Here is a 53,617-nt window from a genome sequence, read left to right as displayed (position 1 = left end):
GTTGCCGCTGCCGAGGATGCGCGCGGTGCCCACCACGCTGCGCAGGTCGATCACCTCGACGCCGTTGGCTGCACTCCAGCCCTCCAGCCCGATGTCCACGTTGCCCGTGCCGACGGCTTGCAGCGTGTCGATACCCGAGGTGCCGGTGTCGGCGTAGGTGTCGTAGCTGTGGAAGCTGGCCCAGCCGCCAGCCTGGTTGCCGGTGATGCGGTAGGTGTCGGCGCCGTTGCCGCCATCGACCTTGTCATCGCCGATGTCGCCCATGATGACGTCGCTGCCAGCGGTGCCGGTGATGGTGTCGTTGCCGGCGCCGCCGTTGAAGAGGAAGTGGCTGCCGACGAAGGTGGTGGCGCTGAAGTTCAGGACGTTGGCACTGCCGTTGCCGATCAGGCGGGTGAGGCCCGCTGCGCCACTGCCGTCGATGACCTCGATGCCATTGGCCGCGCTCCAGCCGTCCATGCCGATGTCCACGTCGCCGGTGCCGACCGCCTGCAGCGTGTCGACGCCCGAGGTGCCGGTGTCGGCGTAGGTGTCGTAACTGTGGAAGCTGGCCCAGCCACCAGCCTGGTTGCCGGTGATGCGGTAGGTGTCGGCGCCGTTGCCGCCATCGACCTTGTCATCGCCGATGTCGCCCATGATGACGTCGCTGCCGGCGGTGCCGGTGATGGTGTCGTTGCCGGCACCACCGTTGAACAGGAAGTGGCTGCCGACGAAGGTGGTGGCGCTGAAGTTCAGGACGTTGGCGCTGCCGTCACCGACCAGGCGCGTCGTGCCGGTCGCTCCGCTGCCGTCGATGACCTCGATGCCGGTCGCGCCCCAGCCGGTCACGCCGATGTCCACGTCGCCCGTGCCGATGGCCTGGAGCCGGTCGGCGCTGCTGTTGCTGGTGCCCGTGTCGCTGTAGGCGTCGTAGCCGTGGAAGCTGGCCCAGCCGCCGGCCTGGTTGCCGGTGACGCGGTAGGTGTCGTTGCCGGCGCCGCCGTCGATGACGTCGTTGCCGATGCCGCTGATGAGCGTGTCGTGGCCAGCCGAGCCGTAGAGCGTGTCGTTGCCCGCGTTGCCGTCGATGCGGACATTGCCACCCACCAGCGTGGTGGTGCGGAAATCGAGCAGGTTGGCGCTGCTGTTGTCGATCACGGTCACGGTGCCCGTGGCGCGCGTGCCGTCGATGGTTTCCACGCCGGTGCCGGTCCAGCCGACCACGCCGATGTCCACGTTGTTGCCGTAGGCCTGGACCGTGTCGGTGCCGGCGCTGTCGACATAGGTGTCGTAGCCCTCGAAGCTGGCCCAGCCTTCGGCCTGCGTGCCGGTGACGCGGTAGGTGTCGTTGCCTTGGCCGCCGTCCAGGCGGTCGTCGCCCGAGCCTGCGTAGACCAGGTCGTCGCCTGCACCGCCCAGGAGGGTGTCGTTGCCGCCGCCGCCCCAGATCAGGTCGTTGCCGGTGCCACCGTCCACCACGTCGTTGCCGCCGCGGGCGACGATTTCCTCGGCCGCGGCGCTGCCGGTGAGGGTTTCAGCGGTGTCGTTGCCGTTGACCCAGGTGGCGCCCTTGTAGAAGTAGTTCAGCCAGTTGCCCACGTCGGAGAGCGCGGCGTTGGCATTGCCGTCCTCGTTGAGGAAGTTGTTGCCCTGGATCTGGAACCCGAAGTGGTAGAGGCCGTCGGCGACCGTGTTGACCAGGTTCTTGCCGAAGTAATTCGTGTTGGCGCCGTCGTTCTGGACCAGGTGGTAGCCGGTCTCTTCGCCGTTCTCGTCGTCACCGTGCAGGGCCGTGAACTGCGCCAGGCGTGTCGCGTCGCTGCGCACCCAGGTGTTCATGGCGCGCAGGTCCTCCGACGTGATCCAGCCGTCGCCCATCGCGTTGGTGGCGGTGATGGCCTGCACGATCAACTGGTTGAACGAGTTGGCGTAGCCCGCCCCGGCGTTGATGTCGGCGGCGGTCGTGTTGCGCGCCAGTCCCGCGTCGGTCTTGATCGCGTCGACGATGCGGTCCAGTCCGGTGCCGGTGCTCGACTGGTCGATGTAGAAATAGTTCAGCCACGAAGCCACGTCGGTGAGCGCCGCGTTGGTGTTGCCATCCTCGTTGAGCAGGTTGGCGCCCTGGATCTGGAAGCCGATGTGGTAGATCCCGTCCAGCACCGTGTTGACCAGGTTCTTGCCGAAATACTGGGTGTTGGCGCCGTCGTTCTGGACCAGGTGGTAGCCGGTTTCCTCGCCGTTCTCATCGTCGCCATGCAGCGCGGTGAACTGCGCCAGCCGGGTCGCGTCCGCGCGGACCCAGGCGTTGAGGGCCGTCACGTCGGCCACGCTGATCGAGCCGTCCGCGGCGGCATTGGTGGCGGCCAGGCCCTGCGCGATCAGCTGGTTCAGCCCGTTGGCGGCGTCCTGCCCACCGGCGATGTCGGCCTGTGTCGTGCCGGCTGCCAGCCCCGCGTCGGCCTGGATCAGCGCCACGGCCCGGTCCAGCCCGGTGCCGGTGGTGGCGCGGTCCTGCCAGAACTGCGTCAGCCAGCCCGCCACCTGCTCGACCGTGGCGTTGGCGTTGCCATCCTCGTTGAGGAAAGCGCCGTTCTGGATCTCGAACCCCATGTGGTAGACACCGTCGATCACCGTGTTGAGCAGGTTCTGCCCGCGGTAATTGGTGTCGGCACCGTCGTTCTGCACCTGGTGATAACCGGTTTCCTCGGCCGTCTCGTCGTCGCCATGCAACGCCGTCCACTGCACCAGGCGGTTGGCGCGGATCCAGGCGTTCATCGCAACGACCTCGGCGGCGGTGAAGACGCGGTCCGCCGCGGCGCCGGTGGCCAGTGCTGCCTCGACGATGATCCGGTTGAGCTGGTCGGCCGCCGACGCCCCGCCGGTGATCTCGGCCGCGCTGTTGTTGCCCGCGAGGCTGTTGTCGGCGTGGATCGCATCCACCAGCTGGTCCAGACCGGTGCCCGTCGTGCCGTTCGTGCGGCTGGTCACCGTCGAGTAAGTCGTGCTCATGCTTGGTTCCTGTTGATTCCCGATCTGAAAATTCTGTCGGATTTCCCGAGGGTCACATTGATCTATATTCGTTCATGTGTTTCAAGTGATGAATGCCCCGGTGTCTGGCGGTGCACGACCAGCGCCGGGTCGCACAAGAGGCGGTCTCGCCGATCAATACAATCGGCCTGTCTTCAAAAGGAATTTTCATGAGCCTCAAGTGCGGCATCGTCGGCCTGCCCAACGTCGGCAAGTCCACCCTCTTCAATGCGCTGACCAAGGCCGGCATCGCCGCCGAGAACTACCCGTTCTGCACCATCGAGCCCAACGTCGGCGTGGTGGAGCTGCCGGACCCCCGGCTGGACAAGCTCTCCGAGATCGTCCAGCCGGAGCGGATCGTGCCGGCCATCGTCGAGTTCGTGGACATCGCCGGGCTGGTGGCGGGCGCGTCCACGGGTGAAGGCCTGGGCAACAAGTTCCTCTCGCACATCCGCGAGACCGACGCCATCGTCAACGTCGTGCGCTGCTTCGAGGACGAGAACGTCATCCACGTCGCCGGCAAGGTCGACCCGATCGCCGACATCGAGGTGATCCAGACCGAACTCTGCCTGGCCGACATGGGCACGGTCGAGAAGAGCCTGCACCGCTATTCCAAGGTGGCCCGCTCCGGCGACAAGGACGCCGCGGCGCTGGTCAAGGTGCTGGAGAAGTGCCAGGCGGCGCTGGACCAGGCCCTGCCGGTGCGCTCGATCGACTTCAGCAAGGAAGAGCTGGTCATCCTCAAGCCGCTGTGCCTGATCACCGCCAAGCCGGCGATGTTCGTGGGCAACGTGGACGAGAGCGGCTTCGAGAACAACCCCTTCCTTGACCGCCTGCGCGAGTTCGCCGCGAAGCAGAACGCGCCCGTCGTGGCCATCTGCGCCAAGACCGAGGCCGAGCTGTCCGAGATGGAGGACGAGGACCGCGCGATGTTCCTGGCCGAGATGGGGCAGGACGAGCCGGGCCTGAACCGCCTGATCCGCTCGGCCTTCAAGCTGCTGGGCCTGCAGACCTACTTCACCGCCGGCGTGAAGGAAGTGCGCGCCTGGACCATCCACGTCGGCGACACCGCGCCGCAGGCGGCGGGCGTGATCCACACCGACTTCGAGAAGGGCTTCATCCGCGCCCAGACCATCGCCTTCGAGGACTTCATTGCCTTCAAGGGCGAGCAGGGCGCGAAGGACGCCGGCAAGATGCGCGCGGAAGGCAAGGAATACGTCGTCAAGGACGGTGACGTGCTGAACTTCCTGTTCTCGAGCTGATCTGCCCGCGGACGACCCACGGATGGCGTCTTCGGGCGCCATTTTTCATTGTTGATGCGCTTTCGACACGAGACTGCCATGCCGCTGAGCACCCGAATTCAACTGGACCGACCCGCACTGTCCCCGGTCATCGCCGGCTGCTGGCGCATGGCCGACTGGGGCTGGACGCCGATGGAGCGCCTGCGCTGGATCGAGCAGTGCCTGGACCGCGGCGTGACCACCTTCGACCACGCTGACATCTACGGCGGCTACACCGTCGAAGCCCTGTTCGGCGAGGCGCTGGCGCTGGCCCCGCACCTGCGCCACCGGATGCAGCTCGTCAGCAAGTGCGGCATCCAGCTGCTGCACCCGGCGCGGCCCGAGCACCGGCTCAAGTCGTACGACACCTCCGGCGAGCACCTGGTCGCCAGCGTGGAGAACAGCCTGCGCGCCCTGCACACCGACCGGCTCGACCTGCTGCTGATCCACCGGCCGGACCCGCTGATGAACCCGTTCGAAGTCGCCGAGACCTTCACGCGGCTGCACGCGGCGGGCAAGGTGCGGGCCTTCGGGGTCTCGAACTTCACGCCGTCGCAGTTCGCCCTGCTGCACCAGTCGGTGCCGCTGGTGACCAACCAGATCGAGCTGCACCCGCTGCACCGCGCGCCGCTGCACGACGGCACGCTCGACCAGTTGCTCGGCCTGAACCTGCGCCCGATGGTCTGGTCGCCGCTGGCGGGCGGGCGGCTGTTCACCGGCACGGCGCCGGATGCGCTGCGCGTGCGTGCCGCGCTGGAAGACATCGGCCGCCGCCACGGTGTTTCGCCGGCCACGGTCGCCTACGCCTGGCTGATGCGCCACCCGAGCCGGCCGCAGCCGCTCGTCGGCAGCCAGCGCATCGCCGCGCTGGACGAGGCGCTGGCCGCGCTCGGACTGGTGATGGACGCGCAGACCTGGCACGAACTCTGGAGCGCCGGAGAAGGTGCCGAGGTGGCCTGATGGCGACGCGGCTGCAATCCGAATGGAACCGGCTCTACCGCTGCGGGCCGGCGGCGGATCCGGCGTCGGGCGACCCCGGCCTGATCGACGCCGAGGGCCGTGTGCGTGCGCTGGTGCTGTCGCTGGCGCGGCCGGCCGACTGGTCGGTGCTCGGGCGGGTGTGGCAGGGCGTGCAGACCGATCTCGGCTGGCCGGCGCCTGGCATCGCGGTGTCGGGCACGGACGCCTGCCAGCTCTGGTTCTCGCTGGCCGAGCCGGTGTCGGCCGCCGAGGCGCACGCGCTGCTGGCGCAGCTGCGCACCCGCTATCTGACCGACATTCCGCCACACCGCGTCGCGCTGCTGCCCTCGGCCGATGGCGTGGAACTGGCGCCGCCGGTCCCGGCGCTGCAGGCCGATGGCGAGGTCTGGTCCGCCTACGTCGCGCCGGATCTGGCGCCGGTGTTCGCCGACACGCCGTGGCTTGATGTCCGGCCCAGCCCGGAGGGCCAGGCGGAGCTGCTGGCGCGCCTGTCGAGCATCCGCGCGGCGGAGTACCGGGCGGCCTTGCCGGTGGCTCCGGCTGTTCCTGCTTCTGCTACCGCGTCAGTGTCGGCCACCAGCTTCACCGATCCGCGGCAGTTCCTGCTGCAGGTGATGAACGACGGGCGGGTGGAGATGGCGCTGCGGATCGAAGCGGCGAAGGTGTTGCTGCCTCGATCCTGAACGCCCGCCCGGCGCGGTTTACAGCGTCGGCGCCTGCCCGAACACCCGCCCCGAGTGCTCCCGCATTGCGTGGAACTGGATGTCCGGCGCCCGCTCCTGCGCGACGCGCAGGTCCGAGCTGTACTGCACCAGGAAGGCCGGCGCGCCGACCACGTCGTAGGCGATGCGCAGCTGCTCCGACTCGATGAAGCGCTTGAGCTTGTTCTCGTCCTCGCTGGTGATCCAGCGGGCGATGGAGAAACGGCACGGGTCCAGCCGCGCGTCCACGCCGTACTCGCCCTTCAGGCGGTGCAGCACGACTTCGAACTGCAGTTGCCCGATCGCGCCCAGCATCAGCGAGCCGCCGGCGACCGGGTTGAACACCTGGATCGCGCCTTCCTCGCCCAACTGCTGCAGCCCTTGGCGCAACTGCTTGCCACGCAGCGGATCCTTGATTTCCACCGTGCGGAAGCTTTCCGGCGCGAAGAATGGCAGGCCCGTGTAGTGCAGCATCTCGCCCTCGGTCAGCGTGTCGCCGAGCTGCAGCACGCCGTGGTTCGGGATGCCGATGATGTCGCCGGCCACCGCCTCGTCGACCAGCTCGCGCCGCTGTGACAGGAAGCTCACCACGGTCTGCGGGCGCATTTCCTTGCCGTTGCGCACGACCTTCAGGCGCATGCCGCGGATGAACTTGCCCGAGGACACGCGCACGAAGGCGATGCGGTCGCGGTGCGCCGGGTCCATGTTGGCCTGCACCTTGAAGACGACGCCGGTGAACTTCGGCTCGGTCGGTTCCACGGTGCGCTCGATCGCTTGCCGATTGCCGGGCGGCGGGGCCAGGGCCACCAGCGCATCGAGGATTTCGCGCACGCCGAAGTTGTTGATCGCCGAGCCGAAGAACATCGGCGTCTGTCGGCCGGCCAGAAACTCGGCGTGGTCGAAGGCCGGCGCGGCTTCGCGCACCAGCTCGACCTCGCCCAGCGCCTGCTCGTAGGGCGCGCCGAAACGTTCGGCGTGGACCGGGTTCTCCAGCCCGTGCAGCACTTCCTCGTCGCCGCCAGCGCGGTCCTCGCCCGGCGCGAACAGGCGCATCTGGTCCTCGCGCAGGTCCATCACGCCGTGGAAGAACTTGGCCATGCCGACCGGCCAGGTGAAGGGCACGACGGTCATGCCCAGCTCCTGCTCGATCTCGTCCATCAGCGCCAGCGGGTCTTTCACCTCGCGGTCCATCTTGTTGATGAACGTCAGGATCGGCGTGTTGCGGGCGCGGCAGACCTGCAGCAGGCGGCGGGTCTGCGGCTCCACGCCGTTGGCCGCGTCGATCACCATCAGCGCGGCGTCCACGGCGGTCAGCACGCGGTAGGTGTCTTCCGAGAAGTCCTGGTGGCCGGGCGTGTCGAGCAGGTTGATGACGCAGTCGCCGTACTCCATCTGCATGACGGAGGAGGCGACCGAGATGCCGCGCTGCTTCTCGATCTCCATCCAGTCGGAGGTGGCGTGGCGGCTGGCCTTGCGCGCCTTGACGGAGCCGGCGATCTGAATCGCGCCGGAGAACAGCAGCAGCTTCTCGGTCAGCGTGGTCTTGCCGGCGTCAGGGTGGGAAATGATCGCGAAGGTGCGGCGGCGGCGGATCTCGGTGGAGAGGTCGGACATGGTGGGCGGTGGGCAAGAGCGGCGGCGTCAGGGGGTGACGCGCGAAGGGGGCATTGTCGCTTGTGGCGCTGCGGGCGCCACCGTAGGGCATCACGCCGCCTTGTCGCCCTGCCACAGCACCGGCGTCACCTCGACGCTGTTCTTCTCCCCCGCGAACAGCAGGTGCCCGTCCTGGATCGTCACGCCGATGCGCATCGTGCGCTCGACCAGCGTCTGCAGCGCCTCGCAATCGGCCTCGGTGATGAACCACATCGTGAGCTTGCGCAACTTGGCCAGCGCCGAGGCGTTTTCGCTGCGCCAGACCTCGGCCTTGCGCCCACCGTAGGTGATGAGCACCACCTCGTCCGAGCGCCCGCTGGCCTTGCGCAGCATCCGCTCGTCGGGCAGGCCGACCTCGATCCACTGCTGGATGGAGCCGGTGTCGTCGCAGCGCCAGAAGTCCGGTTCGTCCTCGGTGGAGAGCCCGCCGGCCGGCAACAGCCGCTCGTGTGCGTGCATCGCGAAGGCGACGAGGCGCACCATCAGGCGTTCTTCGGTTTCGGAAGGATGCCGGGCCAGCGTGAGGGCGTGGTCGGCGTAGTAGTAGCGGTCGATGTCGGCGATCGACAGCTCGGCTTTGTGAACGGTGGAGCGGATGGCCATCGAAGGATTCTAGGTGAGCGCCCCGGACTCACCGGCCGGTGTCTGCGAGCAGCGCACGGGCGGCGTCGAAGGGCGCCTGTCCGGGCGCGAAGCCCTCGCGCCGCACCCGGTCCAGCGCGGCACGGGTGTCGTGCGCACCCGCGGACAGGGTGAAGTTGCCACGCAGCCGCCCGAAGGCGCCGAGCATGGCCTCGAACTGCTCCGGCGCGGCCTGCGCCACCCAGGCCAGCGCGGCCACGTCGGCGAAGGTTTCCTCGTCGCGCATGCGCTGGTGGACCTCGTCGAGCCGGCGGCTGTCGCGGCCGGCGGTGCCGATCAGCGCCGCGAACTGCTGCAGCGCGGCGTCCTGGCCCTGCCAGCGCCAGCAGTGCGCGATCTCGTGGACGAGGATGGCCTGCATCCACACCAGGCGATCGTCCGCGGCGGCCTGGCGCAGCAGCACGTCGGCGACCGGATTGCCGCGGGTGCGCAGGTGCAGCACGCAGCGCCCGCCACCGACCTCCATCTCCGCCGGTGCGTGGCCGGTGCTGGCCGCGATCCGGATCGGCAGGGCCTTGAACCCGGGCTGGCGGAGCAGGTCGGCGGCGACCACCTCCCAGTCCGTCGCCTCGGCGCCCGGTGCAGCCCGGGCCGCGCCCGACCCGCCGACCAGCAGGCACAGCAGGAACCAGATGGCGAGGACGGGCGACGTGTGCATGTCGGCGAGTGTGAAATTCGCCACGCCGCGCCACCATCCCGGGACTGCCGGTCGGCGGGCCCCGGACTGGGTGGTGACACCCCTCGGCGGCCGCTGCGGCTACGATGCGGGCACCGTTTTTCCGGAGACTGTCCCGTGATCCTCGAACTTGCCGACATCCGCATCCAGCCCGGCCGCCAGGCCGACTTCGACGCCGCCATCCAGCGCGGCGTGGAAACCGTCATCAGCCAGGCCAAGGGCTTCTTCGGCTACAAGGTCAACAAGGGGGTCGAGTCGCCCGAGCGCTACCTGCTGATGATCTGGTGGGAGACGCTGGAGAACCACACGGTCGATTTCCGCGAGTCGCCCGCCTTCGCCGAGTGGCGCGCCATCGTCGGGCCGTTCTTCGCGCAACCGCCGCAGGTCGAGCATTTCACGCTGCTGGCCAAGTCGGCCGAGCCGCGCTGAGAGGCCCGCCATGGCCGGCCCAGGCGTCGATTTCTGGCAGCAGCGGTTCGAGGCGGATGACATCCCCTGGGACCGCGGCGCCGTCAGCCCGCAGCTCGCGCCGTGGCTGGCGGACGGCACGCTCGCGGCGGGTCAGCGGGTGGCCGTGCCCGGCTGTGGCAGCGGGCACGAGGTGCTGGCGCTGGTGCAGGCCGGCTGCAGGGTCACCGCGATCGACTATGCCCCGGCTGCGGTCGCGCGGACCGCACAGCGTCTGCACGACGCAGGGCTGGGCGCTGGTGCCTGCGCCCTGGTGCAGGCGGATGTCCTGCAGTGGCAGCCTGCCGAGCCGCTGGACGCGGTGTTCGAGCAGACCTGCTGGTGCGCGATCCACCCGGACCACTGGGCCGACTACGCCGCACAGCTGCACCGCTGGCTGCGGCCTGGCGGGCGGCTGTGCCTGATGGGCATGCAGGTGCTGCGGCCTGGATCGGCCATCGGTCGCATCGAGGGGCCGCCGTACCACCTCGACATCAACCTGCTGCGGGCGCTGCTGCCGGCGGACCGCTGGCAATGGCCGGCGCCGCCGTATGAGGCGGTGCCACACCCGCGCGGGTGGCGGGAGCTGGCGATCGGGCTGTTGCGGCGTTGACCGGACAGAGCGCCTGCGGGCGTCAGTCGCCGTCGCCGGAGGGGGTGAAGTCGTACTGCGGTGTGCGGATGCTGCGCAGATAGCCCGATACATCGGCCAGGTCCGGGCTGCCGTCCAGCAAGTCGAACCGCCGGGCGGCTGGTGCCGGGTCCGGGGATTCGATGCGGATGGTCACTGGACCGTGCGGCAGTGCGGCCCGCTCTGCCAGCTGGTGGCGCCACGCATGGGGTAATTCGCTCACCGGGACGTGCTCGAACACGATGGTCGTCATGGCAACTCCTTCAACGCCGGTCGGCTGGATGCTGCTGCAGCACGACCGATGGGTTGGCTTCCGGGGGAAGCAGGATCAGCCTCGGAACTTTCCCACGTTGCCGGGGGCTGTGCAGTGTTTTCGTCAGGCAGTTGCCACAGTAACGTCTGGTATCAGATGGAGCCGGTTCCGGGCAAGAAAAAACCCGCCGGGGCGCGGCGGGTTTCAGTCGGATCCTGGGGCGGGTGCCCCGGGTCATGCCGGAAGATCAGGCGTTCAGCTTGGCTTCGATCGCGGCCTTGGTGGCCTTCAGTTCGGCGGGCAGGTTGTGGGCCAGCTGCTCGAACAGCTCGCCGTGCAGCTTCATTTCCTGCTGCCAGGCGGCGTGGTCGATGCCGATGACGCTGTCGAACTGGGCCTGGCTGAAGTTCAGGCCGGTCCAGTTCAGGTCGCCGTAGTTCGGGCTGACACCGAAGATGTTTTCCGAACCGCCGGCCGTGCCTTCGAGGCGGCCCAGCATCCACTGCATGACGCGGGCGTTGTCGCCGTAGCCCGGCCACACGAACTTGCCGTCCGCACCCTTGCGGAACCAGTTGACGCAGTAGATGGCCGGCAGCGTGGCGCCTTCGGCTTCGAGCTTGGCGCCGACGTTCAGCCAGTGCTGGAAGTAGTCGCTCATGTTGTAGCCGGTGAACGGCAGCATCGCGAACGGGTCGCGGCGCACGACGCCCATCTGGCCGGCGGCGGCAGCGGTCGTTTCCGAGCCCATCGTGGCGGCCATGTAGACGCCTTCCACCCAGTTGCGGGCTTCGGTCGCCAGCGGCACGGTGGTCGAGCGGCGGCCACCGAAGATGAAGGCGTCGATCGCCACACCGGCCGGGTTGTCCCACTCGGGGTCGAGCGCCGGGTTGTTGGTAGCGGCCACGGTGAAGCGGGCGTTCGGGTGCGCGGCGGGGCGCAGCTTGCCGTCGGCGCCACGGGCGGTTTCCGGCGTCCAGTCCTTGCCCTGCCAGTCGATCAGGTGCGAGGGCAGCTCGTCGGTCATGCCTTCCCACCACACGTCGCCGTCGTCGGTCAGCGCGACGTTGGTGAAGATGACGTCCTTGTCCAGCGACGCCATGCAGTTCGGGTTGGTCTTGAAGTTGGTGCCCGGGGCGACGCCGAAGTAGCCAGCTTCCGGGTTGATCGCGCGCAGCTGGCCGTTGACCGGCTTGATCCAGGCGATGTCGTCACCGATGGTGGTGACCTTCCAGTCGCCCAGCTCGGCCGGCGGGATCAGCATGGCGAAGTTGGTCTTGCCGCAGGCCGACGGGAACGCGGCGGCGACGTGGCTCTTCTTGCCTTCCGGCGAGGTCACGCCCAGGATCAGCATGTGCTCGGCCAGCCAGCCCTGGTCGCGGCCCATGTTGGAGGCGATGCGCAGCGCGAAGCACTTCTTGCCCAGCAGCGCGTTGCCGCCGTAGCCCGAGCCGTAGGACCAGATCTCGCGCGTCTCGGGGTAGTGGACGATGTACTTGGTCTTGCTGCACGGCCAGGTCACGTCCTGCTGGCCGGCTTCCAGCGGCGCGCCGACGGTGTGGACGCAGGGCACGAAGTCGCCATCGGTGCCGAGTACGTCGTACACGGCCTTGCCCATGCGGGTCATGATGCGCATGTTGACGGCCACATACGGGCTGTCCGAGAGTTCGATGCCGATGTGGGCGATCGGCGAGCCGAGCGGGCCCATCGAGAAGGGCACGACGTACATCGTGCGGCCCTTCATGCTGCCCTTGAACAGCGGGGTGTCGCCGGTCTGCAGCAGCGCACGCATCTCGGCCGGGGCCATCCAGTTGTTGGTCGGGCCGGCGTTTTCCTTGGCGGCCGAGCAGATGTAGGTGCGGTCTTCGACGCGGGCGACGTCGCTCGGGTCGGAGCAGGCCAGGAAGCTGTTCGGGCGCTTGGCCGGGTTGAGCTTCTTGAACGTGCCGGCATCGACCAGTTGCTGGCACAGGCGGTCATACTCTTCCACACTGCCGTCGCACCAGTAGATGGCGGCGGGCTGCGTCAGGGCAGCGATCTCGGCGACCCAGGCGATCAGCTTGGCGTTCTTGACGAAGGAGGGGGCGTTGACGTTCACGCCGGCCATCAGGGGTTGGTTCATCGAGAGGCTCCTATGTTGAAAAAAGGCATCTCGAAAACAGTGCGCCGCGCTGCTTTCGGGATGCCCCCGCGGTCAGTGTAGGCGGGGGTATCTCTGCATTACATGGTGGTTACATGCGTTTTTTGCATGACCTGCCACTGTGTTCGACCTATAGATCCCCGAATCCGGCACATCCGTGACACGTTCATCGGGTGGACCTGCAAGTGCAGGGGCGCCGACAATCAAGACTTTTGGAGAAGGAAGCTGCGTGTTCACGTTCAAGAATCTGACGGTGTTTCGCATGGAGCCGGGCTGGTCGGCATCGCTCGAACAGATCGAGGCCGGGCTGGAGAAGGCCCGCTTCGTCGAGTGTGGCTCGACGCAGGAGGAATCGGCTGGCTGGGTGCCGCCCCGCGGGCCGGCCGAGGCGCCGCTGGCCGAGACCGTGCGCGGGCAGTGGCTGATGCGGCTGATGATCGAGCAGCGGGTGCTGCCGGGTTCGGTGGTCAAGCGCCGCATCGACGAGATCGCCGCCCGCATCGAGCGCGAGACCGGTCGCAAGCCCGGTCGCAAGCAGACCAAGGAACTCAAGGAGCAGGCCACGCTGGAGTTGCTGCCGATGGCGTTCACCAAGCGCTCGGCCGTCAACGTGTGGCTGTCGCCGGACACCGGCTTCCTGGTGCTCGACACCAGCAGCCCGGGTCGGGCCGACGAGGTGGTGACGCTGCTGGTCAAGGCGCTCGACGGCCTGTCCGTCCGGGCGCTGCACACCCAGGAGTCACCCGCTGCCGTGATGGCCGACTGGCTGCTCACCGGCGAGCCGGCGGCCGATTTCACGGTCGACCGGGAATGCGAGCTGAAGTCCAGTGACGAGATGAAGTCGGTGGTGCGCTATGCCCGTCACCCGCTGGACACCGACGAGGTGCGCCAGCACATCACGCAGGGCAAGATGCCCACCCGGCTGGCGATGACCTGGAATGGCCGCGTCTCCTTCGTGCTGACCGAGGGGATGCAGTTGCGCAAGATCGAGTTCCTGGATGGCGTCCTGGACACGGATGGCAGCGCCGAAGAGCGATTCGATGCCGATGTCGCCATCATCACCACGGAATTGACGCATGGGTTGACGGCCCTGATCGAGGCTTTGGGCGGTGAGCACCAAGTTGTAATGTGAGCACGAAGCCTGTTGCTTCGAGTTGCAACAACTTCGGTCTGACTGCACGCTTCAGGGGTGCGGGACGTTAGACTGAATTTGCATTTCTGGATACCTCCCATGTCACTACACAGAAAACCCAAGTCCCAACAAGCTTTTCTGCTGGAAGCGATGCAGCGCATGGAGATGGACCCGGACCAGTTCGCCCGTCGGCTGGGGGCATCGCGTCGCCGGCTGGACGACTGGCTCAAGCGCACGGGCGAGCCGGGTTCGATCGAACTGGACCCGGTGATCTGGACCTTCGTGCGCGAACTGGTGGAGCGTGCCGAGATGCCCGACAGTGCCGCTGCGCCGCTGGGGCCGCCCGAGGTGCCCCAAGGTCGCTCGCGCTTCAGCTCGCCCGGTCGCTGGGTGGCGTGAGACCCAGGGCTGCCAGCACCGCCAGTGGGGCAGTTTCCGACCGCAGTACCCGTGTTCCCAGGCTGATGGCCCGCGCGCCGATGCCGCGCACCAGGGTTTCCTCCGCCGGACTGAACCCACCTTCCGGACCACTGTAGACCCGCAGTCGCCCGACACCGCCACCGAGGTCCTGCGCCATCCGTCTGGCCATGGGCACGGCCTCGGCCAGACTCAGCAACCAGTTGGGGGTGTCCGCGTCAGCGGCCGCCAGTGCCGCGGCCTGCGACAGGGTGCGCACCGGCGCGATCAGCGGCACGCGGGTGCGCCCGCTCTGCTCGGCCGCTGCCACGGCGACCGCCTGCCAGTGTTCCCGCTTGCGCTCGGCCCGCTCGCCCGACAGCCGCAGCACCGAACGCTCGCACACCACCGGCTCGATCGCCGCCGCGCCCAGCTCGGTCGCCTTCTCGATCAGCCAGTCGAAGCGGTCGTTGGCCGGCATGCCCGCCACCAGCGTCACGGCGATCGGCAGTTCGCGCTCGACCGGATCGTGCGCCGTCACCCGCACCTCGACCGACTGGCGGCCCATGCGCACGATCTCCGCGCGCCACTCGCCGCCCTGGCCATTGAACAGGGTGATCTCCTCGCCCGGCTGCAGGCGCAGCACCTGTACATGGCGGGCCGCACCGGCGGGCAGGGCGAGTTCGGCATCGGCGCTCAGCGGCGCATCCAGATAGAGACGGGCGGGCATGGTGGGTGTGCGGTCGGGGAGGAGGGGCTCAGGCGCGGATGCGGCGGACGAGGGCGGTGGTCGAGTAGCCATCGACGAAGGACAGCGCCTGTGCCCGGCCGCCCCAGCTGCGCACGAGGCGCGTCTCTTCGAGCGCCTCGATGTCGTAGTCACCGCCCTTGACGTAGACGTCGGGCCGGATGGCCTGCAGCAGCGTGCAGGGGGTCGGCTCGTCGAACAGCACGACCAGGCTGATGCTCTCCAGTGCGGCCAGCACGCAGGCGCGGTCGGCTTCGGCGTTGAGCGGACGGTCCGGGCCCTTGCCCAGGCCGCGGGCCGAGGCGTCGCTGTTCAGGCCGAGCACGAGACTGGCGCCGAGCGCACGTGCCTGCGCCAGATAGGTCACATGGCCGCGGTGCAGCAGGTCGAACACGCCGTTGGTGAACACCATCGGCCGCGGCAGCGCCGCCAGCCGCGCGGGCAGGTCCTCGCGCCGGCAGAGCTTGTCGAAAAAGGCGGGGAGCGCGGGCAGGGCAGGGGCGTCGTTCATGGGGCGGGATTGTCGCCGCAGTTACTGCCGGTGGCCGGTGCGGCGACTAGAGTGCCCGAAGTCCGCCCCACACCACCACGGAGACCCCGATGACCGCATCCACCACCGCCCCTGTCCTGCGCCTGCACGGCTTTGCCCTGTCCAACTACTACAACAAGGTCAAGCTGGTCCTGCTGGAGAAGGGCCTGCCGTTCGAGGAGGTGGTGGTGCTGCCGCGGGGCGGCGAGGACGTGCTGGTGAACTCCCCGCTCGGCAAGCTGCCCTATCTGGTGACCGAGCATGGCCCGCTGTGCGAGAGCGCGGTGATCGTCGACTACCTGGAGGCGGCCTATCCTGCCGTGCCGCTGCTGCCGGCCGATCCGTTTGCCGCGGCCAAGGTGCGCGAGCTGTCGCTGTTCATGGACATCCACCTGGAGCTGGTGGCCCGCATGCTCTATGCGCAGGCGTTTTTCGGCGGCAAGGTGTCGGACGGCGTGATCGCCAAGGCGCGGGGGCAGCTGGAGAAGAACATCGCGGCGTTCAAGCGCCTGGCCCGGTTTGCGCCGTACGTGGCGGGTGACACCTTCACGCTGGCCGACTGCACGGCCGTGGCGCACCTGCCGCTGGTGGCGATGTCGACCAAGCTGGTCTGCGGCGAGGATCTGCTGGCGGCGCAGGGCGTGGACTGGAAGGGCTACGTCAAGCTGATCGAACAACGCCCGACCGCGCAGAAGGTGGCCGCCGACCGCAAGGCCGACCAGCAGCGCGCCGCGCAGCTGGCTGCGCTGGGCAACGCGCCGGCCTGACGTCGCGATCACCGCCCGGGCAGGGCGCGGCGCAGCTGGATCGCCTCGGCGATGTGGCCGATCTCGGTGTCGGCCGCGCCGGCCAGATCGGCCACCGTGCGCGCCACGCGCATCACCCGGTGCAGGCTGCGGCCCGACCAGCCCAGGCGGGCGGCGGCGGTGTTCAGGAACTGTGTGGCGGCCGACTGCGCCCGGCAGTGGTCTGCCAGCACGCCAGCGTCCAGCTCGGCATTGCAGACTCCCTGGCGGGCCTGCTGGCGCTGCCGGGCGGCCACGACCCGTTCGGCGATGGCGGCGCTCGGCTCGCCGTCGGGCGCCGAGGACAGCTCTTCCGGCGCGATCGCCAGCACCTCGCCCCGCAGGTCGATCCGGTCCAGCAGCGGCCCCGACAGCCGGCCCTGGTAGCGCGCGATGGCTTCGGGCGTGCAGCGGCAGGCGCGCATGGTCGAGCCGAGCATGCCGCACGGACACGGGTTCATCGCCGCGACGAGCTGGCAGCGTGCCGGGAACTCGGCCTGCTGGGCGGCACGCGAGATGGTGATGCGGCCGTTCTCCAGCGGCTCGCGCAGTGCTTCGAGCGCGGCCCGCGGGAACTCCGGCAGCTCGTCGAGAAAGAGCACGCCGTGGTGGGCCAGCGAGATCTCGCCTGGTCGTGGAGGAGAACCTCCGCCCACGAGTGCCACCGAGGAAGCGGAATGGTGGGGGGACCGCAGCACCCGCTGTGACCAGGTCCCGGGATCGAACCGCCCGGCCAGACTGAGGACCGCAGCCGACTCCAGCGCCTGCGTTTCCTCCAGCGGCGGCAAGAGGCCGATGAGGCGCTGGGCCAGCATGGACTTGCCCGTTCCGGGCGGCCCGACCAACAGCACGCTGTGCTGGCCGGCGGCGGCGATTTCCAGTGCCCGCTTGGCGACGACCTGACCGCGCACGTCACGCAGATCCGGCAGCGGAGCCTGCGGGCGACCGGGTGGCGGCTGCGGTGCGCGCAGCGGCACGCAGTCGTCGCCGGGCTGCAGCGCGTGGACGACGTCCATCAGATGGTCCGCGCAGCGCAGGGGGAGGCCCGGCACGCGCGCAGCCTCCTCGGCGCTGGCGCGGGGCAGCACCAGCGTGCGCCGCGCGCCGCCCCGCTGCAGCGCGAGTGCCATCGCCAGGGCGCCGCGCACGGGGCGCAGATCCCCGGCCAGCGACAGCTCGCCCGCCAGCTCCAGCGTCTCCAGCATCGCCGGGTCGATGTGACCGGCGGCGGCGAGGATGCCCAGCGCGATCGGCAGGTCGAAGCGGCCACCCTCCTTGGGTAGATCGGCCGGTGCCAGGTTCACTGTGATCCGCTTGTTGTGGGGGAATTCGAGCCCGCTGTTTTGCAGCGCAGCGCGCACCCGCTCGCGCGACTCCTTGACTTCGGTGTCGGCCAGCCCGACCAGCGTGAAGCTGGGCAGGCCGTTGGCGAGGTGGACCTCGACCGTCACCGCCGGGGCTTGCAGGCCGAGCAGGGCGCGGCTGTGGACGATCGCGAGTGACATGGTGGTGCGTGGTCCGGGTCGGAACGGTGCGGGGGCGCAGCGGTGCCGTCCATTCTGCGCAGGTCCGCACGGTTCGGAACTCACCCTGATGGGGGAGATGCACCAATGCTGTGCATCGCGGAAACACCAAGCCGGTGCATCGGGGGTGTCGCGCGCGATCTGGTGGCCGTCACGGGATGTTTCAAGTGATGGCATGAAAGATGCAGAAGGTTGGCGGTATCTGTTCCAACACCAGTCAACCAGTCAGAGCAACCAGGAGCTGCCATGAAGATGGTCACTGCCATCATCAAGCCTTTCAAGCTTGATGAGGTTCGAGAAGCCCTCAGCAACATCGGCGTGCAGGGCATCACCGTCACCGAGGTCAAGGGGTTCGGGCGCCAGAAGGGCCACACCGAGCTGTACCGCGGTGCCGAGTACGTCGTCGACTTCCTGCCGAAGGTCAAGGTCGAGGCCGCCGTGGACGACGCGGTCGTGGACCGCGTGATCGAAGCCATCGAAGGCGCTGCACGCACCGGCAAGATCGGTGACGGCAAGATTTTCGTGACGTCGCTGGAGCAGGTGCTGCGCATCCGCACGGGCGAAACCGGCAAGGATGCCCTGTGAGCGCTCGCCACAGGAACGAGGAGAACACCAAATGAAGAAGCTGATCGCGTGGTTCGTCGCGCTGATGACGGTGGTCGGGATGCTGGGCTTCGCGCCCGCAGCACTGGCCGCCGATTTTCCGGACACGAAGGTGATGTTCGAGTCCGGCAAGGCCGAGGTGGCCGCCGATACCGCGGACTCCATGAAGGCCGTGGCCGATTTCCTGGCTGCCAACGCAGATGCCAAGGTGCAGCTGTCCGGCTTCGCCGACAACTCCGGCTCGCTGGAAGTCAACAAGGAACTGGCCAAGCAGCGCGCCCTCGCCGTGCGCGAGGCGCTGAAGGCGGCTGGCGTCGACGAGGCCCGCGTCGTGCTGCAGAAGCCCGAGGACATCACGGCCGGCGAGGGCGATGCGGCCCGCCGTGTCGAGATCACGCTGGCCAAGGTGGCTGCGCCCGCGGCGGCCGCTGAAGCAGCGCCTGCCGCTTCGGATGCCGCCCCCGCTGCTGCGCCGGCTCCGAAGATCGACAAGGGCGACACCGCCTGGATGATGCTGTCGACGCTGCTGGTCATCCTGATGACGGTGCCGGGTCTGGCGCTGTTCTACGGCGGCCTGGTGCGCTCGAAGAACATGCTGTCCGTGCTGATGCAGGTGATGGTCACGTTCTCGCTGATCGTCGTGCTGTGGTTCGTCTACGGCTACAGCCTGGCGTTCACCGAAGGCAATGCGTTCATCGGTGGCTTCGACCGCCTGTTCATGAAGGGCGTCTGGGACAACGTCGCCGGCACCTTCGCGCCGGCTGCCACGTTCAGCAAGGGGGTCTACATCCCCGAGATCGTGTTCGCTGCCTTCCAGGCCACCTTCGCCGGCATCACCTGCTGCCTGATCGTCGGCGCCTTCGCCGAACGCATCAAGTTCTCGGCTGTGCTGATGTTCATGGTGCTGTGGTTCACGTTCAGCTATGCGCCGGTCGCGCACATGGTCTGGTACTGGATGGGTCCGGATGCCTATGCCTCGAAGGAAGTCGCTGACGCGATGACCGCCAAGGCCGGTCTGATCTGGCAGTGGGGTGCGCTGGACTTCGCTGGCGGTACCGTGGTGCACATCAACGCGGCCGTGGCCGGTCTGGTCGGCTCCTACATGGTTGGCAAGCGCGTCGGCTACGGCCGCGAAGCGTTCACGCCGCACTCGCTGACGCTGACCATGGTCGGTGCCTCGCTGCTGTGGGTGGGCTGGTTCGGCTTCAACGCCGGCTCCGCCCTGGAAGCCAACAACTTCGCCGCACTGGCGTTCATCAACACCTTCATCGCCACCGCCGCTGCCGTTCTGGCCTGGTCGATGGGTGAGGCGCTGATGAAGGGCAAGGCCTCGATGCTGGGTGCTGCTTCGGGTGCCGTGGCGGGCCTGGTGGCGGTCACGCCGGCTGCTGGCAACGTCGGCATCCTGGGTGCGCTGATCATCGGCCTCATCGCCGGCTTCGTCTGCCTGTGGGGCGTGCATGGCCTCAAGCGCATGCTGGGTGCCGACGACTCGCTGGACGTGTTCGGCGTGCACGGTGTCGGTGGCATCCTGGGTGCCCTGCTGACCGGCGTGTTCAACTCGCCGAACCTGGGTGGCCCGAGCGCCGTGGCCGACTGGGTGACCGTGGGCATGATCGCCCCGGACGCCTACTCGATCGCGGGTCAGGTCTGGATCCAGGCCAAGGCCGTGATGCTGACCGTCGTGTGGTCGGCCGTGGTCTCGGTGATCGCCTACAAGATCGTGGATCTGGTGATCGGCCTGCGCGTGCCGGAAGACGACGAACGCGAAGGTCTGGACATCACCTCGCACGGCGAAACCGCTTACGCCAAGTGATCGTTTCCTGCTGATTGCCCTTCAAGGGGCCGCCTTCGGGCGGCCCCTTTTGTTTTGTCGCTGTACCCGCATCTGAAGACCTTCCTAGAATGGCCCTCATTCCCCTTCACCGCGCAGGTCGCCCACCATGGTTCCCCATCTCGTCACCGCACTGACCGGCCCGATCAACGAGCTCGAAGCCCGCATCCTCGACTCCATGCCGGCCATCGAGCGCTGGTTCCGCCTGGAGTGGATGGAGCACACGCCTCCCTTCTACACCTCGGTCGACGTGCGCAATGCCGGCTTCAAGCTCGCGCCGGTCGATACCAACCTGTTCCCCGGTGGCTGGAACAACCTGACACCCGAGATGCTGCCGCTGGCCGTGCAGGCGGCGATGGCCGCGATCGAGAAGATCTGTCCCGAGGCCAAGAACCTGCTGCTGATCCCCGAGAAGCACACCCGCAACACCTTCTACATGACGAATGTGGCGCGGCTGGTGCAGATCTTCACGCAGGCGGGGCTGAACGTGCGCCTGGGCTCGCTCGACCCGGAAGTGAAGGCGCCGACCACGTTCGAGCTGCCCGGCGGCGAGTCGCTCACGATGGAGCCGCTGCTGCGCACCCAGCGCCGCCTGGGGCTGAAGAACTTCGACCCCTGCACCATCCTGCTCAACAACGACCTGTCGGCGGGCATTCCGTCGGTGCTGGAAAACCTGCACGAGCAGTACCTGCTGCCGCCGCTGCACGCGGGCTGGGCCGTGCGGCGCAAGACCAACCACTTCCAGGCCTATGAAGAGGTCGCCAAGAAGTTCTCCAAGCTGATGGGCATGGATCCGTGGCTGATCAACCCGATGTTCAGCCAGTGCGGCGAGGTGAACTTCGCCGAGGGATCGGGCATCGAGTGCGTGCAGACCAATGTCGATGCGCTGCTGGGCAAGATCCGCCGCAAGTACAAGGAATACGGCATCAACGAGAAGCCGTTCGTGATCGTCAAGGCCGACAACGGCACCTATGGCATGGGCATCATGACGGTGCGGGACGCCAAGCAGCTTGACGAACTCAACCGCCGCACGCGCAACAAGATGAGCGTGATCAAGGATGGCCAGGAGGTCACCGAGGTGATCATCCAGGAGGGCGTGCCGACCTACGAGCGCATCAACGACGCGGTCGCCGAGCCGGTGGTCTACATGCTGGACCGCTATGTCGTGGGGGGCTTCTACCGCGTGCATGCCGACCGTGGCATCGACGAGAACCTCAACTCGCCGGGCGCGCAGTTCATCCCGCTGGCCTTCGCCGAGAGCAGCCACCTGCCGCGCCAGGGTGTCAAGCCGGGGGCGAGTGCACCGAACCGGTTCTACATGTACGGAGTGGTTGCGCGGCTGGCGATGCTGGCGGCGAGCTATGAACTGGAGGCGACGGATCCGGACGCGGAGGTCTACGACTGATCGCCCCCTGTGATTGTTTTACAGTGCCATGTTGACGCAGCTTGGATGCGTTGGCATAATCGAAGGCTCTTCTGGCTTGCGCACGTGCCTAGCCGCATGTGGCGCAATCTGGCTCCGCCCCAAACGCAACCGCTTGGTGAGTTTTCACCCAGTCGTTGTGACGGGCCCAAGACTGACCGCGAGCGGTGGCCGAGTGGGGCTATCAGCGCGGGATAAGTTGGGGATTCGACATGATCCAAATGCAATCGCGACTCGACGTCGCGGACAACACCGGTGCGAAGTCCGTCATGTGCATCAAGGTGCTTGGCGGTTCTAAGCGTCGTTATGCCGGTATCGGCGACGTGATCAAGGTCAGCATCAAAGAAGCTGCACCGCGTGGTCGCGTCAAAAAAGGCGAGGTCTACAACGCCGTGGTCGTTCGCACGGCCAAGGGCGTTCGCCGTCAGGACGGCTCGCTCGTCAAGTTCGATGGCAATGCAGCCGTGCTGCTCAATGCCAAGTTGGAGCCGATCGGCACCCGCATCTTCGGCCCGGTGACGCGTGAACTGCGTACCGAGCGCTTCATGAAGATCGTGTCCCTGGCTCCGGAAGTGCTCTAAGCCGACTGCGAAGGACAGGCCATGAACAAGATTCGCAAAGGCGACGAGGTCATCGTGCTGACCGGTCGCGACAAGGGCAAGCGCGGCGCGATTTCGCTGCGTGTTGATGAAGACCACGTGGTGGTTGACGGCATCAATGTCGTCAAGAAGCACGTGCGTCCGAACCCGCTGAAGGGCACGACCGGTGGCATCGTCGACAAGACCATGCCGATCCATCAATCGAATGTGGCGATCTTCAACCCCGCGACCGGCAAAGCCGACCGCGTGGGCATCAAGCTCCTGGCTGACGGCAAGAAAGTGCGCGTCTTCAAGTCCAGTGGCGAAGAGATCAAGGCCTGAGGCGGGGATCCGAGATGGCTCAACAACAAGCTCAAGCTCGTCTGCAAGCGTTCTATCGCGAGAAGGTCGTTCCTGACCTGATGCAGAAGTTCGGTTACACGTCGGTCATGGAAGTGCCGCGTTTCGAGAAGATCACCCTGAACATGGGTGTCTCCGAAGCGGTGTCCGACAAGAAGGTCATGGACCACGCCGTCGGCGACCTGACCAAGATCGCTGGCCAGAAGCCGGTCGTCACCAAGTCCCGCAAGGCCATCGCCGGTTTCAAGATCCGCGAGAACGTGCCCATCGGCTGCATGGTGACCCTGCGTGGTGTGCGCATGTTCGAATTCCTGGACCGTTTCGTGACGATCGCGCTGCCGCGCGTTCGTGACTTCCGCGGTATCTCGGGACGTTCGTTCGACGGTCGCGGCAACTACAACATCGGCGTCAAAGAACAGATCATCTTCCCCGAAATCGAATACGACAAGGTGGATGCTCTGCGTGGTCTGAACATCAGCATCACGACGACGGCCGGTACTGATGACGAGTGCAAGGCGCTGCTCACGGCCTTCCGTTTCCCGTTCAAGAACTGAGGCCCTCATGGCAAAAGTCTCTCTCATCCAGCGCGAAGAAAAGCGCGAGAAGCTGGTGGCCAAGTACGCCAAGAAGTACGCGGAACTGAAGGCCATCATCGACGACAGCAACAAGTCGGAAGAAGAGCGCTACATGGCGCGTCTGGCTCTGCAGAAGCTGCCCCGCAATGCCAATCCGACCCGTCTGCGTAGCCGCTGCGGGATCACCGGTCGTCCGCGCGGCACGTTCCGCAAGTTCGGTCTGGCGCGCAACAAGATTCGTGAACTGGCCTTCCGAGGCGACATCCCCGGTGTCGTCAAGGCGAGCTGGTAAGCCGGCCCCAGGGCACGAACAGGAGTTATTCCATGAGCATGAGTGATCCTATCGCCGACATGCTGACCCGCATCCGCAACGCGCAGATGGTCGAGAAGGCCAGCGTTGCGATGCCAGCGTCCAAATTGAAGGCTGCCATTGCGCAAGTCCTCAAGGACGAGGGTTACATCGACGGTTTCGCAGTCAAGACGACGGACGGCAAGTCCGAACTCCAGATCGGTCTGAAGTATTACGCCGGCCGCCCGGTGATTGAGCGCATCGAGCGCGTCAGTCGCCCTGGTCTGCGTATCTACAAGGGCCGTCACGACATCCCCCAGGTCCAGAACGGCCTGGGTGTCGCCATCGTCACCACCCCCAAGGGCGTGATGACCGACCGCAAGGCGCGCGCTTCCGGTATCGGTGGCGAAGTCCTCTGCTACGTCGCATAAGGCAGGAGACCCGGAAATGTCCCGCGTTGGAAAAATGTCGATCACCGTCCCGCAAGGCGTGGACGTGTCGGTCACCGAAGACCAGATCAGCGTCAAGGGTGCCAAGGGCACTCTGGTGCGTCCGGTGCATCGCCTGGTCAAGGTGAGCAACGAATCTGGCAAGCTGTCTTTTGCTCCGACCGATGATTCGGCCGCAGCCAATGCCATGTCCGGCACCGTGCGTGCGCTGGTCAACAACATGGTCAATGGCGTGAGCAAGGGTTTCGAGCGCAAGCTGAACTTGGTCGGCGTGGGTTTCCGCGCTCAAGCCTCGGGTCAGAAGCTCAACCTCCAGATCGGGTTCTCGCACCCCGTGGTCAAGGAAATGCCGGAAGGCATCAAGGTCGAGTGCCCCACTCAGACCGAAGTCCTGATCAAGGGTGCTGATCGCCAGGTCGTCGGCCAGCTGGCCGCAGAGGTTCGTGCCTTCCGTCCCCCTGAGCCCTACAAGGGCAAGGGCATCCGTTATTCGGATGAGAAGGTCACGATCAAAGAGACCAAGAAGAAGTAAGGAGCCGCACCATGTTGAACAAGAAAGAACAGCGCCTGCGCCGCTCCCGTCAGACCCGTGCCCGCATTGCATTGCAGGGCGCGGTTCGTCTGAGCGTCTTCCGCTCGAACCTGCACATCTACGCCAGCGTGATTTCCGGCGACGGCTCGAAGGTGCTCGCCAGCGCTTCGACCGCCGAAAAGGAAGTCCGCGAGCAGCTCGGCGCGGCTGGCAAAGGCGGCAACGTCGATGCCGCGACGCTGATCGGCAAGCGCATCGCCGAGAAGGCCAAGGCCGCCGGCGTCGAGAAGGTGGCGTTCGATCGCTCTGGTTTCGCGTACCACGGCCGCATCAAGGCGCTGGCCGATGCAGCGCGCGAAGCCGGTCTGCAGTTCTGATCCGCCTCGCTCGAAACGAAGGAATACAAAATGGCTAAGTTTCAACCGAAGGTTGCTGACGAAGGTCGCGACGACGGCATGCGCGAGAAGATGATCCAAGTCAACCGCGTGACCAAGGTGGTCAAGGGCGGCCGGATCATGGCGTTTGCTGCACTCACCGTGGTTGGTGATGGCGACGGTCGCATCGGCATGGGCAAGGGCAAGGCGCGTGAAGTGCCGGTGTCCGTCCAGAAGGCGATGGAATCGGCGCGCCGCGGCATGGTCAAGATCCCGCTGCGCAACGGCACCGTGCCGCACAACGCGACTGGTGAGCATGGTGCTGCCAAGGTCCTGCTGGCGCCCGCGCCCGCTGGTACCGGCATCATCGCTGGCGGTCCGATGCGCGCTGTGTTCGAAGTCATGGGCATCACCGACATCGTCGCGAAGAGCCTCGGATCCTCGAACCCGTACAACATGGTTCGCGCCACGTTCGACGCCCTGTCTCGCATGACGACCCCGTCCGCGGTGGCCGCCAAGCGTGGCAAGACGCTTGAAGAAATCTTCAACTGAGCGGGCCGGAGGACAACATGTCTGAGAACACCGACAAGAAGACCGTCAAGGTCAAGCTGGTCAAGAGCCCGATCGGCACCCGCGAATCGCACCGTGCCACGGTGCGTGGTCTGGGCCTGCGTGGCATGAACACCGAATCCGTGCTGGAAGACACCCCTGCGGTGCGCGGCATGATCAACAAGGTCTCGTACCTGGTGAAGGTGCTGTAATCATGGAACTCAATTCGATCAAACCGGCATCGGGTGCGAAGCACTCCAAGCGCCGCGTGGGTCGCGGCATCGGTTCCGGCCTGGGCAAGACCGCTGGTCGCGGTCACAAGGGTCAGAAATCGCGTGCTGGTGGCTACCACAAGGTGGGCTTCGAAGGCGGTCAGATGCCGCTGCAACGTCGTCTGCCGAAGCGCGGCTTCAAGTCGCAACTGCTGAAGTACAACGCTGAAGTCACCCTGTCGCAACTGCAGAACCTGGCGGTCGACGAAGTCGACGTGCTGGTGCTGAAGCAGGCCGGTCTGGTGGCTGACATGGTAAAGAACGTCAAGGTCATCAAGTCCGGCGAGCTGACCAAGAAGGTCGTGCTGAAGGGCGTGGCGGCAACCGCTGGTGCGCTGGTGGTCATCGAAGTCGCTGGCGGCTCGATCGCTGCCTGAGTCACAGGTCTTCCGTGGCAACGAACCCGACACAACTGGCCAAGAACGGCAAGTTCGGCGATCTGCGTCGCCGACTGGTGTTCTTGCTGCTGGCCTTGGTGGTTTACCGCATCGGCGCGCACATTCCGGTTCCCGGCATCAACCCTGAGCAGCTTGCACAGCTGTTCAAGGGCCAGCAGGGTGGCATCCTGAACCTGTTCAACATGTTCTCGGGTGGCGCGCTGTCCCGGTTCACCGTCTTTGCGCTGGGAATCATGCCGTACATCTCGGCATCGATCATCGTGCAGCTCATGGGCTACGTGATCCCGACGCTGGAGTCGCTGAAGAAGGAAGGCGAAGCCGGTCGTCGCAAGATCACGCAGTACACCCGTTACGGTGCACTGGGTCTGGCACTGTTCCAGTCGATGGGCATTGCCCTGGCGCTGGAAGGGTCAGCCGGCCTGGTGATCGATCCGGGTCCGATGTTCCGCATCACGGCCATCGTCAGCCTCACGGCTGGCACGATGTTCCTGATGTGGCTGGGTGAGCAGATCACCGAACGTGGTCTGGGCAACGGCATCTCGATCCTGATTTTCTCGGGGATCGCGGCTGGTTTGCCTGGTGCGATCGGCGGGCTGGTCAACCTGATCAACACCGGGGCGATGAGCGTGATCGTGGCGCTGCTGATCGTGCTGATCGTGATCGCGGTGACGTTTGTGGTCGTGTTCGTCGAGCGGGCTCAACGCAAGATCCTGGTCAACTATGCCAAGCGGCAGGTTGGCAACAAGGTCTACGGTGGTCAGTCGTCGCATCTGCCGCTGAAGGTCAACATGGCGGGTGTGATTCCGCCGATCTTCGCGTCGTCCATCATCCTGCTGCCGGCGACGGTGGTGGGCTGGTTCGCGACCGGTGAAAAGCTGCGCTGGTTGAAGGACATCTCGTCGGCGCTGTCGCCGGGGCAGCCGATCTATGTGCTGCTCTACGCGGCGATGATCGTGTTCTTCTGCTTCTTCTACACGGCGCTGGTGTTCAACAGCCGTGAGACCGCAGACAACCTGAAGAAGAGTGGTGCGTTCATTCCGGGGATTCGTCCTGGCGAGCAGACCGCGAAGTACATCGACAAGATCCTCGGGCGCCTGACGCTCGGTGGTGCGGTGTACATCACGCTGGTCTGTCTGCTGCCCGAGTTCCTGGTGCTGAAGTACAACGTGCCGTTCTACTTCGGTGGAACGTCGCTGCTGATCATTGTTGTCGTGACGATGGACTTCTGGGCGCAGGTCCAGTCGTACGTGATGTCGCAGCAATACGAAACGCTGTTGAAGAAGTCCAGTTTCAAGGCAAGCTGAACTTCAGGGCACGCTGAACAAGAAAGACCGAGTAAGCGTATCGAGCCGATTTCGTATGGCGAAAGACGACGTTATTCAGATGCAAGGGGAGGTCATCGAAAACCTCCCCAACGCCACCTTCCGGGTCAAACTGGAAAACGGCCATGTAGTGCTCGGGCATATTTCCGGCAAGATGAGGATGCACTACATCCGCATCCTGCCGGGAGACAAAGTGACCGTTGAATTGACCCCCTACGACCTGAGTCGTGCTCGCATCGTGTTCCGGGCGAAGTGAGCGAACCTCCCAACATTGTCCGGAAGAGAAGCGCAAGCCGATCAAGGAGAAGACCATGAAAGTCTCGGCATCCGTCAAGAAGATCTGCCGCAATTGCAAGATCATCCGTCGCAAGGGTGTGGTCCGTGTGATCTGCACCGATCCGCGCCACAAGCAGCGCCAGGGTTGATCGACCCGTCGCTGAAACCCTTTAGAGAGTCACCATGGCACGTATTGCTGGTATCAACATTCCGCCGCACAAGCACGCCGAAATCGGCCTGACCGCGATCTTTGGTGTCGGTCGTACGACCGCCCAGAAGATCTGCGAAAGCTGCGGTATTCCGTTCAACAAGAAGGTCAAGGACCTGACTGACGGCGATCTGGAAAAGATCCGTGAGGCCGTGGGCACGATCACCATCGAAGGTGACCTGCGTCGCGAAATCTCGATCAACATCAAGCGCTTGATGGATCTGGGCTGCTACCGTGGCTTCCGCCATCGCCGCGGCCTGCCCATGCGTGGTCAGCGTACCCGCACCAATGCCCGTACCCGCAAGGGTCCGAAGAAGGGCGCTGCTGCGCTGAAGAAGTAAGCGCATCGTCGCCCAGGAAAGATTCGAGTCATGGCAAAAGCACCTGTCAACAACGCCGCGCGCCGCGTGAGCAAGAAAGTCCGCAAGAATGTTGCGGACGGTATCGCTCACGTGCACGCTTCGTTCAACAACACGATCATCACGATCACCGACCGTCAGGGCAACTCGTTGTCCTGGGCCTCGAGCGGTGGCCAGGGTTTCAAGGGTTCGCGCAAATCGACACCCTTCGCAGCCCAGGTGGCGGCGGAAGTCGCAGGTCGTGCCGCTCAGGAACAAGGCATCAAGAACCTGGACGTGCGCATCAAGGGCCCTGGCCCGGGTCGCGAGTCGTCGGTTCGTGCGCTGGCTTCCCTGGGCATCCGCATCGCGTCGATCTCTGACGTGACGCCGGTTCCGCACAACGGCTGCCGTCCGCAAAAGCGCCGTCGCATCTGATGCCGGATTCCTGTCTGCATGCGCAGACAGGATAACCTCATTAAGTTGCGCTACAATCGCAGGTTTTCCGGCGAACGCTTTGTGCGTTCGCCGGAAAACTCGTCGTTGCGACTGTCAAGGTGAAATGGCCCGCAAGCCATTCCACTACTTTAAGACCACCGTTTCGTGGATTCCCGCGAGACTCGCGTACGAATTGCGTACGTCAGATTGAAACACAAGGACAACGTCCGTGGCACGTTACCTCGGCCCCAAGGCCAAACTTTCCCGCCGTGAAGGCACCGACCTGTTCCTGAAGAGCGCCCGCCGCTCGATCAGCGACAAGTCGAAGTTCGAAACCAAGCCGGGCCAGCATGGCCGCACTTCGGGCTCGCGCACCTCGGACTACGGTCTGCAACTGCGTGAAAAGCAGAAGGTCAAGCGCATGTACGGCGTGCTGGAAAAGCAGTTCCGCCGCTACTTCGCCGAAGCCGAGCGTCGCAAGGGCAACACCGGTGCCACGCTGCTGCAACTGCTGGAATCGCGCCTGGACAACGTCGTCTACCGCATGGGCTACGGTTCCACCCGTGCCGAAGCGCGTCAGATGGTGTCGCACAAGTCGATCACGGTCAACGGCCAGGTCGTCAACATCCCGTCGTTCACGGTCAAGGCCGGTGACGTGGTGTCTGTGCGCGAAAAGGCCAAGAAGCAGCTGCGCATCATCGATGCGCTGAAGCTGGCCGATTCGATCGGTCTGCCGGCCTGGGTGTCGGTGGATCTGGCGAAGATGGAAGGTACCTTCAAGAAGGCGCCTGACCGCGATGAATTCGGTGCCGAGATCAACGAATCGCTGATCGTCGAACTGTACTCGCGCTGATTCGTGAGATGGCACGCACCGGAGCGTGTGTGCCTCAGACCCCATCGCATCCCGGGTGCGCTGGGGTCTTGCATCGCCCGGTGGGTCCATCAGCCTTATCGGTGTAACGAGCCGAGGGTATTGACAGGAACTTTGAATGCAAACCAATCTGCTGAAGCCCAAAGCCATCAACGTCGAACCGCTGGGCGGACACCGCGCCAAGGTGACGCTGGAGCCGTTCGAGCGTGGCTATGGTCACACGCTGGGCAATGCGCTGCGCCGCGTCCTGCTGTCGTCGATGGTGGGCTATGCGCCGACCGAAGTGACGATCGCCGGCGTGCTGCACGAGTATTCGACGGTGGATGGCGTGCAGGAAGACGTCGTTCACATCATGCTGAACCTCAAGGGCGTGGTGTTCCGTCTGCACAACCGCGACGAAGTCACGCTGGTTCTGCGCAAGGAAGGCGAAGGCCCGGTCACCGCGCGTGACATCCAGACGCCGCACGATGTCGAGATCATCAACCCGGACCTGGTCATTGCGCACCTGGCCCAGGGTGGCAAGCTCGACATGCAGATCAAGGTCGAGAAGGGCCGTGGCTATGTGCCGGGCACGATGCGCCGCTACGCCGACGAGCCGACCAAGAGCATCGGCCGCATCGTGCTGGACGCGTCGTTCTCGCCGGTCCGCCGCGTGAGCTACACCGTCGAGAGCGCCCGCGTCGAGCAGCGCACCGATCTGGACAAGCTGGTCATGGAAATCGAGACCAACGGCGCTATTTCGCCCGAGGAAGCGATCCGTGCGTCGGCCAAGATCCTGGTCGAACAGCTCGCCGTGTTCGCGCAGCTGGAAGGCAACGACCTGGCCGGCATCGTCGAGCCCGCGCCGCGTGCGCAGCACTTCGATCCGATCCCGCTGCGTCCGGTCGATGAGCTGGAACTGACCGTGCGTTCGGCGAACTGCCTGAAGGCCGAAAACATCTACTACATCGGCGATCTGATCCAGCGTACCGAGACCGAGCTGCTGAAGACCCCGAACCTGGGTCGCAAGTCGCTCAACGAGATCAAGGAAGTCCTCGCTTCGCGTGGCCTGACCCTGGGTGCGCGTCTCGAGAACTGGCCGCCGCAAGGTCTCGACAAGCGTTGACCGCTGGTCGGACGCTGACTGATTGAAACACCCAGCACGCTTTGAACGTGCACCCGGCGGTACCTGATCCGGCCGCCGGCATTTGAACCAGAAAGAACCATCATGCGCCACCGTAACGGCCTCCGCAAACTGAACCGCACCTCGTCGCACCGTCTGGCGATGCTGCGCAACATGGCCAACTCGCTGATCCAGCACGAAGCCATCAAGACCACGGTCCCGAAGGCCAAGGAACTGCGCCGCGTCGTCGAGCCGCTGATCACGCTGGGCAAGACCCCGACGCTGGCCAACAAGCGCCTGGCATTCGACCGCCTGCGCGACCGCGACAACGTGGTCAAGCTGTTCGCCGTGCTCGGCCCGCGTTACGCTGCACGTCCGGGTGGCTACAGCCGCATCCTGAAGATGGGTTACCGCGTTGGCGACAATGCGCCGATGGCCTTCGTCGAACTGGTGGACCGTCCTGACGCGGACGCCGCTGTCGCTCCGGTCGAAGCTGCCGAGTGATCGGTCTTCGGTTTCGGTTGAAGATTTTCACCGAAACCGCTTGCTGACAGCCAAGGTTTCAGCATAGAATATGAGTCTCAGTCGCGGGGTGGAGCAGTCTGGTAGCTCGTTGGGCTCATAACCCAAAGGTCGTAGGTTCAAATCCTGCCCCCGCAACCACAGATTTCGCAAGCAGCTCCGGCTGTGTGCACCGGCAGCCGGCAACTCGCTGGCTGTTTTGTTTCAGAGTCGTGCTGCTTACCAGAGCGGTCCGGTCAAGGTTTCAGTCGCGGGGTGGAGCAGTCTGGTAGCTCGTTGGGCTCATAACCCAAAGGTCGTAGGTTCAAATCCTGCCCCCGCAACCAGACACTCAAAAGCCAGCTCATCGAGCTGGCTTTTTTGTTGTCCGTGCGCGTTGCCTGACCTGCTCAGCCGCGAATGAACACCGTGACCAGCGGGTCCGGGCCCACCTGCCGGCTCCAGTGGCCGTGCACCGTGGCGTCGAAGGTCGCACCCGCGGGCTGCACGTCGGCGGAATAGAAGTGCTCGCCAGGCGAGAACACGCGTGATGTGCCGTCCTGCAGGCCGATCTCCATCTGTCCACCGAGGATGAACACCCACTGCGGGTTCTCGGTGCAATGGAATTCACTGCGGAACCCCACCGGGCTGTGCCGCACCTGGTAGCCGCCGCTGGGCATCAGCGGTGACAGGCGTGCCGCCGGCTTGCCTTCGGTCAATGCGATCGGCTCCTCGCGGAAGCGGGCGCGGCCGTCGGTGTCGGTGAACAAGGTGATCTTGGTGAAGGTGCTCATGCGGCATTGTCACCCGTCGGACGTACTTCTACCTGCATGGCCTGTCCGTCGGGAAGGGGGCGTGCCTCGAACTGCACCGGCAGAAAGCGCTCGATGGTCTGAAAGTTGGTCGACGCGTGCAGGCTCACCTCGGTGCAGGTATAGCGCGCGGCACGGCCACTGCGCCAGACCGCCAGCCCCAGTGGCAAGGCCCACTGGTCTGCCAGATGCGGGCCGAGCGCGGCGTTGCTGCCGAGGTAGTGCTGTACCTGGCGCACGACGTCCTCCCCGACGGTTTCGGCACTGCGCGATTTCTCGCCGATGCTGCAGAACACCTCGGTGACGTGCGCGTGGCGCAGCGTGGCCAGCAGCGCGTTGCCCGGCCCTTCGTTCTGGCGCGTGACCGGGATCGCACGGTGGTCGAACGCCCAGCCGAGCTGGTCACGCAGCACGCCCAGCTCGCGCTCGGCGACGCTGCGCCGCACGCCGGGTACCAGGCACTCGGCGTGCCGGCCGATCAGCGGGCCACGCGCGGTCAGATCGAAGGGTTGCAGCCCTTCGGGGCCGGCCGGGTGCAATTCCGCGTGGACTTCGCCGCCTCCACCCGGGTAGAAGCCGCAGCGGCGCAGTTGCAGCGTCGCGGCCGCGCCGAGTCGCCGCACCAGGGGGGCATAGGCCTGCTCGACGAAGTGGAAGCTCGGGGCCATCGGGTTGTGCGTCCCGCCTTGCAGCGTGAGCCGGGCGGGGGCATCGGCCAGCAGCAGCGCGGGCCAGACCGTCTGCAGCACCAGCATCACGCTGCCGGCCGTGCCGACGCTGCAGTGGTAGTCGCCGCCGCGCACCGGGCCGGGGGTGAAGCGCAGCGTCTGCCCACCGGGGGTGGCGCCATCGACCTGCGCACCGCTGACCGCCTGTGCCGCGCCCACGCAGGTCAGGTGCTGGCGCATCAGGCCGGGTTTCGGCCGGCGCGCGCGGATGTTCTCCAGCAGGACCGGCTGGCCCGTCACCATGGACAGCGCGAGCGCGGTCCGCAGCACCTGGCCGCCGCCCTCGCCCTCGGAGGCGTCGATGTGGATCACGTGACCATCCTGTCTCATCCCTTCACGCACACGACCTGCTTGAGCGTGTAGACCACCTCCACCAGATCGGCCTGCGCCGCCATCACCGCGTCGATGTCCTTGTACGCCATCGGGATCTCGTCGACCACGTCGGCGTCCTTGCGGCACTCGACGCCCTCGGTGGCGGCGATCTGGTCGGCCACGGTGTAGCGCTTCTTCGCCTGGGTGCGGCTCATGACGCGGCCGGCGCCGTGGCTGCAGCTCTCGAAGCTCTCGGGGTTGCCTTTGCCGCGCACGATGTACGAACGCGCGCCCATGCTCCCCGGGATGATCCCCAGCTCGCCCTTCTTCGCGCTCACCGCCCCCTTGCGCGTGACGAACACGTCCTCGCCGAAGTGCGTCTCGCGCTGCACGTAGTTGTGGTGGCAGTTCACCGCCTCCAGGTGCGTCTCGAAGGGCCTGGCGATCACCTGGCGGACGGCACGGACCACGCGCTGCATCATCACCTCGCGGTTGGCGCGGGCGAATTTCTGGGCCCAGCCGACCGCGCGCACGTAGTCGCCGAAATACTGCGAGCCTTCCTCGAAGTAGGCGAGATCGCGGTCGGGCAGGTGCACGTCGTTGCGCATCGCCTCCTCGCGGGCCAGCGCGATGAAGCGCGTCCCGATGGCATTGCCGACCCCGCGTGACCCGGAGTGCAGCATGAACCACACGGCGCCGGCCTCGTCCAGGCAGACCTCGATGAAGTGGTTTCCCGTGCCGAGTGTCCCCAGGTGCTTGTGGTGGTTGGTCCTGGTCAGGCTCGGCTGGTCGGCGCAGATCGCGTCGAACTCGTCCACCAGGCCCGCCCAGGCCGCGTCCACCTCGCCTGGCGGCGTTTCCCAGGCGCCGTGGTCGCGGCCATGGCGCTGCGGGTTGCGGCCGTGTGGCACCGCTTTCTCGATCGCCGCGCGCAGCGGCCCGAGGTTGTCCGGCAGGTCTTCGGCGCGCAGCGTGGTCTTGCAGGCCATCATCCCGCAGCCGATGTCCACGCCAACCGCGGCGGGAATGATCGCCTTGAATGTCGGGATGACCGAGCCGACCGTGGCGCCGATGCCCAGGTGCACGTCCGGCATCGCGGCGACGTGGTGGAACACGACGGGCAGGCGGGCGGCGTTGGCGAGCTGCTGCATCGCCGCTGCCTCGACCGGGACACCGCGGGTCCACAGCTTGATGGGCACGCCGCCGTCGGCGGCAACTTCGTTGTAGTGGGGGGTGTTCATGTGCATGGTGCGGTGCTTTTTGCAATGGACATGCCATTCCGCGTTGCTGGCCTGGCCTGCGCGGCCATTCTGTTCCAAGTGCTTGATTCTGAATGGAAAGATTCCTCCGGTCGTGGGCGATGCGTCAGGGTGCCGTGGACCGTGTCGCCGCATTGACTAGACTGTGCGCTACTGTTTTATCCGATCAGCAACCCCATGGAACACCGCCAGACCGTCGTCATCGGCTTCCTCGGCACCCAGCTCGACGGCGGGCAGGGCGCCGGCCGCTGGGAGCGCTGGCGCCCCACCGTCTCGCTGGTGCAGCACGAGGAGCTGGTGGTCAACCGGCTGGAGCTGCTCCACGCCCGCCAGCACCTGCGGCTGGCCGAGCTGGTGAAGGCGGACATCGCGGCGGTGTCGCCCGAAACCACGGTCCGGCTCGTGCCACTGGACATCCGTGACCCGTGGGACTTCGGCGAGGTCTACGGCACGCTCTACGACTGGACGCGCGACTACCCCTTCGACCCCGAGCGCGAGCGCTACTGGGCGCACATCACCACCGGCACCCATGTCGCGCAGATCTGCCTGTTCCTGCTGGTCGAGGCGCGGTTCCTGCCCGGCGTGCTGCTGCAGACCGCGCCGCCGAAGCGCCAGCGCCACGGCGCGCCGGGCGACTACACGCTGATCGACCTCGACCTGTCGCGCTACGACGTGCTGGCGCAGCGCTTCAGCCAGGCCCAGGACGACGCCGTCCGCTTCCTCAAGAGTGGCATCGCCACCCGCAACACCCGCTTCAACGCGCTGATCGACGAGATCGAGCGCGTGGCGGTGCGCTCGAAGGCGCCGATCCTGCTGACCGGGCCGACCGGGGCCGGCAAGTCGCACCTGGCGCGGCGCATGTACGCGCTGAAGCAGTCGCGCCACCAGGTCAGCGGCGCCTTCGTCGAGGTCAATTGCGCGACCTTGCAGGGCGACGGCGCGGCCTCGGCGCTGTTCGGCCACCAGCGGGGCGCCTTCACCGGGGCGGCCACGGCGCGCGCCGGCCTGCTGCGTACGGCGCACGAAGGCGTGCTCTTCCTCGACGAGATCGGCGAACTCGGCGCGGACGAGCAGGCGATGCTGCTCAAGGCGGTCGAGGAAAAGCGTTTCTACCCGGTGGGTGCGGACCGGGAGGTGGGCAGCGACTTCCAGCTCATCGCCGGCACGCACCGCGACTTGCGCGCCGACGTGGTGGCGGGGCGCTTCCGCGAAGACCTGTTCGCGCGCATCAACCTGTGGAGCTACCACCTGCCCGGCCTGACCGAGCGGCCGGAGGACATCGAGCCGAACGTGGACCACCTGCTGCAGCTCAACACCGGCGAGACGGGGCAGGTGGTGCGCTTCAACGTCGAGGCGCGGGCGCGTTACCTGCAGTTCGCGCAGTCGCCCGAGGCGGTGTGGAGCGGCAATTTTCGCGACCTCTCGGGCAGCATCACCCGGCTGGCGACGCTGGCCGACGGCGGGCGCATCGGCACGGCGCTGGTCGACGCGGAGATCGGCCGGCTGCGCTGGCTGTGGGCGCACCACGGCGGCGTGGGGCGGGTGGGCGCGGTGCCGGGGGTGTCGCCGGTCGACCTGGCCGAGTGCCTCGACGCGGCGACGCTGGCGGGGCTGGACCTGTTCGAGCGGCTGCAGCTTGAAGCCGTGATCGCCGTGTGCCGCAAGAGCCGCACGCTGTCGGACGCCGGCCGCGCGCTGTTCGATGTGAGCCGCACGCAGCGCAGCGTGGTCAACGATGCGGATCGGCTGCGCAAGTACCTGGGGCGCTACGGGCTGGACTGGGCGCGGGTGTCTGGCCGCAGAGAGTGACGCCGCCGCCCGCTCAGACCGACGCCGTCCAGCGCCTGAACAACGCCGAGATGTCCGCCGGCGTCGTCCGGCAGCAGCCACCGATCAGCCGCGCACCGCCCTCGGCCCAGTCCATCGCCTGGTCGGCGTAGCTTCGATGCGCGCCGCCGCAGGCGCTGCCGACGAGCCAGGTCTTGGTGACCGGGTCGTACTGCTCGCCCGCGTTCGGGTAGACGAGGATCGGCTTGGCGGTGTTCGCGCGGGCGACGGCGACCAGCGAGGCGATGTGCTGCGGCGCCGTGCAGTTGATGCCGATGGCAGCCACCCGCTCGAAGCCGTCGAGCGCGCGCACCGCGTCGGCCAGCGGCTCGCCCTGGCTGTCGTGCAGGCCGTCGCGGCACGAGAAGCTGATCCACGCCCGTGTCGTGCCGCTGTCGGGCAGCTCCTCCAGCAGCCGCGCCAGCGCCCGCGCCTCCACCAGACACGGCAGCGTCTCGCACGCGAGCACATCCGCCCCCGCGCTGGCCAGCACCTGCAGCCGCGGGCGGTGGAAGTCCATCAGCGCCGCCTCGTCCAGTCCGTAGTGGCCGCGGTACTCCGAGCCATCGGCCAGCATCGCGCCATACGGCCCGACCGACGCGGCGACCAGCGGAAAGCGCCGCCCGCCGTGGTCCGGCTCGGCCGCGGCTTCGTCCCAGAACTGCGCCCGCGCTTCGACCGCGAGCTGCACGGCCAGCCGCATCAGCCGCGCGGCCTCGTCCTGGCCGATGCCGCGGCGCGCGAAGCCCTCGAACGTCGCCTGGTAACTGGCGGTGGTCGCCACGTCGGCGCCCGCGCGGAAGTAGTCCAGGTGAACGGCGCGGATCAGCTCCGGCCGCTCGACCAGCAGCCGCGCCGACCACAGCGCGTCGTTCAGGTCCGCGCCGCGCCGCTCCAGCTCGGTGGCGAGCGCGCCGTCGAGGATCAGCCGCGGCCGGGTGGCCAGCCAGTCCGCGATCGCGTCGACCCCGGCCATCACTTCGCCGCGGCGCCGAAGTAGCGCGCCTGGATCTGGTCGTAGGTGCCGTCGGCCTTGATCGCGGCCAGTCCCTTGTTGAGCGCGGCCAGCAGCTCGGCGTTGCCCTTCTTGACCACGAAGCCGTACTGCTCGGGCACGAAGCTGGCGTCGCTGATCGCCTTGAAGCCGGCGGCCGTGTTGTTGGCGACGTAGTGCGCCACCACGCCGTTGTCGGCCACGACCGCGTCGACGCCGCCGCTCTCCAGTTCCTTCAGCGCCAGCGGCGTCGACTCGAAGCGCTTGAGCTTGGTGCTGGTCTTGCCGAGCAGCTTGGACACCGCTTCATCGCCGGTGGTACCGGTCTGCACCGCCACGCGCAGCGGCTTCAGGTCGTCGAAGCGGGTGACCTTCGAGTCCTTCGGTACGGCGATGAGCTGGCGGGCGTCGAAGTACGGGTCGGTGAAGTCCATCGACTGCTTGCGCTCGTCGGTGATGGTGATGGCCGAGACGAGGATGTCGCGGTCGCCCTGGCCGAGCGTGTTGAACATGCCTTCCCAGGGGGTGTTGACGAACTTCACCTGGATGCCGGCCTTGTCGGCCACAGCCTGCAGCATGTCGATGTCGAAGCCGATGATTTCGCCCTTGTCGTTCTGCGACTCGAAGGGGGCGTACACCGCGTCGGTGCCGACGACGTAGACCTTGGCGGCGGCTGGCGCTGGCGGGGCGGAAGCGGCGGTTGCCGCAGCGGGGGTGTCGGTCTTGCTGCAGGCAGCGAGCAGGCCGGCCACGCAGACGGCACCGGCCGTCAGGACAAAGCGTCGGGTCAGGGAGGACAGGGCGGTGGAGCGCATGGGCGGTTCGCAGTCAGGGGTGGAAAGTCGGTTGAAAGAAAGAAGGCCGGTCATGGAACAGCAAAGCTCAGGCCACCAGTGCCTGGTCCAGATCGGCGATCAGGTCGGCGGCGGACTCCAACCCGATGCTGAGCCGGAACACACCGTCGCCGGCATAGCGGCGGTAGTCGGCCAGCGCCGCGCCGTGCAGGTCGTAGGTGCTGGCCATCATCTCGTCGGTGCGCAGCAGCACGACCAGACTGCGCTGGTGGCCGAGCGAGAAGGCGTAGTGGATGAGTTGCAGCCGCTGGGCGAGCTGCGTGGCCATGGCGGGCGCATCGTTCACCTGGAAGGTGAGCACGGCGCCGGGCACCGACATCTGCCGTAGCGCCAGCGCGTGCTGCGGGTGGCTCGGCAGGCCGGGGTAGGTCACGGCGCGCACGGCAGGGTGCGTGCTCAGGAACTGCGCCACCGCTTCGGCACTCTGGCTCGCGGTGAGCAGGCGCACGCCGAGCGTGTCCAGGCCGCGCTGGATCAGCCAGGCGTTGTGCGCCGACAGCGCCGCGCCGAGGTAGACCCCGGCGCGGGCGCGTAGCCGGGCGATCAAGCTGCGCCGCCCGACCACGCAGCCGCCGAGCGCATCACCGTGGCCGTTCATGAACTTGGTCAGCGAATGCACGACGAGGTCGGCGCCGAAGTCGAGTGGGCGGGTGACGATGGGCGTGGCCAGCGTGGAGTCGACCGACAGCAGCGCGCCGTGGGCGTGGGCGAGCACCGCGACCGCCGACAGGTCGGTCAGGCGCAGCAGCGGGTTGCAGGGCGTCTCGGCGTGGATGAGCCGCGTGTTCGGGCGCAGCGCGGCGGCCACGGCGGAGAGATCGGACAGGTTCACCGCGCTGACCGCGATGCCGTAGTCGGGCAGCACCTTGCGCGCCAGCTCGCTCGCCCCGGCGTAGCAGACGTCGCTCACGATCAGGTGGTCGCCGGCCTTGAGCAGCGTGAAGAACATCGCCGCGATCGCCGCCACGCCGGTGGCGGTGGCCAGCGCGTCCTCGGCGCCTTCGAGCGCGGCCAGCCGCAGCTCCAGCTGGCGCACCGTCGGGTTGCCCCAGCGCGCGTACAGGTAGGGCAGTTGCGCCAGGTCGTCCACGCCGTCGGCGGAGAAGGGCGCCTCGCCGGGCACGAAGCGGTGGTTGACCGACATCGTCAGGCCGGGGGCGATGGCGCCGGTGACGGGGTCGGTCTGCAGGCCGGCGTGCAGCGCTTGCGTGGACGGCGACCAGTGGGGCGGCGGCTGGCGGGGTTCGGACGTGGGCATCCGGGGCATTCTGGTGAAGCCGCCCGCGGTTCGGCCGCAAGCTGGGGCGTTGGCGTGCGCGAAAACCGCATGAGACACCCCCTGGACGCGCCGCTAGACTTCCGCGCATGCCCGCCACGCCCACTGCTCCCGATCCGCTGGACGCCTTCGACCGTCAGATCCTCACGCTGGTGCAGCGCGACTGCCAGCGCAAGGCCGAGGCGATCGCCAGCCAGATCGGCCTGTCGGCGTCCGCCGTGCAGCGCCGGTTGAAGCGGCTGCGGGCGCAGGGCGTGATCCGTGCGGAGATTGCCGTGCTGGACCGGGCGGCGGCGGGGCGCAGCCTGACGCTGGTCGCGGGGCTGGAGATCGAGCGCGACAACTACCCCGCGCTGGCCGCCTTCCGCGCCTGGGCCGACCGCGAGGAGGCGATCCAGCAGGTCTACTACGTCACCGGCCAGGTCGACCTGATCGCCATCGTGATGGCGCGCGACATGGCGGCCTACGACGCGCTGTGTGCGCGGCTGATGGCGGAGATTCCGATGATCCGGCGCATCAACACGCATGTGGTCATCGATGCGATGAAGCTCGGGCTGCAGGTGCCGGTCGAGGCGCCCTGAGCCCGCCGTGCTCGGCCGCCCTTCAGGTCACCGGCGCCGGATTGAACAACACCAGCGCGTTGTGCAGCTTCCAGTGCTCCGCCCACGTCTTCTTCCCGCTGGCGACGTCGAGCATCAGCCGGAACAGCGCCCACCCTGCTTCCTCGATCGTCTGCTCGCCATCGGCGATGCGGCCGGCGTTCACGTCCATCAGGTCGTGCCAGCGCCGCGCCAGATCGCTGCGGGTCGCGACCTTGATGACCGGGCACTCGGCCAGCCCGTAAGGCGTGCCGCGCCCGGTGGTGAAGACGTGCAGATTCATGCCGGCCGCGAGCTGCAGCGTGCCGCAGATGAAGTCGCTGGCCGGCGTCGCTGCATACACCAGCCCGCGCTGGTCGCGCCGCAGCTTCTCGCCCGGCGACAGCACATGCGAGATCGCCGACGAGCCGCTCTTGATGATCGAGCCCATCGCCTTCTCGGTGATGTTGGACAGGCCGCCCGCCTTGTTGCCCGGCGTCGTGTTGGCCGAGCGATCGACGCGCCCGCGGTCCAGATAGCGGTCGTACCAGCCAAGTTCGCGCACGATGGCCTCGGCGATTTCGGACGTGGCGGCGCGTGACGTGAGCTGGTCGACGCCGTCGCGCACCTCGGTGTTCTCGCTGAACATCACCGTCGCCCCGGCGCGCACCAGCAGGTCGGCGCAGTAGCCTACCGCCGGGTTCGCCGTCACGCCCGAGAACGCATCCGAGCCGCCGCACTGCACGCCCACCACCAGCTCGCTCGCCGGGATCGTCTCGCGGCGCCGGGCGTTCAGGCGGGCGAGGTGGGGCTTCGCGCTGTTCACGATGTCGTCGAGCATCGACAGGAAACCGACGTGGTGGTCGTCCTGCAGGCAGACCGTTTCCGGGCCGAGGCTGGCGTCGCGCTCGTCGGTGATCGGGAACGAGCCGGGCGGCAGCAGGCGGTCCGGCTGCAGCTTCTCGCAGCCCAGGCTCACCACCATCACCTCGCCGCCGAAGTTCGGGTTCAGCGAGAGGTTCTTCAGCGTGCGGATCGGGATCACCGCGTCCGGCGCGTCGATCGCCACGCCGCAGCCGTAGGTGTGCTCCAGCCCGATCACGTCGTCCACCTGCGGGTACAGCGGCAGCAGCTCGGCCTTGATGCGCGCCACCGCCTGCGCGACGACGCCGGCCACGCACTGCACCGTGGTCGTGATCGCCAGGATGTTGCGCGTGCCGACCGAGCCGTCGGCGTTGCGGTAGCCCTCGAAGGTGTGGCCGGGCAGTGGCGCGTGCACGGGCGCCGGCACGGTGGCCATCGGCAGGCCTTCCAGTTCGCGCGCGGCCGGCATCTGCAGCAGCCGCTCGTGCACCCAGGAACCCGCCGGAATGTCCTTCAGCGCATAGCCGATCGGCACGTTGTAGCGCCGCACCACGCCGCCCTGCGCGATGTCGACCAGCGCCACCTTGTGCCCCTGCGGCACCTTGTCGCGCAGCACCCGCCCGGCGCCCGGGTCGCCATCCGGCAGCACGGTCCCCGCCGGCAGGCCGCCGTCGTTGGCGACGATGGCCACGTGGTCATCGGGATGCATGCGCACCGTCAGGGGCGGGCGGGTCGGCGGGGCGGGCGGTGTCAGGCTGGTCATGGTGCCATTCTCCCGTGTTGTACGATGACTTGCAACCCGCTCGGCACTTGCCTGCACCAAGAGGGATAACCCGGAGCAGATTCTTGGGGCAGAGGACTTCTCAGGGCATGGTCTAAGTTGTACGATGACTGGCATCAACGATCTCTGCATCGTTCTCCATCCCCAGACATTCCCCCGACCGGAGCCCCACCATGTCCCCGCAAGAACTCAAGACTGTCCTCGAAGCCGGCCTGTTGTCCTTCCCGCTGACCGACTTCGATGCCGAACTGAACTTCGATCCCAAGGGCTACGCCGAGCGTCTGGAGTGGCTGCAGCCCTACGGCGCCTCGGCGCTGTTCGCTGCGGGCGGCACCGGCGAGTTCTTCTCGCTGGAGCCGGGCGAGTACAGCGACGTGATCCGTGTTGCGCTCGACACCTGCCGCAACCGCACGCCCATCCTGGCCGGCGCCGGTGGCGCGACCCGCGTCGCCATCCAGTACGCACAGGAAGCCGAGCGCCTGGGCGCACAGGGCGTGCTGCTGCTGCCGCACTACCTGACCGAAGCCAGCCAGGACGGCCTGGTCGCCCACGTCCAGGCCGTGTGCCGCAGCGTGCAGTTCGGCGTCGTGGTCTACAACCGCGGCGCCTGCCGCCTGACGCCGCAGTCGCTGCTGGTGCTGGCCGAGACCTGCCCGAACCTGATCGGCTTCAAGGACGGCTTCGGCGACATCGAGAAATTCGTCGCCATCCGCCAGACCCTGGGCGAGCGCTTTGCCTACCTCGGCGGCCTGCCGACGGCGGAAGTCTTCGCCGGGGCCTACAAGGCGATGGGCTGCCCGGTGTACTCGTCGGCGGTCTTCAACTTCATTCCGAAGACCGCGATGGACTTCTACAACGCCCACGCCGCGGGCGACACCGCCACCTGCGACCGCCTGATCCGCGACTTCTTCCTGCCCTACATCGCGCTGCGCAACAAGGGCGAGGGCTACGCCGTGTCCATCGTGAAGGCCGGCGCCACGCTGGTCGGCCACAGTGCCGGGCCGGTGCGTCCGCCGCTGTCGGACTTGCTGCCGGCAGAAGTGGACCACCTGGGTCAGCTGATTGCGAAGCTCGGCCCGCAATAAGCCGCGCCGCCCCTCCTCCACTGCACCGAATCCGGAAACATCCCATGAACAAACTGTTCGCCGCCGTGCTCCTCGGCTTCGCTGCCCTCTCGGGTGCCCAGGCCCAGACCTGGCCGACCAAGCCTGTCACGCTGGTGGTGCCGTTCCCGCCGGGCGGGTCGTCCGATGCCGTGGCGCGCGCCCTGGGCCCGAAGCTGCAGGAGCGCTTCGGCCAGACCTTCCTGGTCGACAACCGTGCCGGCGCCACCGGCACGATCGGTGCCGCCCAGGTCAAGCGTGCAGCACCCGATGGCCACACCTTCCTGGTCACCTCGCTGGGCCCGCTGGTCATCACGCCGCACCTGCTCAAGGCCGTGCCCTACGACGCCGGCAAGGACTTCGACTACCTGACGGTGGCGGTGCAGGCGCCGAACGTGCTGGTCGTGCCGCCGTCGTCGCCGCACAAGTCGGTGGCTGACGTGATCGCCTTCGGGAAGGCCAATCCGGACAAGATGAGCTTCGCCTCCTCGGGCAACGGCTCCTCCGACCACCTGACGGCCGAGCTGTTCTGGCTGCAGACGGGCACCTCCGGCACGCACATCCCGTACAAGGGTGGCGGTCCGGCCATCTCGGACCTGCTCGGCGGGCAGGTGGACGCCGGCTTCATGAACATCAACTCGGTGCTCCAGCACATCAACACCGGCAAGCTCAAGGTGCTGGCGATCACGAGCGAGAAGCGCTCGCCGCTGCTGCCCGGCGTGCCGACGCTGGGCGAATCCGGTGTGAAGGGCGCGGACGTGCAGTCGTGGCAAGGCGTGGTCGCGCCCAAGGGGCTGCCGGCGGACGTGCGCGCGAAGATGCACGAGGCGCTGGTGGCGGCCCTGAACGATCCCAAGCTGCACCAGCAGTTCACGGCGCTGGGCTTCGAGATCGTGGCCAGCACGCCCGAACAGTTCGCCGCCTTCCAGCAGCGCGAGAACGCCCGCTGGAAGCAGCTGATCGAGACGCGCAAGATCACGGCAGACTGATGCACCCGCCAGCCATGACCATGACCCCGACCATTGCACCTGCTCCCGGCCTGTCCGCGCTGCCGCGCATCACGGCGCTGCGCGTCATCCCCGTCGCCGGCCGCGACGGCATGCTGCTGAACCTGAGCGGCGCCCACGCCCCGTTCTTCACCCGCAACCTGCTCGTCCTCACCGATGCCTCGGGCCGCACCGGCGTCGGCGAGGTGCCGGGTGGCGAGAAGATCCGCCAGACCCTGGAAGACGCCGGCCCGCTGGTCGTCGGCCAGACGGTCGGCAACCACCTGCGGGTGCTGCAGCAGGTCCAGCAGGCCTTCGCCGACCGCGATGCGGGCGGGCGCGGCCTGCAGACCTTCGACCTGCGCACGACCATCCACGCTGTCACCGCGATCGAGTCGGCCCTGCTTGACCTGCTCGGCCAGCACCTCGGCCTGCCGGTGTGCGACCTGCTCGGCGAAGGCCGCCAGCGCGATGCGGTCGAGATGCTCGGCTACCTGTTCTTCGTCGGGGACCGCACGAAGACCGGTCTGCCCTACGCCAGCGAGCCGGACGCCGCGAACGACTGGTTCCGCCTGCGCCACGAGGAGGCGATGACGCCGGACGCCATCGTGCGGCTGGCCGAGGCGACCCGCGACAAGTACGGCTTCAACGACTTCAAGCTCAAGGGCGGCGTGCTCGCTGGAGACGCCGAGGTGGACGCCGTGACCGCCCTCCACGAGCGCTTCCCGCAGGCCCGCGTGACGCTCGACCCCAACGGCGGCTGGCTGCTGAAGGACGCGATCCGCCTCGGCCACCGGATGCGCGGCGTCGTCGCCTATGCCGAAGACCCGTGTGGCGCCGAGGGTGGTTTCTCCGGCCGCGAGGTGATGGCCGAGTTCCGCCGCGCCACCGGCCTGCCCACCGCCACCAACATGGTCGCCACCGACTGGCGCCAGTTGAGCCACGCGCTGGCGCTGCAGAGCGTGGACATCCCGCTCGCCGACCCGCACTTCTGGACCATGGCCGGCTCGGTGCGCGTGGCGCAGACCTGCCGCGACTGGGGCCTGACCTGGGGCTCGCATTCGAACAACCACTTCGACGTGTCGCTGGCGATGTTCACGCACGTTGGCGCTGCGGCACCCGGCAAGGTCACCGCCATCGACACCCACTGGATCTGGCAGGATGGCCAGCGCCTGACGCAGGAGCCGCTGCAGATTGTCGGTGGCCACGTGCAGGTGCCTGCGAAGCCGGGGCTGGGGGTCGAGCTGGACATGGTCGAGGTGGAGAAGGCCCACCAGCTCTACCTGCAGCACGGTCTCTGCGCCCGCGACGATGCGATGGCGATGCAGTTCATGATTCCGGGCTGGACCTTCGATCCGAAGCGGCCCTGCATGGTGCGCTGAGCACCGGCCCACCTTGTCAGACGACCTCTGCAAACCTTCCGAAAGCCTGCCATGACGACGATGCTTCCCTCTTTCGATGCCCGCACGGGCGCCGTGCTGGCCGAGTTGCCCGCGACCGCGCCGGCCGCTGTGGATGCCACCTGTGACGCGGCCGCCGCCGCGTTCCCGCTGTGGCAGGGGTCGACCGGTGCGCAACGCGGCGCGCTGCTGCGCGCACTCGCTGCGGCGCTCGAAGGCGACCGCGCCGACCTCGTCGCGCTGGCCGACCGCGAGACCGCGCTGGGCCCGGTGCGCCTGAACGGCGAACTCGACCGCACCGCTTTCCAGCTGCGCCGCTTCGCCGATCTGGCCGAGCGTGGCGCGCCGTTCGCCTTCACCGACGACCCGGCCGTGGCCGGCGCACCGCCTGCCGGCCACCCGGCGATGCAGCGCTGGTCGGTGCCGCTCGGCCCGGTGGCGATGTTCTCGGCGAGCAACTTCCCGTTCGCGTTCTCGGTGCTGGGGGGGGACACGGCCTCGGCGCTCGCCGCGGGCTGCCCGGTGGTCGTCAAGGCGCACACGGGCCACCTGCAGCTCTCGAACCGCGTGTTCGGGCTGATCCAGGGCGTGCTGGCGGCGCAGGGCCTGCCGGAAGGCCTGATCGGGCTGGTGCAGGGTGGCGGGCGTGACATTGGCGTGCGGCTCATCCGCCATCCGGCGATCGCAGCCGGGGCCTTCACCGGCTCGACCCAGGGCGGCGCGGCGCTGGCGGCCGAAGCGGCGGCGCGTCCGCGGCCGGTGCCGTTCTTTGGCGAACTCGGCTCGGTCAACCCGGTCGTGGCGCTGCCGGCCAGGCTCGCCACGGAGGGCGCTGCGCTGGCCGCGACGCTGGCGGGTTCGATCACGCTCGGCTGCGGCCAGTTCTGCACCAACCCTGGCGTCATCGTGCTGATCGACGAGGTGCAGCCGGGGCTCGACGTGAAGGCGGTCAACGACGGCTTCGTCGCGCAGCTGGCCGAGGCACTGCGCCCGCAGCAGCCGCATGCCATGCTGACCACCGCGATGCGTGGCGCCTTCGAGGCCGGTGTCGCGCACTGGGCGCAGGCGGGGGCCGAGATGCTGGTGCAGGAAACCGCTGCAGCGGGTCAGCCGCCGCGTCCGGTGCTGGCCCAGGTGCTGGCGCACGAGTTCATCGCCCGCGCGGCGCTGCGGGAAGAGGTGTTCGGTCCGAGCAGCCTGGTCGTGCGTGCGGCCAGCCTGGCGCAGGCGCTGCAGGTGCTGCAGGCCGTCGGCGGTACGCTGACCGTGACGCTCTGGGGGCTGGACGCCGACACCGACCAGACCCGCGCGCTGGTGCGCGGCGCCATGGCGATCGCCGGGCGGGTGCTGTTCGCCGGCGTGCCGACGGGCGTGGCCGTCACCGCCGCGCAGCAGCACGGCGGCCCGTGGCCCAGCAGCACCCGGCCGGAGAGCACCTCCGTCGGCGACGCGGCGATGGCGCGTTTCCTGCGGCCGGTGTGCCTGCAGGACGCGCCGGCCTGGCTGGCCGGGCGCGCTGGCCAGCCGGTCTGAACCCGGCCACGCGCGCGGAGGTCACGCGCCCCGGGCTTGCCTCAGCCAGTCCAGCAGCGCGTCTGCCGGCATCGGGCGCGCGATCGCGTACCCCTGGACCATGTCGCAGCCCAGGGCCCGGAGCTGCGGCAGCAGGTCCAGTGACTCCACGCCCTCGGCCACCGTGTCCATCTCCAGCGTGCGGGCGATGCGGACCACCGCGGCGGCCAGCGAGCGGTCCGCGGCCTCGGGGGTGGTCAGCGCCATGACGAAGGACCGGTCGATCTTGAGGCGGTCGATGGGCAGGCGCTGCAGGTAGGACAGGCTGGAATAGCCGGTGCCGAAGTCGTCGATCGCCAGCCGCACGCCCAGTGCGCGCAGCCGCTCCAGTGTCGGTCGCACCTTCTCTTCGCCGTCGATCAGGGCGGATTCCGTCAGTTCCAGCTCCAGCCGTCCGGGCGCCAGGCCGGAGGCCTCCAGCGCGTGCTGCACCTGCTGCACCAGCAGACCCGAGTGCAGTTGCACCGCCGAGACGTTCACCGCCACCGACTGCCCGTCCGGCCAGCGGGTCGCTTGCCGGCATGCCTGCTCCAGTACCCACGCCCCGATCGGCACGATCAGACCGCAGTCTTCGGCCACCGGGATGAAGACCTCGGGCGCAGTCAGGCCCAGATCGGGGTGCTGCCAGCGCAGCAGGGCTTCGCATCCGAGGGTGTGCCCGCGTCCCAAGGTCTGCTGCGGCTGGTAGACGAGCGAGAACTCGCCCCGTGCGAGCGCCTCGGGCAGCGCTTGCCGCAGCCGCGCCCGCTCCACGAAGCGCAGGTTCATCGGGGCGTCGAACAGCCGGACATGGCCTTCGCCGGCCCGTTTGGCTTCGTACAGCGCCATGTCGGCGTGGCGCATCAGCGACTCGGCGTCCTGTCCGTGGGTCGGGGCCAGGGCCACGCCGACCGAGCAGCCGGCGCGGATCTGCACGCCATCCAGGTCGAAGGTCCGGGCCATGGTGTCGCGCAGGTGCCGGGCCTGCTGCAGGGCGTGTTCCGCGGTCACGGTGCCCGGCAGGATGGCCATGAACTCGTCACCGGAGAGGCGACAGGCCGTGCCGTGCGTGCCCAGACCGGTGGTCAGGCGCTCGGCCACGCCGCACAGCAGCCGGTCCCCCTGGGCGTGGCCATAGGTGTCGTTGATCTGCTTGAAGTGGTCGAGGTCGATGAAGAGCACCGCGACCGGCCGCACCGTCGGGCGGGCACCCGCAGGCGCCTCCAGTGCGGCCCGCAGCGTGTCCATCGCCTGCACCCGGTTGGGCAGGCCGGTCAGCGCATCGTGGAAGGCGAGGCGTTCGATGCGGCGGCGCTGTTCTGTCTCGGCGCGGTGGCGCACCCCCTGGTACACCAGCAGGACACCAATGACCGGCAGCAGATCGAGCCGAAGATAGGACCACAAGGTGAGTTGCCACTCGGGCAGAGGCCCTCCGCGGGAGAGGAACACATAGACGGCGATCGAGAGGCAGCACAGTGTCAGCGCCCAGCGCATCTTGCGCAGCTCGGTCTCCTCCGGGCGGAAGGGGACACGCCAGGCGATGAAGGGCCACAGGACAATGCTCACCACGCCCGCCGAGCTGACGATGCGGCGGGACAGCAGGTGGTCCTCGACGAACAAGGTGCTCAGTCCCGCCAGCAAGGCCACGGCGCAGCTGCCGTACATCAGCCCGTTCAGCCGGCCGCTCCAGCCCATGCCGAGCAGCATGCGCGACGCCAGCAAGAACCCGGTGTACCCCAGCGCACCGAACACCGAAAACAGCGGGATCTGCCAGGCCACCAGCGTCGGCCACAGATAGAACAGCCATTGCCCGCGGAACGTGGTCTCGAAGCCGACAGCGACCAGCAGCCAGGCGCCCATCAGCTGAAGGCCGCGGTCCCGCGAGGCGAGCAGTCCGGCCACCAGCATCGCCGCGCCGGCGGTCAAGGCGATTTGCCAGAGGAGGGTGGTGGTCTGGTGGCGTTGGTAGGCGGCGGGGGACCAGGCCCGGACGAAGGCGGTGGGTACGGTCAGGTCCTGCAGCCGGACCAGCAGGCGCACGGTCTCGCCCGGCGCCAGCGTCACGGGAAAGACCGACTCCACATGGCCGTCCCACGCCGGCGACAACAGCGCCGTCCGGCCCGCCAGACGGTGGCTGAGGACCGTGTTCGTGCCGTCATCGCGCAGTACCAGCAGGGCGATCTGCTCGATGCGCCACGGTGTGACCACGACCCAGCGCGTCAGTGGCTGGTCACCGCTGTTGCGGACGCGTCCGGTGAGCCAGACCGCCGAGCGCATCCACGAGCCGTTGCGGTGTTCGACCGTGGCGGGTTGCCAGCCCGGGCGGCGCAGCACGTCCGTGCCCGCCGACACGGCGGAGAGGGGTTCGCGCAAGGCCTGCATCGCGTGGACCAGGTCGATGGGTCCGTCCGCCGCTGCCGCCGCCAGGTCCATGGCGGGTCCATCGAATGCCGGCACCGATGCCCCTGCCCGTGCCGCACCGATGGCCACCAGGACCAGCGAGAGCAGCAGCACTGGCACCAGGTGCCGCAGCCAGCGGAGAAGATCGGGCATCGTGGCGGGGAAAGAGCAGATGGGCGATTCTGCGTGATCCGGTGCCTGCCCGACCTTCCGTCCGAGGCGCTCGCCAAAAACGTCACACTCAGCGCACCGCCCCGGTCGTGTTGACGTACAGCGCATACACCGAATGACTCGCCGCCATGAACAGCCGATTCCCCTTCGCCCCGCCAAAGCACACATTCGCGCAGCGTTCGGGCAAATGGATGTGGCCGATCAGCTGGCCTGAGGGGTTGTAGACGCGCACGCCGTCCAGCGCGGCGGGGTCTGCGCCCGGCGCGCCATTGCTGCCGAAGCCGCACCAGAGATTTCCCGCCACGTCGCAGGCCATCCCGTCCAGCGCCCCCGGCCCGTCGGCATCGACGTGCAGCCGCTTGTTCGACAGCGTGCCGTCGGCGGCGTGGTCGTAGGCCCAGATCAGACGGTGCGGCGTGGCGCGGCTCTCGATCACGTAGAGCACGGACTCGTCCGGCGAGAACGCCAGCCCGTTCGGCCCGTCGAGGTCATCGATCGGGCACGTCAGCCCGCCGGTCAGCGCGTCGATCCGGTAGACGCCGTGCGGACACTCCTGCTCGGCTGGCTCGCCCTCCCAGTGCCCGCCGATGCCGAAGCTCGGGTCGGTGAACCAGACCGCGCCATCGCGGCGGCACAGCGTGATGTCGTTGGGCGAGTTCAGCCGGGCACCCTCGAAGCGGTCCGCCAGCACCGTGACGCGCCCGTCGTGTTCGGTGCGGGTCACGCGGCGGGTGAGGTGTTCACAACTGACGAGCCGCCCTTGCGCATCGCGGGCGTGGCCGTTGGCGTTGTTCGACGGCTGGCGGAACACGCTCATCTGGCCGGAGCAATCGTCCCAGCGCAGGATGCGGTCGTTCGGGATGTCCGACACCAGCAGGTAGCGTCCGTCGCCGAACCACACCGGCCCCTCGGCCCAGCGCAGCCCGGTGGCCAGCCGCTCGACACTGGCGTTGAACAGCCGCAGCTTCAGGAAGTCCGGGTGCAGGACTTCGACCGCGGGATCGGGATAACGCAGCGACAGCGGTTCCATGCTCATTCCCCCGCGAAGAACGGCCCGGTGCGCACGAACGCGCCGCCCTGGTAGACGACCGCCGGATCGTCGCGGTCCAGCGTCTGCTGGCGCGCCTCGACCTCGGCGCGGAACACGTCCGACGAGTCCTGCGGCCGGTAGCCGATGTGGCGCGCGGAGGTGTTGTCCCACCAGGTCGTGGCGTTGTCGCTCATGCCGTAAATGATGCTGTGACCGACCACCGGGGCGGTGAGCGCGGCGACGATCAGCCGCTCGGTGTCGTCGAAGCTCATCCAGGTGGCGAGCATGCGGCGGTCCTTGGGCGCGGCGAACGACGAGCCGATGCGCACGCTCACCGTCTCGATGCCGAAGCGGTCCCAGTAGAGCTGCGCGAGGTTCTCGCCGAAGCACTTCGACAGGCCGTAGAAGCCGTCCGGGCGCACCGGGTCACGCGGGCTGACGACCTCGTCCTGGCGGTAGAAGCCGGTGACGTGGTTGGAGCTGGCGAAGACGATGCGCTTGACGCCGTGGTGGCGGGCGGCTTCGTAGAGGTTGACCATGCCGGTGATGTTGCCGTCACGGATGGATTCCCAGGTCTGCTCGGTCGAGACGCCGCCCATGTGGACGACCGCCTCGACGCCGTCGAGCGCGGCGAACACGGCGGCCTTGTCCGCGAGGTCGGCCGGGGCGAGTTCTTCACCCGGGCCGGCGGCGCCGAGCGTGTCGCCCCGGGCACTCAGGCGCAGCGTGTCGCAATAGGCTTTCAGGCGGGGCCGGAGTTCGCGGCCGAGGTTGCCGGCCGCGCCGGTCAGCAGCAGGCGCTTGAAACGGATGGCGGAAGCGGGGCGGTCGAGCATCAGGAAGGGTCTCCGAGGGGATCCGAGGGGAAGCAGGGGATCACTTGAACAGCGACGGCAGCCACAGCGAGAAGGCCGGCACGTAGGTCACGAACAGCAGGCAGGCGCCCAGCGCACCATAGAACGGGCCGATCGTGCGCATCACCTGACCGACCGAGATCTCCCCGATCGCGCAGCCGACGAACTGCACCGAGCCGACCGGCGGCGTGTTCAGCCCGAGCGCGCAGTTGATGAGCATGATGATTCCGAACTGCACCGGGTCCATGCCGAACTGCATCGCGATGGGCAGGAAGATCGGCGTGCAGATCAGGATGGTCGCCGCCATGTCCAGGAAGGTGCCCAGGATGAACAGCAGCACGTTGATCATCAGGAAGATCACCCACGGCTCGCTCGACACGGACGTCATCAGCGCGCCGGTCTTCTGCGGCACCTCGTACAGGGCCATGAAGTAGCCGAAAGCGCTGGAGATGCCGATCAGCAGCAGCACGACGCCGGTGGTCTTGCACGCCTTGGCACAGGCCTTGAGGAAGTTCTTCCACGTCAGCGAGCGGTAGACCAGCGTCGTGATCAGCAGCGCCCAGGCCACCGCGATCGAGGCCGATTCGGTCGCCGTGAACGCGCCCGACAGGATGCCGCCCAGGATGATCACCACCACCAGCAAGCCCGGCAGCGACGCGAGGAACGCCGTCAGCACCGCCGGCCAGCCGCCGAAACCGCCCGGCCGCACCGGGTAGCCGCGCTTGACCGCCACCCAGTAGGCGGCGGCGAGGTTGCACAGCGTCAGGATGATCGCCGGCACCAGCCCGGCCAGCATCAGGCTGAGCACGCTGACCGAGGCCAGCCCCGAGGTGGCCAGCGTGTAGATGATCATGTTGTGCGAGGTCGGCATGATCGCGCCGACCAGCGCCGCGTGGGTGGTGACGTTGACGGCGTAGTCGGCGTCGTAGCCTTCCTTCTTCATCAGCGGGATCATCACCGAGCCGATCGCGGACACGTCGGCCAGCGGCGAGCCGGCGACACCGCCGAAGATGGTGCAGCCGAGCACGTTGCTCATGCCCAGCCCGCCGCGCACATGGCCGACCAGGCTGTTGGCGAAGCGCACGATGCGGTCGGCGATGCCGCCGTAGAGCATCAGCTCACCCGCGAAGACGAAGAAGGGGATGGCGAGAAAGCTGAAGACCTGCATGCCGCCGACCATCTTCTGGAAGACGATGGCCACGGGCAGGCCGGCTGCGACGATGGTGGCCACCGACGACAGCCCGATCGCGAACGCGACCGGCACGCCCAGCAGCAACAGCAGCGTGAAGCTCACGCAGAGGACAGTCAGTTCCATGAGGGCGTCACCTCGGTGCCGCGCAGCAGCGCGAGGATGTGTTCGATCGAGAACAGCACGATCAGCACGCCGGCGATGACCACCGGCACGTAGTCGATGCCGTCCGGCACGGGCAGCATCGGTTTCTTCTCGCCCCACTTGGCGCTCGCCCACATCCAGCCACCCTGGGCCATCAGGAAGCCGAACAGGCCGACCAGCGCGTGGATCAGCAACTCGACCCGGTGGCGCCAGCGGTCCGGCAGCAGCGCGACCATCGATTCGAGCCCGATGTGGCCCGCATCCCGCACGCCCACCGCGAGCCCGAAGGCGGTGACGAAGAGCACCAGCAGCATCGACAGCGCCTCGGCCCAGGTCGGCGTGTCGTTGAAGACGTAGCGGCCGATCACCTGGTACTGCACGCACAGGATCACCGCGATCAACCCGACCACGCCCAGCACGAGGCTGAGCTTGGACAGGGCGGCACAGAACTTGGTGTACATGGCCGCGCCTGCCTTACTTGGTGTCCTGGATCGTCTTGACCAGGCGCTTGAGGTCCGGCGTGGTCATGAACTTGTCGTAGACCGGGCCCATCACGGCCTGGAAGGACTTCTTGTCCACGTCGATGATTTCGGCGCCGCCGGCCTTGACGGCAGCCAGCGACTTGGTTTCCTGCTCGTCCCACTTCTTGCGCTGGAAGGCGACCGATTCCTTGGCCGCGGCGCGGAACAGGTCCTGGTCCGCCTTGGGCAGCTTGTCCCAGACCACCTTGGACATCAGCAGCATCTCGGGGGCCATCGAGTGTTCGGTCTTGGAGTAGTACTTGGCCGACTCGTAGTGCTTGACGCTGTCGTACGACGGGATGTTGTTCTCGGCGGCGTCGAGCAGGCCGGTCTTCAGGCCGGTGTAGACCTCGCCGAAGGGCATCGGCGTCGCGTTGCCGCCCATCGCGCCGACGAGCGCCACCCACAGGTCCGACTGCTGCACGCGCACCTTCATGCCCTTCACGTCGGCCACCGTCCTGATCGGCTTCTTGGCATAGAGCGAGCGGGCGCCCGAGTCGTAGAAGGCCAGTCCGACGAAGCCCTGGTCCTCGCAGGACTTCAGGATCTCCTCGCCGACCGGGCCGTCCAGCGACTTGCGCATGTGCTCGATCGAGCTGAACAGGAAGGGCATCGTCGGCACCTGCGTCTTGGCGCAGACCGCGTTCATCGGGCTGATGTTGACGCGGGTCATCTCCAGCGCGCCGATCTTGACCTGGTCGATGGTCTCCTTCTCGGTGCCGAGCGCGCCCTTGTTGAAGACCTTGATCTTGTACTTGCCGCCGCTCTTCTGCTCCAGGTACTGGCTCATGTGCTTGACGGCGGCGACGGTCGGGTAGTCGTCCGAGTTGTGGATGTCGGCCGAGCGGAACTCGGCGGCCTGGGCGCACGACAGCGCAGCGGCGCCCAGCAGGGCGGCGAGCAGGCGGGGGGTGGTGGTCTGGGGCATGGGATGTCTCCTCTGGAATGAAGGGCGTCGGCAGGGGGATTAAACGTTTAACCTTGGAGTCAGGTCAACGTTCCATTGCTAGGTATTAGCCCGATTCGGGTTATGTGGAACCCAGTGGAAGTAAACGTTTAACTCGGCCAGGCGCTACACTCTGACGGCCATGACAGACGACACTCCCGCCCGCCGCCGCAAGGCAGCCACCATCCGCGACGTTGCCCAGGCGGCGGGCGTGTCCACGGCGAC

Annotated in this window: 58 protein-coding genes and 2 tRNA genes (2 of these 60 cut by a window edge); 38 read left to right on the top strand and 22 right to left on the bottom strand. The window is 67.5% G+C overall.

Annotation, left to right across the window (positions count from 1 at the left end; translation table 11 throughout):
• Positions 1-2,988, bottom strand: the 5' portion of a protein-coding gene (locus BDD16_RS06565; RefSeq protein WP_179633209.1) for a beta strand repeat-containing protein. 534 nt of this gene lie to the left of the window's left edge; the window shows 2,988 of its 3,522 coding nt (coding positions 1-2,988); its start codon is at positions 2,986-2,988; its stop codon lies off the left edge, out of view.
• Between the two features lie 188 nt (positions 2,989-3,176).
• Here BDD16_RS06565 and ychF point away from each other — a divergent pair, with 188 nt between their 5' ends.
• From ychF to BDD16_RS06550, 3 genes are all read left to right on the top strand, one after another.
• Positions 3,177-4,268, top strand: coding sequence for a redox-regulated ATPase YchF (gene ychF / locus BDD16_RS06560; RefSeq protein ID WP_179633208.1), 1,092 nt, complete (start codon positions 3,177-3,179; stop codon positions 4,266-4,268).
• A gap of 78 nt (positions 4,269-4,346) precedes the next feature.
• Positions 4,347-5,246 carry an aldo/keto reductase gene (locus tag BDD16_RS06555; protein WP_179633207.1) on the top strand — a complete coding sequence of 300 codons (900 nt, stop codon included), beginning with the start codon at positions 4,347-4,349 and terminating at the stop codon, positions 5,244-5,246.
• Positions 5,246-5,950 carry a hypothetical protein gene (locus BDD16_RS06550; protein WP_179633206.1) on the top strand — a complete coding sequence of 235 codons (705 nt, stop codon included), beginning with the start codon at positions 5,246-5,248 and terminating at the stop codon, positions 5,948-5,950. The genes BDD16_RS06555 and BDD16_RS06550 overlap by 1 nt, the downstream gene beginning before the upstream one ends.
• A gap of 18 nt (positions 5,951-5,968) precedes the next feature.
• On the opposite strand, the gene BDD16_RS06545 is transcribed toward BDD16_RS06550, so the two are convergent.
• The 3 genes from BDD16_RS06545 to BDD16_RS06535 form a co-directional block, all read right to left on the bottom strand.
• Positions 5,969-7,582 carry a peptide chain release factor 3 gene (locus BDD16_RS06545; protein ID WP_179633205.1) on the bottom strand — a complete coding sequence of 538 codons (1,614 nt, stop codon included), beginning with the start codon at positions 7,580-7,582 and terminating at the stop codon, positions 5,969-5,971.
• A 90-nt stretch (positions 7,583-7,672) separates the two neighbouring features.
• Positions 7,673-8,224 carry a YaeQ family protein gene (locus BDD16_RS06540; protein WP_179633204.1) on the bottom strand — a complete coding sequence of 184 codons (552 nt, stop codon included), beginning with the start codon at positions 8,222-8,224 and terminating at the stop codon, positions 7,673-7,675.
• Between the two features lie 28 nt (positions 8,225-8,252).
• On the bottom strand, positions 8,253-8,921 hold the full coding sequence (locus BDD16_RS06535) for a hypothetical protein (RefSeq protein ID WP_179633203.1): 669 nt from the start codon (positions 8,919-8,921) through the stop codon (positions 8,253-8,255).
• Positions 8,922-9,056: 135 nt separating this feature from the next.
• Between BDD16_RS06535 and BDD16_RS06530 the strand changes: the two genes are divergently transcribed.
• Both BDD16_RS06530 and BDD16_RS06525 read left to right on the top strand, forming a co-directional pair.
• Positions 9,057-9,368, top strand: coding sequence for an antibiotic biosynthesis monooxygenase family protein (locus BDD16_RS06530; protein ID WP_179633202.1), 312 nt, complete (start codon positions 9,057-9,059; stop codon positions 9,366-9,368).
• Between the two features lie 10 nt (positions 9,369-9,378).
• Complete coding sequence (locus BDD16_RS06525) at positions 9,379-9,999, top strand: methyltransferase domain-containing protein (RefSeq protein WP_179633201.1); 621 nt, start codon at positions 9,379-9,381, stop codon at positions 9,997-9,999.
• Between the two features lie 22 nt (positions 10,000-10,021).
• Here the strand turns inward: BDD16_RS06525 and BDD16_RS06520 are convergent, their stop codons facing one another.
• Together BDD16_RS06520 and BDD16_RS06515 are read right to left on the bottom strand one after the other, a co-directional pair.
• Positions 10,022-10,270, bottom strand: a complete 249-nt coding sequence (locus BDD16_RS06520; protein ID WP_179633200.1) for a hypothetical protein — start codon at positions 10,268-10,270, stop codon at positions 10,022-10,024.
• 247 nt (positions 10,271-10,517) lie between these two features.
• Positions 10,518-12,389, bottom strand: a complete 1,872-nt coding sequence (locus BDD16_RS06515) for a phosphoenolpyruvate carboxykinase (GTP) (RefSeq protein WP_179633199.1) — start codon at positions 12,387-12,389, stop codon at positions 10,518-10,520.
• A gap of 247 nt (positions 12,390-12,636) precedes the next feature.
• On the opposite strand from BDD16_RS06515, the gene BDD16_RS06510 reads away from it, so the two are divergent.
• Positions 12,637-13,539 carry a recombination-associated protein RdgC gene (locus BDD16_RS06510; protein WP_310732791.1) on the top strand — a complete coding sequence of 301 codons (903 nt, stop codon included), beginning with the start codon at positions 12,637-12,639 and terminating at the stop codon, positions 13,537-13,539.
• A 99-nt stretch (positions 13,540-13,638) separates the two neighbouring features.
• Positions 13,639-13,938: a hypothetical protein gene (locus BDD16_RS06505; RefSeq protein WP_179633198.1), complete on the top strand. Its 300-nt coding sequence runs from the start codon at positions 13,639-13,641 to the stop codon at positions 13,936-13,938.
• On the opposite strand, the gene BDD16_RS06500 is transcribed toward BDD16_RS06505, so the two are convergent.
• Positions 13,910-14,665 (bottom strand): 16S rRNA (uracil(1498)-N(3))-methyltransferase, encoded by a 756-nt coding sequence (locus BDD16_RS06500; RefSeq protein WP_179633197.1) that lies wholly within the window; start codon positions 14,663-14,665, stop codon positions 13,910-13,912. The genes BDD16_RS06505 and BDD16_RS06500 overlap by 29 nt on opposite strands.
• 28 nt (positions 14,666-14,693) lie before the next feature.
• Complete coding sequence (rfaE2, locus tag BDD16_RS06495; RefSeq protein WP_179633196.1) at positions 14,694-15,194, bottom strand: D-glycero-beta-D-manno-heptose 1-phosphate adenylyltransferase; 501 nt, start codon at positions 15,192-15,194, stop codon at positions 14,694-14,696.
• 89 nt (positions 15,195-15,283) lie between these two features.
• On the opposite strand from rfaE2, the gene BDD16_RS06490 reads away from it, so the two are divergent.
• Complete coding sequence (locus BDD16_RS06490) at positions 15,284-15,979, top strand: glutathione S-transferase family protein (protein ID WP_179633195.1); 696 nt, start codon at positions 15,284-15,286, stop codon at positions 15,977-15,979.
• 8 nt (positions 15,980-15,987) lie between these two features.
• Here BDD16_RS06490 and BDD16_RS06485 read toward each other — a convergent pair whose 3' ends face one another.
• On the bottom strand, positions 15,988-17,502 hold the full coding sequence (locus BDD16_RS06485) for a YifB family Mg chelatase-like AAA ATPase (RefSeq protein ID WP_179633194.1): 1,515 nt from the start codon (positions 17,500-17,502) through the stop codon (positions 15,988-15,990).
• 264 nt (positions 17,503-17,766) lie between these two features.
• On the opposite strand from BDD16_RS06485, the gene BDD16_RS06480 reads away from it, so the two are divergent.
• The 23 genes from BDD16_RS06480 to BDD16_RS06365 all read left to right on the top strand — a co-directional run bounded on the left by BDD16_RS06480 (position 17,767) and on the right by BDD16_RS06365 (position 31,159).
• The gene (locus tag BDD16_RS06480) at positions 17,767-18,105 is read left to right on the top strand and encodes a P-II family nitrogen regulator (RefSeq protein WP_179633193.1); all 339 of its coding nucleotides are present in this window, start codon (positions 17,767-17,769) and stop codon (positions 18,103-18,105) included.
• A gap of 31 nt (positions 18,106-18,136) precedes the next feature.
• Positions 18,137-19,939 carry an ammonium transporter gene (gene amt, locus BDD16_RS06470; protein WP_218897713.1) on the top strand — a complete coding sequence of 601 codons (1,803 nt, stop codon included), beginning with the start codon at positions 18,137-18,139 and terminating at the stop codon, positions 19,937-19,939.
• A gap of 127 nt (positions 19,940-20,066) precedes the next feature.
• Positions 20,067-21,362, top strand: coding sequence for a glutamate--cysteine ligase (gene gshA / locus BDD16_RS06465; protein ID WP_179633192.1), 1,296 nt, complete (start codon positions 20,067-20,069; stop codon positions 21,360-21,362).
• A 230-nt stretch (positions 21,363-21,592) separates the two neighbouring features.
• Complete coding sequence (gene rplN, locus BDD16_RS06460; RefSeq protein WP_173805738.1) at positions 21,593-21,961, top strand: 50S ribosomal protein L14; 369 nt, start codon at positions 21,593-21,595, stop codon at positions 21,959-21,961.
• 21 nt (positions 21,962-21,982) lie between these two features.
• Positions 21,983-22,300 (top strand): 50S ribosomal protein L24, encoded by a 318-nt coding sequence (gene rplX, locus BDD16_RS06455; protein ID WP_179633191.1) that lies wholly within the window; start codon positions 21,983-21,985, stop codon positions 22,298-22,300.
• 14 nt (positions 22,301-22,314) lie between these two features.
• Positions 22,315-22,872, top strand: coding sequence for a 50S ribosomal protein L5 (gene rplE / locus BDD16_RS06450; RefSeq protein ID WP_179633190.1), 558 nt, complete (start codon positions 22,315-22,317; stop codon positions 22,870-22,872).
• A 7-nt stretch (positions 22,873-22,879) separates the two neighbouring features.
• Complete coding sequence (gene rpsN, locus BDD16_RS06445) at positions 22,880-23,185, top strand: 30S ribosomal protein S14 (protein ID WP_179633189.1); 306 nt, start codon at positions 22,880-22,882, stop codon at positions 23,183-23,185.
• 32 nt (positions 23,186-23,217) lie between these two features.
• Positions 23,218-23,613, top strand: coding sequence for a 30S ribosomal protein S8 (gene rpsH, locus BDD16_RS06440; protein WP_179633188.1), 396 nt, complete (start codon positions 23,218-23,220; stop codon positions 23,611-23,613).
• Positions 23,614-23,629: 16 nt separating this feature from the next.
• Entirely contained in the window at positions 23,630-24,163 is a 534-nt protein-coding gene (gene rplF, locus BDD16_RS06435) for a 50S ribosomal protein L6 (RefSeq protein ID WP_179633187.1), read from the top strand.
• 11 nt (positions 24,164-24,174) lie between these two features.
• A complete protein-coding gene (gene rplR / locus BDD16_RS06430; protein WP_179633186.1) occupies positions 24,175-24,540 on the top strand; it encodes a 50S ribosomal protein L18 in 366 nt (121 codons plus the stop codon).
• Between the two features lie 30 nt (positions 24,541-24,570).
• Positions 24,571-25,089: a 30S ribosomal protein S5 gene (gene rpsE, locus BDD16_RS06425; RefSeq protein WP_179633185.1), complete on the top strand. Its 519-nt coding sequence runs from the start codon at positions 24,571-24,573 to the stop codon at positions 25,087-25,089.
• A gap of 17 nt (positions 25,090-25,106) precedes the next feature.
• A complete protein-coding gene (gene rpmD / locus BDD16_RS06420) occupies positions 25,107-25,298 on the top strand; it encodes a 50S ribosomal protein L30 (RefSeq protein WP_179633184.1) in 192 nt (63 codons plus the stop codon).
• 2 nt (positions 25,299-25,300) lie between these two features.
• Positions 25,301-25,735 carry a 50S ribosomal protein L15 gene (gene rplO / locus BDD16_RS06415; protein ID WP_179633183.1) on the top strand — a complete coding sequence of 145 codons (435 nt, stop codon included), beginning with the start codon at positions 25,301-25,303 and terminating at the stop codon, positions 25,733-25,735.
• A gap of 14 nt (positions 25,736-25,749) precedes the next feature.
• Positions 25,750-27,060: a preprotein translocase subunit SecY gene (secY, locus tag BDD16_RS06410; protein ID WP_179633182.1), complete on the top strand. Its 1,311-nt coding sequence runs from the start codon at positions 25,750-25,752 to the stop codon at positions 27,058-27,060.
• A 55-nt stretch (positions 27,061-27,115) separates the two neighbouring features.
• Positions 27,116-27,334 (top strand): translation initiation factor IF-1, encoded by a 219-nt coding sequence (gene infA, locus BDD16_RS06405; protein WP_004521905.1) that lies wholly within the window; start codon positions 27,116-27,118, stop codon positions 27,332-27,334.
• Between the two features lie 55 nt (positions 27,335-27,389).
• Positions 27,390-27,503 (top strand): 50S ribosomal protein L36, encoded by a 114-nt coding sequence (rpmJ, locus tag BDD16_RS06400; RefSeq protein WP_012348927.1) that lies wholly within the window; start codon positions 27,390-27,392, stop codon positions 27,501-27,503.
• Between the two features lie 34 nt (positions 27,504-27,537).
• Positions 27,538-27,903, top strand: a complete 366-nt coding sequence (gene rpsM, locus BDD16_RS06395) for a 30S ribosomal protein S13 (RefSeq protein ID WP_179633181.1) — start codon at positions 27,538-27,540, stop codon at positions 27,901-27,903.
• 30 nt (positions 27,904-27,933) lie between these two features.
• The gene (gene rpsK / locus BDD16_RS06390) at positions 27,934-28,338 is read left to right on the top strand and encodes a 30S ribosomal protein S11 (RefSeq protein WP_179633180.1); all 405 of its coding nucleotides are present in this window, start codon (positions 27,934-27,936) and stop codon (positions 28,336-28,338) included.
• Positions 28,339-28,567: 229 nt separating this feature from the next.
• Positions 28,568-29,191 (top strand): 30S ribosomal protein S4, encoded by a 624-nt coding sequence (gene rpsD / locus BDD16_RS06385; protein ID WP_179633179.1) that lies wholly within the window; start codon positions 28,568-28,570, stop codon positions 29,189-29,191.
• 136 nt (positions 29,192-29,327) lie between these two features.
• Positions 29,328-30,314: a DNA-directed RNA polymerase subunit alpha gene (locus tag BDD16_RS06380; protein ID WP_179633178.1), complete on the top strand. Its 987-nt coding sequence runs from the start codon at positions 29,328-29,330 to the stop codon at positions 30,312-30,314.
• A 102-nt stretch (positions 30,315-30,416) separates the two neighbouring features.
• Positions 30,417-30,815, top strand: coding sequence for a 50S ribosomal protein L17 (gene rplQ, locus BDD16_RS06375; protein ID WP_179633177.1), 399 nt, complete (start codon positions 30,417-30,419; stop codon positions 30,813-30,815).
• 82 nt (positions 30,816-30,897) lie between these two features.
• Positions 30,898-30,974 (top strand) — tRNA-Met (locus tag BDD16_RS06370).
• 108 nt (positions 30,975-31,082) lie between these two features.
• Positions 31,083-31,159, top strand: a tRNA-Met gene (locus BDD16_RS06365).
• 63 nt (positions 31,160-31,222) lie between these two features.
• On the opposite strand, the gene BDD16_RS06360 is transcribed toward BDD16_RS06365, so the two are convergent.
• Genes BDD16_RS06360 through BDD16_RS06350 form a run of 3 tightly spaced genes read right to left on the bottom strand, consistent with a single transcriptional unit; the run spans position 31,223 to position 33,905 of the window.
• Positions 31,223-31,606, bottom strand: coding sequence for a cupin domain-containing protein (locus tag BDD16_RS06360; protein ID WP_179633176.1), 384 nt, complete (start codon positions 31,604-31,606; stop codon positions 31,223-31,225).
• The gene (gene rtcA, locus BDD16_RS06355; RefSeq protein ID WP_310732790.1) at positions 31,603-32,664 is read right to left on the bottom strand and encodes an RNA 3'-terminal phosphate cyclase; all 1,062 of its coding nucleotides are present in this window, start codon (positions 32,662-32,664) and stop codon (positions 31,603-31,605) included. Before rtcA ends, BDD16_RS06360 begins: the two co-directional genes overlap by 4 nt.
• Positions 32,665-32,678: 14 nt before the next feature.
• The gene (locus tag BDD16_RS06350; RefSeq protein ID WP_179633174.1) at positions 32,679-33,905 is read right to left on the bottom strand and encodes an RtcB family protein; all 1,227 of its coding nucleotides are present in this window, start codon (positions 33,903-33,905) and stop codon (positions 32,679-32,681) included.
• Between the two features lie 195 nt (positions 33,906-34,100).
• Between BDD16_RS06350 and rtcR the strand changes: the two genes are divergently transcribed.
• Positions 34,101-35,732, top strand: coding sequence for an RNA repair transcriptional activator RtcR (gene rtcR, locus BDD16_RS06345; RefSeq protein ID WP_179633173.1), 1,632 nt, complete (start codon positions 34,101-34,103; stop codon positions 35,730-35,732).
• A gap of 13 nt (positions 35,733-35,745) precedes the next feature.
• Here the strand turns inward: rtcR and mmuM are convergent, their stop codons facing one another.
• The 3 genes from mmuM to BDD16_RS06330 all read right to left on the bottom strand — a co-directional run bounded on the left by mmuM (position 35,746) and on the right by BDD16_RS06330 (position 38,856).
• Positions 35,746-36,726 (bottom strand): homocysteine S-methyltransferase, encoded by a 981-nt coding sequence (mmuM, locus tag BDD16_RS06340; protein WP_179633172.1) that lies wholly within the window; start codon positions 36,724-36,726, stop codon positions 35,746-35,748.
• Positions 36,726-37,559 (bottom strand): basic amino acid ABC transporter substrate-binding protein, encoded by an 834-nt coding sequence (locus tag BDD16_RS06335; RefSeq protein WP_179633171.1) that lies wholly within the window; start codon positions 37,557-37,559, stop codon positions 36,726-36,728. The genes mmuM and BDD16_RS06335 overlap by 1 nt, the downstream gene beginning before the upstream one ends.
• Before the next feature lie 67 nt (positions 37,560-37,626).
• Positions 37,627-38,856, bottom strand: a complete 1,230-nt coding sequence (locus BDD16_RS06330) for a trans-sulfuration enzyme family protein (RefSeq protein ID WP_179633170.1) — start codon at positions 38,854-38,856, stop codon at positions 37,627-37,629.
• A 107-nt stretch (positions 38,857-38,963) separates the two neighbouring features.
• Here BDD16_RS06330 and BDD16_RS06325 point away from each other — a divergent pair, with 107 nt between their 5' ends.
• Positions 38,964-39,455, top strand: coding sequence for an Lrp/AsnC family transcriptional regulator (locus BDD16_RS06325; RefSeq protein WP_179633169.1), 492 nt, complete (start codon positions 38,964-38,966; stop codon positions 39,453-39,455).
• A gap of 22 nt (positions 39,456-39,477) precedes the next feature.
• Here the strand turns inward: BDD16_RS06325 and garD are convergent, their stop codons facing one another.
• The gene (garD, locus tag BDD16_RS06320; RefSeq protein ID WP_246332477.1) at positions 39,478-41,079 is read right to left on the bottom strand and encodes a galactarate dehydratase; all 1,602 of its coding nucleotides are present in this window, start codon (positions 41,077-41,079) and stop codon (positions 39,478-39,480) included.
• 191 nt (positions 41,080-41,270) lie between these two features.
• Here garD and kdgD point away from each other — a divergent pair, with 191 nt between their 5' ends.
• The 4 genes from kdgD to BDD16_RS06300 are packed head-to-tail and all read left to right on the top strand — an operon-like array spanning position 41,271 to position 46,119.
• Complete coding sequence (kdgD, locus tag BDD16_RS06315; protein WP_179633168.1) at positions 41,271-42,182, top strand: 5-dehydro-4-deoxyglucarate dehydratase; 912 nt, start codon at positions 41,271-41,273, stop codon at positions 42,180-42,182.
• 44 nt (positions 42,183-42,226) lie between these two features.
• A complete protein-coding gene (locus tag BDD16_RS06310; RefSeq protein WP_179633167.1) occupies positions 42,227-43,189 on the top strand; it encodes a Bug family tripartite tricarboxylate transporter substrate binding protein in 963 nt (320 codons plus the stop codon).
• 20 nt (positions 43,190-43,209) lie between these two features.
• Complete coding sequence (gene gudD, locus BDD16_RS06305; protein WP_375139066.1) at positions 43,210-44,568, top strand: glucarate dehydratase; 1,359 nt, start codon at positions 43,210-43,212, stop codon at positions 44,566-44,568.
• A gap of 51 nt (positions 44,569-44,619) precedes the next feature.
• Positions 44,620-46,119: an aldehyde dehydrogenase family protein gene (locus tag BDD16_RS06300; protein ID WP_179633165.1), complete on the top strand. Its 1,500-nt coding sequence runs from the start codon at positions 44,620-44,622 to the stop codon at positions 46,117-46,119.
• 21 nt (positions 46,120-46,140) lie between these two features.
• Here BDD16_RS06300 and BDD16_RS06295 read toward each other — a convergent pair whose 3' ends face one another.
• The 6 genes from BDD16_RS06295 to BDD16_RS06270 all read right to left on the bottom strand — a co-directional run bounded on the left by BDD16_RS06295 (position 46,141) and on the right by BDD16_RS06270 (position 53,374).
• Positions 46,141-48,690: an EAL domain-containing protein gene (locus BDD16_RS06295; protein WP_179633164.1), complete on the bottom strand. Its 2,550-nt coding sequence runs from the start codon at positions 48,688-48,690 to the stop codon at positions 46,141-46,143.
• A gap of 88 nt (positions 48,691-48,778) precedes the next feature.
• The gene (locus tag BDD16_RS06290; protein WP_310732800.1) at positions 48,779-49,738 is read right to left on the bottom strand and encodes an SMP-30/gluconolactonase/LRE family protein; all 960 of its coding nucleotides are present in this window, start codon (positions 49,736-49,738) and stop codon (positions 48,779-48,781) included.
• A gap of 2 nt (positions 49,739-49,740) precedes the next feature.
• The gene (locus BDD16_RS06285) at positions 49,741-50,574 is read right to left on the bottom strand and encodes an NAD-dependent epimerase/dehydratase family protein (protein WP_179633162.1); all 834 of its coding nucleotides are present in this window, start codon (positions 50,572-50,574) and stop codon (positions 49,741-49,743) included.
• Positions 50,575-50,614: 40 nt separating this feature from the next.
• On the bottom strand, positions 50,615-51,907 hold the full coding sequence (locus BDD16_RS06280) for a TRAP transporter large permease (protein WP_179633161.1): 1,293 nt from the start codon (positions 51,905-51,907) through the stop codon (positions 50,615-50,617).
• Positions 51,898-52,386: a TRAP transporter small permease gene (locus BDD16_RS06275; protein ID WP_179633160.1), complete on the bottom strand. Its 489-nt coding sequence runs from the start codon at positions 52,384-52,386 to the stop codon at positions 51,898-51,900. The genes BDD16_RS06280 and BDD16_RS06275 overlap by 10 nt, the downstream gene beginning before the upstream one ends.
• A 13-nt stretch (positions 52,387-52,399) precedes the next feature.
• Positions 52,400-53,374, bottom strand: coding sequence for a TRAP transporter substrate-binding protein (locus BDD16_RS06270; RefSeq protein WP_179633159.1), 975 nt, complete (start codon positions 53,372-53,374; stop codon positions 52,400-52,402).
• 160 nt (positions 53,375-53,534) lie between these two features.
• Here BDD16_RS06270 and BDD16_RS06265 point away from each other — a divergent pair, with 160 nt between their 5' ends.
• Positions 53,535-53,617, top strand: the 5' end (the start) of a protein-coding gene (locus BDD16_RS06265; RefSeq protein WP_179633158.1) for a LacI family DNA-binding transcriptional regulator. The gene runs 952 nt beyond the window's last position; the window shows 83 of its 1,035 coding nt (coding positions 1-83); the start codon lies at positions 53,535-53,537; the stop codon falls past the right edge of the window.

The organism is Sphaerotilus montanus, from assembly GCF_013410775.1.
GTDB lineage: Bacteria > Pseudomonadota > Gammaproteobacteria > Burkholderiales > Burkholderiaceae_C > Sphaerotilus > Sphaerotilus montanus.
Note: the sequence above shows the minus strand (reverse complement) of the source record. Positions and strands in the feature narration are given on the sequence as shown.

What these genes read in the sequence shown, in the direction of transcription:
- ychF (WP_179633208.1), top strand. Translation starts at nt 3,177, where the DNA reads ATGAGCCTCAAGTGCGGCATCGTCGGCCTGCCCAACGTCGGCAAGTCC.
- BDD16_RS06555 (WP_179633207.1), top strand. Translation starts at nt 4,347, where the DNA reads ATGCCGCTGAGCACCCGAATTCAACTGGACCGACCCGCACTGTCCCCG.
- BDD16_RS06550 (WP_179633206.1), top strand. Translation starts at nt 5,246, where the DNA reads ATGGCGACGCGGCTGCAATCCGAATGGAACCGGCTCTACCGCTGCGGG.
- BDD16_RS06545 (WP_179633205.1), bottom strand. Translation starts at nt 7,582, where the DNA reads ATGTCCGACCTCTCCACCGAGATCCGCCGCCGCCGCACCTTCGCGATC.
- BDD16_RS06540 (WP_179633204.1), bottom strand. Translation starts at nt 8,224, where the DNA reads ATGGCCATCCGCTCCACCGTTCACAAAGCCGAGCTGTCGATCGCCGAC.
- BDD16_RS06535 (WP_179633203.1), bottom strand. Translation starts at nt 8,921, where the DNA reads ATGCACACGTCGCCCGTCCTCGCCATCTGGTTCCTGCTGTGCCTGCTG.
- BDD16_RS06525 (WP_179633201.1), top strand. Translation starts at nt 9,379, where the DNA reads ATGGCCGGCCCAGGCGTCGATTTCTGGCAGCAGCGGTTCGAGGCGGAT.
- BDD16_RS06520 (WP_179633200.1), bottom strand. Translation starts at nt 10,270, where the DNA reads ATGACGACCATCGTGTTCGAGCACGTCCCGGTGAGCGAATTACCCCAT.
- BDD16_RS06515 (WP_179633199.1), bottom strand. Translation starts at nt 12,389, where the DNA reads ATGAACCAACCCCTGATGGCCGGCGTGAACGTCAACGCCCCCTCCTTC.
- BDD16_RS06505 (WP_179633198.1), top strand. Translation starts at nt 13,639, where the DNA reads ATGTCACTACACAGAAAACCCAAGTCCCAACAAGCTTTTCTGCTGGAA.
- BDD16_RS06500 (WP_179633197.1), bottom strand. Translation starts at nt 14,665, where the DNA reads ATGCCCGCCCGTCTCTATCTGGATGCGCCGCTGAGCGCCGATGCCGAA.
- rfaE2 (WP_179633196.1), bottom strand. Translation starts at nt 15,194, where the DNA reads ATGAACGACGCCCCTGCCCTGCCCGCGCTCCCCGCCTTTTTCGACAAG.
- BDD16_RS06490 (WP_179633195.1), top strand. Translation starts at nt 15,284, where the DNA reads ATGACCGCATCCACCACCGCCCCTGTCCTGCGCCTGCACGGCTTTGCC.
- BDD16_RS06485 (WP_179633194.1), bottom strand. Translation starts at nt 17,502, where the DNA reads ATGTCACTCGCGATCGTCCACAGCCGCGCCCTGCTCGGCCTGCAAGCC.
- BDD16_RS06480 (WP_179633193.1), top strand. Translation starts at nt 17,767, where the DNA reads ATGAAGATGGTCACTGCCATCATCAAGCCTTTCAAGCTTGATGAGGTT.
- amt (WP_218897713.1), top strand. Translation starts at nt 18,137, where the DNA reads ATGAAGAAGCTGATCGCGTGGTTCGTCGCGCTGATGACGGTGGTCGGG.
- gshA (WP_179633192.1), top strand. Translation starts at nt 20,067, where the DNA reads ATGGTTCCCCATCTCGTCACCGCACTGACCGGCCCGATCAACGAGCTC.
- rplN (WP_173805738.1), top strand. Translation starts at nt 21,593, where the DNA reads ATGATCCAAATGCAATCGCGACTCGACGTCGCGGACAACACCGGTGCG.
- rplX (WP_179633191.1), top strand. Translation starts at nt 21,983, where the DNA reads ATGAACAAGATTCGCAAAGGCGACGAGGTCATCGTGCTGACCGGTCGC.
- rplE (WP_179633190.1), top strand. Translation starts at nt 22,315, where the DNA reads ATGGCTCAACAACAAGCTCAAGCTCGTCTGCAAGCGTTCTATCGCGAG.
- rpsN (WP_179633189.1), top strand. Translation starts at nt 22,880, where the DNA reads ATGGCAAAAGTCTCTCTCATCCAGCGCGAAGAAAAGCGCGAGAAGCTG.
- rpsH (WP_179633188.1), top strand. Translation starts at nt 23,218, where the DNA reads ATGAGCATGAGTGATCCTATCGCCGACATGCTGACCCGCATCCGCAAC.
- rplF (WP_179633187.1), top strand. Translation starts at nt 23,630, where the DNA reads ATGTCCCGCGTTGGAAAAATGTCGATCACCGTCCCGCAAGGCGTGGAC.
- rplR (WP_179633186.1), top strand. Translation starts at nt 24,175, where the DNA reads ATGTTGAACAAGAAAGAACAGCGCCTGCGCCGCTCCCGTCAGACCCGT.
- rpsE (WP_179633185.1), top strand. Translation starts at nt 24,571, where the DNA reads ATGGCTAAGTTTCAACCGAAGGTTGCTGACGAAGGTCGCGACGACGGC.
- rpmD (WP_179633184.1), top strand. Translation starts at nt 25,107, where the DNA reads ATGTCTGAGAACACCGACAAGAAGACCGTCAAGGTCAAGCTGGTCAAG.
- rplO (WP_179633183.1), top strand. Translation starts at nt 25,301, where the DNA reads ATGGAACTCAATTCGATCAAACCGGCATCGGGTGCGAAGCACTCCAAG.
- infA (WP_004521905.1), top strand. Translation starts at nt 27,116, where the DNA reads ATGGCGAAAGACGACGTTATTCAGATGCAAGGGGAGGTCATCGAAAAC.
- rpmJ (WP_012348927.1), top strand. Translation starts at nt 27,390, where the DNA reads ATGAAAGTCTCGGCATCCGTCAAGAAGATCTGCCGCAATTGCAAGATC.
- rpsM (WP_179633181.1), top strand. Translation starts at nt 27,538, where the DNA reads ATGGCACGTATTGCTGGTATCAACATTCCGCCGCACAAGCACGCCGAA.
- rpsK (WP_179633180.1), top strand. Translation starts at nt 27,934, where the DNA reads ATGGCAAAAGCACCTGTCAACAACGCCGCGCGCCGCGTGAGCAAGAAA.
- BDD16_RS06380 (WP_179633178.1), top strand. Translation starts at nt 29,328, where the DNA reads ATGCAAACCAATCTGCTGAAGCCCAAAGCCATCAACGTCGAACCGCTG.
- rplQ (WP_179633177.1), top strand. Translation starts at nt 30,417, where the DNA reads ATGCGCCACCGTAACGGCCTCCGCAAACTGAACCGCACCTCGTCGCAC.
- BDD16_RS06360 (WP_179633176.1), bottom strand. Translation starts at nt 31,606, where the DNA reads ATGAGCACCTTCACCAAGATCACCTTGTTCACCGACACCGACGGCCGC.
- BDD16_RS06350 (WP_179633174.1), bottom strand. Translation starts at nt 33,905, where the DNA reads ATGAACACCCCCCACTACAACGAAGTTGCCGCCGACGGCGGCGTGCCC.
- rtcR (WP_179633173.1), top strand. Translation starts at nt 34,101, where the DNA reads ATGGAACACCGCCAGACCGTCGTCATCGGCTTCCTCGGCACCCAGCTC.
- mmuM (WP_179633172.1), bottom strand. Translation starts at nt 36,726, where the DNA reads ATGGCCGGGGTCGACGCGATCGCGGACTGGCTGGCCACCCGGCCGCGG.
- BDD16_RS06335 (WP_179633171.1), bottom strand. Translation starts at nt 37,559, where the DNA reads ATGCGCTCCACCGCCCTGTCCTCCCTGACCCGACGCTTTGTCCTGACG.
- BDD16_RS06330 (WP_179633170.1), bottom strand. Translation starts at nt 38,856, where the DNA reads ATGCCCACGTCCGAACCCCGCCAGCCGCCGCCCCACTGGTCGCCGTCC.
- BDD16_RS06325 (WP_179633169.1), top strand. Translation starts at nt 38,964, where the DNA reads ATGCCCGCCACGCCCACTGCTCCCGATCCGCTGGACGCCTTCGACCGT.
- garD (WP_246332477.1), bottom strand. Translation starts at nt 41,079, where the DNA reads ATGACCAGCCTGACACCGCCCGCCCCGCCGACCCGCCCGCCCCTGACG.
- kdgD (WP_179633168.1), top strand. Translation starts at nt 41,271, where the DNA reads ATGTCCCCGCAAGAACTCAAGACTGTCCTCGAAGCCGGCCTGTTGTCC.
- BDD16_RS06310 (WP_179633167.1), top strand. Translation starts at nt 42,227, where the DNA reads ATGAACAAACTGTTCGCCGCCGTGCTCCTCGGCTTCGCTGCCCTCTCG.
- gudD (WP_375139066.1), top strand. Translation starts at nt 43,210, where the DNA reads ATGACCCCGACCATTGCACCTGCTCCCGGCCTGTCCGCGCTGCCGCGC.
- BDD16_RS06300 (WP_179633165.1), top strand. Translation starts at nt 44,620, where the DNA reads ATGACGACGATGCTTCCCTCTTTCGATGCCCGCACGGGCGCCGTGCTG.
- BDD16_RS06295 (WP_179633164.1), bottom strand. Translation starts at nt 48,690, where the DNA reads ATGCCCGATCTTCTCCGCTGGCTGCGGCACCTGGTGCCAGTGCTGCTG.
- BDD16_RS06290 (WP_310732800.1), bottom strand. Translation starts at nt 49,738, where the DNA reads ATGGAACCGCTGTCGCTGCGTTATCCCGATCCCGCGGTCGAAGTCCTG.
- BDD16_RS06285 (WP_179633162.1), bottom strand. Translation starts at nt 50,574, where the DNA reads ATGCTCGACCGCCCCGCTTCCGCCATCCGTTTCAAGCGCCTGCTGCTG.
- BDD16_RS06280 (WP_179633161.1), bottom strand. Translation starts at nt 51,907, where the DNA reads ATGGAACTGACTGTCCTCTGCGTGAGCTTCACGCTGCTGTTGCTGCTG.
- BDD16_RS06275 (WP_179633160.1), bottom strand. Translation starts at nt 52,386, where the DNA reads ATGTACACCAAGTTCTGTGCCGCCCTGTCCAAGCTCAGCCTCGTGCTG.
- BDD16_RS06270 (WP_179633159.1), bottom strand. Translation starts at nt 53,374, where the DNA reads ATGCCCCAGACCACCACCCCCCGCCTGCTCGCCGCCCTGCTGGGCGCC.